Annotated in this window: 54 protein-coding genes and 1 pseudogene (2 of these 55 only partly in view); 28 read left to right on the forward strand and 27 right to left on the reverse strand. The window is 64.9% G+C overall.

The window, feature by feature from the left end:
- The 4 genes in view from EPN33_00255 to EPN33_00270 are tightly spaced (at most 60 nt apart) and all read right to left on the reverse strand, a layout consistent with a single transcriptional unit that may run on beyond the window.
- Window positions 1–620, reverse strand: partial view of a type II/IV secretion system protein gene (locus EPN33_00255; GenBank protein ID TAN24239.1) — the start only. 1,003 nt of this gene lie to the left of the window's left edge; the window shows 620 of its 1,623 coding nt (coding positions 1–620); the start codon lies at window positions 618–620; the stop codon falls past the left edge of the window.
- Window positions 617–1,816: a type II secretion system F family protein gene (locus EPN33_00260; GenBank protein ID TAN24240.1), complete on the reverse strand. Its 1,200-nt coding sequence runs from the start codon at window positions 1,814–1,816 to the stop codon at window positions 617–619. The genes EPN33_00255 and EPN33_00260 overlap by 4 nt, the downstream gene beginning before the upstream one ends.
- Before the next feature lie 60 nt (window positions 1,817–1,876).
- Entirely contained in the window at window positions 1,877–2,530 is a 654-nt protein-coding gene (locus tag EPN33_00265; GenBank protein ID TAN24241.1) for an outer membrane lipoprotein carrier protein LolA, read from the reverse strand.
- 5 nt (window positions 2,531–2,535) lie between these two features.
- On the reverse strand, window positions 2,536–3,120 hold the full coding sequence (locus tag EPN33_00270) for a prepilin-type N-terminal cleavage/methylation domain-containing protein (protein TAN24242.1): 585 nt from the start codon (window positions 3,118–3,120) through the stop codon (window positions 2,536–2,538).
- Window positions 3,121–3,350: 230 nt separating this feature from the next.
- Here EPN33_00270 and EPN33_00275 point away from each other — a divergent pair, with 230 nt between their 5' ends.
- Both EPN33_00275 and EPN33_00280 read left to right on the forward strand, forming a co-directional pair.
- Window positions 3,351–4,559: a fibronectin type III domain-containing protein gene (locus EPN33_00275; GenBank protein TAN24243.1), complete on the forward strand. Its 1,209-nt coding sequence runs from the start codon at window positions 3,351–3,353 to the stop codon at window positions 4,557–4,559.
- Between the two features lie 147 nt (window positions 4,560–4,706).
- Complete coding sequence (locus EPN33_00280; GenBank protein TAN24244.1) at window positions 4,707–5,642, forward strand: hypothetical protein; 936 nt, start codon at window positions 4,707–4,709, stop codon at window positions 5,640–5,642.
- A 17-nt stretch (window positions 5,643–5,659) separates the two neighbouring features.
- Here EPN33_00280 and EPN33_00285 read toward each other — a convergent pair whose 3' ends face one another.
- The 9 genes from EPN33_00285 to EPN33_00325 form a co-directional block, all read right to left on the reverse strand.
- Window positions 5,660–6,877: a DUF58 domain-containing protein gene (locus tag EPN33_00285; GenBank protein TAN24245.1), complete on the reverse strand. Its 1,218-nt coding sequence runs from the start codon at window positions 6,875–6,877 to the stop codon at window positions 5,660–5,662.
- A gap of 4 nt (window positions 6,878–6,881) precedes the next feature.
- Window positions 6,882–7,142 carry a hypothetical protein gene (locus tag EPN33_00290; GenBank protein TAN24246.1) on the reverse strand — a complete coding sequence of 87 codons (261 nt, stop codon included), beginning with the start codon at window positions 7,140–7,142 and terminating at the stop codon, window positions 6,882–6,884.
- Window positions 7,093–8,652 (reverse strand): bacillithiol biosynthesis cysteine-adding enzyme BshC, encoded by a 1,560-nt coding sequence (gene bshC, locus EPN33_00295; GenBank protein ID TAN24247.1) that lies wholly within the window; start codon window positions 8,650–8,652, stop codon window positions 7,093–7,095. Before bshC ends, EPN33_00290 begins: the two co-directional genes overlap by 50 nt.
- Entirely contained in the window at window positions 8,649–9,608 is a 960-nt protein-coding gene (locus EPN33_00300; GenBank protein ID TAN24248.1) for a dihydrodipicolinate synthase family protein, read from the reverse strand. The genes bshC and EPN33_00300 overlap by 4 nt, the downstream gene beginning before the upstream one ends.
- Window positions 9,609–9,666: 58 nt before the next feature.
- Window positions 9,667–11,031, reverse strand: coding sequence for a hypothetical protein (locus EPN33_00305; protein ID TAN24249.1), 1,365 nt, complete (start codon window positions 11,029–11,031; stop codon window positions 9,667–9,669).
- A 690-nt stretch (window positions 11,032–11,721) separates the two neighbouring features.
- Window positions 11,722–13,755, reverse strand: coding sequence for a DUF4338 domain-containing protein (locus EPN33_00310; protein TAN24250.1), 2,034 nt, complete (start codon window positions 13,753–13,755; stop codon window positions 11,722–11,724).
- 6 nt (window positions 13,756–13,761) lie between these two features.
- A complete protein-coding gene (locus EPN33_00315) occupies window positions 13,762–15,246 on the reverse strand; it encodes an ATP-binding protein (GenBank protein ID TAN24251.1) in 1,485 nt (494 codons plus the stop codon).
- 6 nt (window positions 15,247–15,252) lie between these two features.
- Complete coding sequence (locus EPN33_00320) at window positions 15,253–15,840, reverse strand: hypothetical protein (GenBank protein ID TAN24252.1); 588 nt, start codon at window positions 15,838–15,840, stop codon at window positions 15,253–15,255.
- Window positions 15,841–16,013: 173 nt separating this feature from the next.
- Complete coding sequence (locus EPN33_00325; protein TAN24253.1) at window positions 16,014–17,915, reverse strand: hypothetical protein; 1,902 nt, start codon at window positions 17,913–17,915, stop codon at window positions 16,014–16,016.
- Window positions 17,916–18,705: 790 nt separating this feature from the next.
- On the opposite strand from EPN33_00325, the gene EPN33_00330 reads away from it, so the two are divergent.
- Window positions 18,706–19,491 carry a winged helix-turn-helix transcriptional regulator gene (locus EPN33_00330; protein ID TAN24715.1) on the forward strand — a complete coding sequence of 262 codons (786 nt, stop codon included), beginning with the start codon at window positions 18,706–18,708 and terminating at the stop codon, window positions 19,489–19,491.
- A 54-nt stretch (window positions 19,492–19,545) separates the two neighbouring features.
- On the forward strand, window positions 19,546–19,833 hold the full coding sequence (locus EPN33_00335) for a hypothetical protein (protein ID TAN24254.1): 288 nt from the start codon (window positions 19,546–19,548) through the stop codon (window positions 19,831–19,833).
- 992 nt (window positions 19,834–20,825) lie between these two features.
- On the opposite strand, the gene EPN33_00340 is transcribed toward EPN33_00335, so the two are convergent.
- The 3 genes from EPN33_00340 to EPN33_00350 are packed head-to-tail and all read right to left on the reverse strand — an operon-like array spanning window position 20,826 to window position 24,054.
- Entirely contained in the window at window positions 20,826–22,352 is a 1,527-nt protein-coding gene (locus EPN33_00340) for a Do family serine endopeptidase (protein ID TAN24255.1), read from the reverse strand.
- Between the two features lie 20 nt (window positions 22,353–22,372).
- The gene (locus EPN33_00345; protein ID TAN24256.1) at window positions 22,373–23,653 is read right to left on the reverse strand and encodes a M56 family metallopeptidase; all 1,281 of its coding nucleotides are present in this window, start codon (window positions 23,651–23,653) and stop codon (window positions 22,373–22,375) included.
- The gene (locus tag EPN33_00350; protein TAN24257.1) at window positions 23,650–24,054 is read right to left on the reverse strand and encodes a BlaI/MecI/CopY family transcriptional regulator; all 405 of its coding nucleotides are present in this window, start codon (window positions 24,052–24,054) and stop codon (window positions 23,650–23,652) included. Before EPN33_00350 ends, EPN33_00345 begins: the two co-directional genes overlap by 4 nt.
- Window positions 24,055–24,145: 91 nt before the next feature.
- Between EPN33_00350 and EPN33_00355 the strand changes: the two genes are divergently transcribed.
- The 4 genes from EPN33_00355 (at window position 24,146) to EPN33_00370 (ending at window position 26,246) form a co-directional block, all read left to right on the forward strand.
- Window positions 24,146–24,421 (forward strand): AbrB/MazE/SpoVT family DNA-binding domain-containing protein, encoded by a 276-nt coding sequence (locus EPN33_00355; GenBank protein ID TAN24258.1) that lies wholly within the window; start codon window positions 24,146–24,148, stop codon window positions 24,419–24,421.
- Window positions 24,418–24,828 carry a PIN domain-containing protein gene (locus EPN33_00360; GenBank protein TAN24259.1) on the forward strand — a complete coding sequence of 137 codons (411 nt, stop codon included), beginning with the start codon at window positions 24,418–24,420 and terminating at the stop codon, window positions 24,826–24,828. Before EPN33_00355 ends, EPN33_00360 begins: the two co-directional genes overlap by 4 nt.
- A 66-nt stretch (window positions 24,829–24,894) precedes the next feature.
- The gene (locus tag EPN33_00365; protein TAN24260.1) at window positions 24,895–25,095 is read left to right on the forward strand and encodes a cold-shock protein; all 201 of its coding nucleotides are present in this window, start codon (window positions 24,895–24,897) and stop codon (window positions 25,093–25,095) included.
- Window positions 25,095–26,246 carry a S58 family peptidase gene (locus tag EPN33_00370; GenBank protein ID TAN24261.1) on the forward strand — a complete coding sequence of 384 codons (1,152 nt, stop codon included), beginning with the start codon at window positions 25,095–25,097 and terminating at the stop codon, window positions 26,244–26,246. The genes EPN33_00365 and EPN33_00370 overlap by 1 nt, the downstream gene beginning before the upstream one ends.
- A gap of 131 nt (window positions 26,247–26,377) precedes the next feature.
- Here the strand turns inward: EPN33_00370 and EPN33_00375 are convergent, their stop codons facing one another.
- Genes EPN33_00375 through EPN33_00400 form a run of 6 tightly spaced genes read right to left on the reverse strand, consistent with a single transcriptional unit; the run spans window position 26,378 to window position 33,089 of the window.
- On the reverse strand, window positions 26,378–27,124 hold the full coding sequence (locus EPN33_00375) for a hypothetical protein (protein TAN24262.1): 747 nt from the start codon (window positions 27,122–27,124) through the stop codon (window positions 26,378–26,380).
- A 9-nt stretch (window positions 27,125–27,133) separates the two neighbouring features.
- Window positions 27,134–29,026, reverse strand: coding sequence for a DNA mismatch repair endonuclease MutL (gene mutL, locus EPN33_00380; GenBank protein TAN24263.1), 1,893 nt, complete (start codon window positions 29,024–29,026; stop codon window positions 27,134–27,136).
- Window positions 29,023–30,768, reverse strand: coding sequence for an aspartate--tRNA ligase (gene aspS, locus EPN33_00385; protein ID TAN24264.1), 1,746 nt, complete (start codon window positions 30,766–30,768; stop codon window positions 29,023–29,025). Before aspS ends, mutL begins: the two co-directional genes overlap by 4 nt.
- Before the next feature lie 25 nt (window positions 30,769–30,793).
- Complete coding sequence (locus EPN33_00390; GenBank protein ID TAN24265.1) at window positions 30,794–31,297, reverse strand: hypothetical protein; 504 nt, start codon at window positions 31,295–31,297, stop codon at window positions 30,794–30,796.
- Complete coding sequence (locus EPN33_00395) at window positions 31,284–32,573, reverse strand: histidine--tRNA ligase (GenBank protein ID TAN24266.1); 1,290 nt, start codon at window positions 32,571–32,573, stop codon at window positions 31,284–31,286. The genes EPN33_00390 and EPN33_00395 overlap by 14 nt, the downstream gene beginning before the upstream one ends.
- A gap of 3 nt (window positions 32,574–32,576) precedes the next feature.
- Window positions 32,577–33,089 (reverse strand): gamma carbonic anhydrase family protein, encoded by a 513-nt coding sequence (locus EPN33_00400; GenBank protein ID TAN24267.1) that lies wholly within the window; start codon window positions 33,087–33,089, stop codon window positions 32,577–32,579.
- A gap of 25 nt (window positions 33,090–33,114) precedes the next feature.
- Between EPN33_00400 and queG the strand changes: the two genes are divergently transcribed.
- The 3 genes from queG (at window position 33,115) to EPN33_00415 (ending at window position 35,865) form a co-directional block, all read left to right on the forward strand.
- On the forward strand, window positions 33,115–34,197 hold the full coding sequence (gene queG, locus EPN33_00405) for a tRNA epoxyqueuosine(34) reductase QueG (GenBank protein ID TAN24268.1): 1,083 nt from the start codon (window positions 33,115–33,117) through the stop codon (window positions 34,195–34,197).
- 82 nt (window positions 34,198–34,279) lie between these two features.
- Window positions 34,280–34,747, forward strand: coding sequence for a YbhB/YbcL family Raf kinase inhibitor-like protein (locus EPN33_00410; GenBank protein ID TAN24269.1), 468 nt, complete (start codon window positions 34,280–34,282; stop codon window positions 34,745–34,747).
- A 38-nt stretch (window positions 34,748–34,785) separates the two neighbouring features.
- Complete coding sequence (locus EPN33_00415) at window positions 34,786–35,865, forward strand: cyclopropane fatty acyl phospholipid synthase (protein TAN24716.1); 1,080 nt, start codon at window positions 34,786–34,788, stop codon at window positions 35,863–35,865.
- A 64-nt stretch (window positions 35,866–35,929) separates the two neighbouring features.
- Here the strand turns inward: EPN33_00415 and EPN33_00420 are convergent, their stop codons facing one another.
- From EPN33_00420 to EPN33_00430, 3 genes are all read right to left on the reverse strand, one after another.
- Window positions 35,930–36,313 carry a DUF86 domain-containing protein gene (locus tag EPN33_00420; protein TAN24270.1) on the reverse strand — a complete coding sequence of 128 codons (384 nt, stop codon included), beginning with the start codon at window positions 36,311–36,313 and terminating at the stop codon, window positions 35,930–35,932.
- A 675-nt stretch (window positions 36,314–36,988) separates the two neighbouring features.
- On the reverse strand, window positions 36,989–38,053 hold the full coding sequence (locus EPN33_00425) for an NADH:flavin oxidoreductase/NADH oxidase (protein TAN24717.1): 1,065 nt from the start codon (window positions 38,051–38,053) through the stop codon (window positions 36,989–36,991).
- A gap of 9 nt (window positions 38,054–38,062) precedes the next feature.
- On the reverse strand, window positions 38,063–38,779 hold the full coding sequence (locus EPN33_00430; GenBank protein ID TAN24271.1) for a hypothetical protein: 717 nt from the start codon (window positions 38,777–38,779) through the stop codon (window positions 38,063–38,065).
- Between the two features lie 82 nt (window positions 38,780–38,861).
- On the opposite strand from EPN33_00430, the gene EPN33_00435 reads away from it, so the two are divergent.
- The 9 genes from EPN33_00435 (at window position 38,862) to EPN33_00475 (ending at window position 49,636) form a co-directional block, all read left to right on the forward strand.
- Complete coding sequence (locus tag EPN33_00435) at window positions 38,862–39,401, forward strand: RNA polymerase sigma factor (protein TAN24272.1); 540 nt, start codon at window positions 38,862–38,864, stop codon at window positions 39,399–39,401.
- A 6-nt stretch (window positions 39,402–39,407) separates the two neighbouring features.
- On the forward strand, window positions 39,408–40,562 hold the full coding sequence (locus tag EPN33_00440) for an HlyD family efflux transporter periplasmic adaptor subunit (protein ID TAN24273.1): 1,155 nt from the start codon (window positions 39,408–39,410) through the stop codon (window positions 40,560–40,562).
- Window positions 40,552–41,511: an ATP-binding cassette domain-containing protein gene (locus EPN33_00445; protein TAN24274.1), complete on the forward strand. Its 960-nt coding sequence runs from the start codon at window positions 40,552–40,554 to the stop codon at window positions 41,509–41,511. The genes EPN33_00440 and EPN33_00445 overlap by 11 nt, the downstream gene beginning before the upstream one ends.
- A 14-nt stretch (window positions 41,512–41,525) precedes the next feature.
- Window positions 41,526–42,626, forward strand: a complete 1,101-nt coding sequence (locus EPN33_00450) for an ABC transporter permease (protein TAN24718.1) — start codon at window positions 41,526–41,528, stop codon at window positions 42,624–42,626.
- Window positions 42,626–43,033, forward strand: coding sequence for a MarR family transcriptional regulator (locus EPN33_00455; protein ID TAN24275.1), 408 nt, complete (start codon window positions 42,626–42,628; stop codon window positions 43,031–43,033). The genes EPN33_00450 and EPN33_00455 overlap by 1 nt, the downstream gene beginning before the upstream one ends.
- A complete protein-coding gene (locus tag EPN33_00460; GenBank protein TAN24276.1) occupies window positions 43,026–44,153 on the forward strand; it encodes a DUF481 domain-containing protein in 1,128 nt (375 codons plus the stop codon). The genes EPN33_00455 and EPN33_00460 overlap by 8 nt, the downstream gene beginning before the upstream one ends.
- 74 nt (window positions 44,154–44,227) lie before the next feature.
- On the forward strand, window positions 44,228–46,627 hold the full coding sequence (locus tag EPN33_00465; protein TAN24277.1) for an ABC transporter permease: 2,400 nt from the start codon (window positions 44,228–44,230) through the stop codon (window positions 46,625–46,627).
- 73 nt (window positions 46,628–46,700) lie between these two features.
- Window positions 46,701–47,966, forward strand: a complete 1,266-nt coding sequence (locus EPN33_00470) for an MgtC/SapB family protein (protein ID TAN24278.1) — start codon at window positions 46,701–46,703, stop codon at window positions 47,964–47,966.
- 35 nt (window positions 47,967–48,001) lie between these two features.
- A complete protein-coding gene (locus EPN33_00475) occupies window positions 48,002–49,636 on the forward strand; it encodes an FHA domain-containing protein (GenBank protein TAN24279.1) in 1,635 nt (544 codons plus the stop codon).
- 132 nt (window positions 49,637–49,768) lie between these two features.
- Here EPN33_00475 and EPN33_00480 read toward each other — a convergent pair whose 3' ends face one another.
- Window positions 49,769–50,563, reverse strand: a complete 795-nt coding sequence (locus EPN33_00480; GenBank protein ID TAN24280.1) for a dienelactone hydrolase family protein — start codon at window positions 50,561–50,563, stop codon at window positions 49,769–49,771.
- A gap of 445 nt (window positions 50,564–51,008) precedes the next feature.
- Between EPN33_00480 and EPN33_00485 the strand changes: the two genes are divergently transcribed.
- The 5 genes from EPN33_00485 to cpaB are packed head-to-tail and all read left to right on the forward strand — an operon-like array spanning window position 51,009 to window position 53,378.
- Window positions 51,009–51,179 carry a Flp family type IVb pilin gene (locus EPN33_00485; protein TAN24281.1) on the forward strand — a complete coding sequence of 57 codons (171 nt, stop codon included), beginning with the start codon at window positions 51,009–51,011 and terminating at the stop codon, window positions 51,177–51,179.
- A gap of 8 nt (window positions 51,180–51,187) precedes the next feature.
- On the forward strand, window positions 51,188–51,688 hold the full coding sequence (locus tag EPN33_00490) for a hypothetical protein (protein TAN24282.1): 501 nt from the start codon (window positions 51,188–51,190) through the stop codon (window positions 51,686–51,688).
- Window positions 51,412–52,113, forward strand: coding sequence for a hypothetical protein (locus EPN33_00495; protein TAN24283.1), 702 nt, complete (start codon window positions 51,412–51,414; stop codon window positions 52,111–52,113). The genes EPN33_00490 and EPN33_00495 overlap by 277 nt, the downstream gene beginning before the upstream one ends.
- A complete protein-coding gene (locus EPN33_00500; GenBank protein ID TAN24284.1) occupies window positions 52,100–52,531 on the forward strand; it encodes a pilus assembly protein in 432 nt (143 codons plus the stop codon). Before EPN33_00495 ends, EPN33_00500 begins: the two co-directional genes overlap by 14 nt.
- Window position 52,532: 1 nt before the next feature.
- Window positions 52,533–53,378 (forward strand): Flp pilus assembly protein CpaB, encoded by an 846-nt coding sequence (gene cpaB / locus EPN33_00505; protein ID TAN24285.1) that lies wholly within the window; start codon window positions 52,533–52,535, stop codon window positions 53,376–53,378.
- A gap of 216 nt (window positions 53,379–53,594) precedes the next feature.
- Here cpaB and EPN33_00510 read toward each other — a convergent pair.
- Window positions 53,595–53,690, reverse strand: a pseudogene (locus tag EPN33_00510) (AraC family transcriptional regulator).
- 17 nt (window positions 53,691–53,707) lie between these two features.
- On the opposite strand from EPN33_00510, the gene EPN33_00515 reads away from it, so the two are divergent.
- The 3 genes in view from EPN33_00515 to EPN33_00525 are tightly spaced (at most 43 nt apart) and all read left to right on the forward strand, a layout consistent with a single transcriptional unit that may run on beyond the window.
- Window positions 53,708–55,171 (forward strand): type II and III secretion system protein, encoded by a 1,464-nt coding sequence (locus EPN33_00515; GenBank protein TAN24286.1) that lies wholly within the window; start codon window positions 53,708–53,710, stop codon window positions 55,169–55,171.
- Window positions 55,168–56,280, forward strand: a complete 1,113-nt coding sequence (locus EPN33_00520) for a hypothetical protein (protein ID TAN24287.1) — start codon at window positions 55,168–55,170, stop codon at window positions 56,278–56,280. Before EPN33_00515 ends, EPN33_00520 begins: the two co-directional genes overlap by 4 nt.
- 43 nt (window positions 56,281–56,323) lie before the next feature.
- On the forward strand, window positions 56,324–56,557 hold the start of the coding sequence (locus tag EPN33_00525; GenBank protein TAN24288.1) for a hypothetical protein. The gene runs 966 nt beyond the window's last position; only the first 234 of its 1,200 coding nucleotides appear in the window; the start codon lies at window positions 56,324–56,326; the stop codon falls past the right edge of the window.

Genomic DNA, 56,557 nt, shown 5'->3' on the forward strand with positions numbered 1-56,557 from the left:
TTGATGCGGCTCAGGATCGGGCTGTGAAATTCCTTGGCGATGGGCGCCAGCGCCGGCTGCAGGACCCCATCGATGCGGTACTTGACGTTCACCTCGGCATCGCCCGATTCGATATGGATATCGCTCGCCCGCCGCTCCAGCGCGGTGAAGATGGTCGTGTCCACCAGCTTGATGATGGGGTTGATGTCCTCCGTCGCCGTCAGTCGCTCGATCGAGATCGTCTCATCCGTGCCTTCGTCGCCGTGCAGCACATCGAGCGTAAATCCCTCGGTCGCCTGCTCCAGCACCCGCTGCGACTGTTCGTTCTTCTTGAGAATCTCCTCGATCTGGCTGGGCGTCGCCACCTTCATCGCCACCCGCCGCCCCAGCAGCAGCCCCACTTCATCGGCCAGCAGAAGCTGGCTGGGATCGGCAATGGCGATCGTCAGGCTGTGCTCATCCCCCTCGATGGGCACGAAATGGTAGCGGAACATCATCTCCACCGGCACCGAGCGGAACAGCTCCGGCGAGATCGGCACCGTCCGCAGATCTACCAGCGCGCAATGGTACCGCCGCGCGAGATCCTGTGCCCGCGTCAGTTCTTCGGCGGCAGACAGCGCGGGTGAGGGCGTCGAGCTCACTGCTGAATCCTCGCCCCCAGCGAGAAGATGGGCAGATAGAGCGAGATCAGGATCAGCGCCACCACCATGCCCACCACCATCAGAATGATGGGCTCGATCAGCGCCAGCAGCGCCGTCATCGCGTTGGCCAGATCCTCGTCAAAGAAATCGGCGACCGAGGCCAGCATCTGCGGCATCGCGCCCGTGCCTTCCCCGACCTCAATCATTTCCACCGCCAGCCGCGGCACCACTTTGTGCCGCGCCAGCCCCGCCGAAACCGGTTCGCCTTCCCGCACCCCCTTCATGGTTTCCTGCAACCCCTCGCGCAGCTTCGGACTCCGCAGCGCGCTGAGCGCCGTCTCCAGCCCTTGCAGCACCGGCAGCCCGCCCAGCATCAGCGTCGACAGTGTCCGGCACAACATCGCCACCTGATACTTCCAGTACAGCTCTCCCAGCAGGGGCATCTGCAGCGCCAGCCCATCGAGGGTGCGCGCCACGCCGGCGCGCCGTCCGCCGTACATCACCGTCAGCACCGCCGCCAGCAGCCCCAGGGCAATGTAACCCGCGTAGTGCTGAATCGCCAGCCCGATGTGCAGTACCACGATGGTGATCGTGGGCAGCGTGGCGTTCAGCGAGCTGTACAGCGCCGCAAACTGCGGCACCACATAGGTGACCAGAAACACCAGCACCACGACCACCAGCACGAACATCACCGCCGGATAAATCAGCGAGCTGGTCAGCTTCCGCCGCAGCCCCAGCGAGAGCCGCTGATACTGCAGATACCGCGCCAGCACTTCTTCCAGATTGCCGCTGCGCTCGCCCGCCATCAGCGTCGTAGTATAAATTTCCGGCACCGACGGCTCCTGCGCCCACGCCCGCGACAGCAAATCCCCCGCCTTCACCCGCTCATGCACCCGCCCCAGCATCGCCTCCAGCCGCTCGTCCCGCGCCCGCGTGCGCAGCAACTCCAGCGCCCGCACGATGGGCAGCCCGGCTTTCACCAGCGTCAGAAACTGCTGGTTGTACACCAGGAATTTGTCCAGCTTGACCCGCCCCCGCCGCCGCTCGCCCCCCAGGCTGTGCTGCGCCCGCACCGACTGCACCAGGTAGCCCTGCGACAGCATCCGGTCGCGCACTTCGCGCTCCGAGTCGGCAGTCTCCGTCTGCTGCAGGCGCTGCCCGCGCTCATTCACAGCCGTGATGACAAAAGATGGCATGAAACGCCTTATGAATTAAGAGTGGAACAAAACTCAAAACGTTCGGGAATATGCGCCTGACTACCCCCCCGTGACGATCTTGACACCTGGCGGAGCCTGGAACCGGAACCTGCCGGGGGCAATCGGGGTGTTCACCTGAATTTCGTCGAAGCGGATGTCGTTGCGCGACCCGTCCAGGCCGGCAATCACCAGCCGCACAATCCGGTAGCTCGGCGTGAACTCAATCCAAAGTTCCCGCCAGCCCGCCGCCGCCACATCCTGCAACGGCAGGCCGTGGATGACCTTGTCGCCCGGGTGCCACGGCACCAGCCCGCTGAAGCTCAAATCGCGCAGTTCCTTTTCAAGCTGCGTGTGCCCCAGCAGAAACCGCAGCGGCGTCCGCAGGTCGCTGAGCTGGTCAATCTTCATGACAGTGGCTTCGTTATCGCCCGCGGCATACTGCCACACGCGATCGCCGGCCACCAGAAACGTCTTCCGTGCCGGCTGGGTGTAGATCCAGCACATCTTCCCCGGCTTTTGCAGATACAAGTGCCCGCTCTCGGTCCGCTGTTGCAATCCCGACGTATAGGTCTGGGTGAAATCCGCCTGCCACGTGCGGATGGAGTTGTAGCGCCCGTCCAGCGTGATGACGTCTTCGTGCAAGGCGCCCGACTGGCCGGCCAACACCGCGGCCAGCGCTGCGCCAACCAGCGCGAGGCGGATAAAACTTCGCATTCAATCTAGAATACCGGACTAGCCGCCGTCGCAGGCGCATTGTCGCTGTAGTGAATCGCCCCGTCCTGCGTCATGAAGAAGTACCGCGTCCCCGCCCCGTTTTGCGGAACCGCCGCCACGGTAAAGCCGTTGCAGGGCTTCCCCTCCGCCGGCGTGTAGCGATAAATGTAGCCTTGCTTCGCCGCCGTGCCGGCTTCGGCCATGGAGGCATCGATCAGCCCCGAGGCGCTGGAGCTGTCCGGTGTCCCCGGCGCCGGCGGTCCCAGCGCCTTAAGCGACGGCGGGTAACCGATGTCCGGATACTCCGTGGCGTAGGCATTCAGCACCGTCGCCAGCGTCTTCATGTTTCCTTCCGCCGCCGTAGCGTTGGTGTTCTTGCGCAGCTTGCCCAGGTTCGGAATGGCGATCGCCATGATGATCATGATGATGGCCACCGCGATCAGTAGTTCGATCAGCGAAAACCCTCCGCTCCGCACCCGCCGCCGTTTTTCCATCCAAATCGGCAATCCTGCCTCCATGGCCGCTATTGTACGCCACTCCTTGGCCATAAAGACCGCACTCCCGCCCCCTCCGTTCCAATTCCTCCCCATCCCCACAAAATCATCCCCCTGGATCCCCCCGGCAACGCCCGCCCCCCAGCGCCTCCCGCACCCCCGCCGCCGCCCCACCCGACTGACAACTGACAACTGATAACTGACAACTCCCTAAGCAACATTCCCCATGTGTCTCGGGTCTTTGCCCGGGAGTGTGCCCGCCCGGCTACCCCTAATCTGTCTCTCAGTTGCGCTACTCGCACTCGAAAGAGACGAGGATAACGAGTTTGAAACTCATCATCTGCTGTGTTCTGCTCAGTCTGACCCTGGGGGCGCAGACGCGCTGGCGCTCGGGCCAGCAACGCTCGCCACACTATCACGGACTGACGAGTCAAGTGATGTCGCCACCGCAGGTCAGCGGCGTAACCGTCAGCGGCTTTACCGTCTCCTGGACCACCACCCAGGCGCTCTCCACCGAACTGCTCTATGGCGCCGGCAACCTCAATCAGGTGCAGAACCACACCGCACTGACGGAGCAGCACAGCGTCACCCTCACCGGCCTGCAGCCCGCCACGACTTACGAGTTTGAGGCGGTATCTACCGACGCCGCCAACATCAATCTGCGTTCCAAGGTGGGCACCGTAACCACCGCCGCCGCCCCACCGCCGCCCCCGCCGCCCACCACCGGCACGCGCCTGTTCCCCGCCGCCGCCGCCGACTGGCTCTACTCGCCGCCCACCGGCACCCCCCTCAACATCAGCAGCATCGCCTCGGCCATGGGCTTTCACCTCAACACCCACGACGGCGGCTACGACTACCCGGTGCAGTACACCGACGGCACCCACGGCTGCACCACCTTCACCGACACCCTCATCTACAGCTACAACAAAGACAACCTCTGCGTGCCCAATCCCGCCAACGGCTATCACCCCTCCGTCGGTGGCTGGGGCGCTGACGACGGCCACGTGGTCATCGTCGATACCGCCACCGGCAACTACTACGACTTCTGGAAACTTTACGTCAACAGCAGCTTCCAGCCCACCAGCACCAACGTCGGCAAGATCGTCGAAGGCTCGCTCAACGGCGATGGCACCCCGGGCACAACTGCGGCCCAGGTCACCGGCTTGGCCGGCGACATCCTGCCGGGCGAGCTCGCCTGCGTCACCTGCCTCAACCATGCCCTCAACGTCGTGGTGCCGGGCAACATGAATAATCCCAAGGTCTGCACCCAGTTCCCCGCCAAGGCCACCGACGGCAGCGTCCCCGGCGCCATTTTCTGCGAAGGCGCCAAGATCCGCTTCGATCCGTCCATCGACGTCAACACCCTGAGCGCCTCCACCGCCGTCAAGGCCATCATGCGCGCGCTGCAACTCTATGGCGGCGCCATCACCGACCAGACCGGCTCGAGCAACGTCCTCATCTATACCGATCTGCCGAGCCAGCCCGACACCACCGGCATTGGCCTCATTGGCCAACACCTCTGGCTTTATTACTAACCACTAGCCACTAACCACTTGCTTCTTGCTTCCTGAGGCAATTTTGCTCCCCAACTAGGAGATCTCCCGCAGAGGCGCAGAGAGCAGCGTTCAGTACGCTGAACCTACTTCGTCGTATCACCCTGCGCTTCTTCGGGAAAGGTTCGCTTGCGGTATCTCCTGTCTTCTCTCCTCCTCCTCACCCTCTTTGTCTCGGTTTCCGGCTGCGGCGGTATGCCTCCCTCGGCCCTGACTCCGTCCAATCCGCCCGGTAGCGGCTCCGGCAATCCCAGCGCCGCGCCGCACGCACGGCTCTTCCCCTCCGCCGGCTGGCTGCATAGCCCACCCTCCGGCAGCGCCCTCAATATCAGCAGCATCACGCGCGGCCTGCACTTCGTGCTCAACACCCACGACTACGGCTTCGATTACCCCGTCGTCTACACCGACGGCAGCCACGGCTGCACCACCTTCACCGACACCCTGCAGTACAACTACAAGGACCGCATCTGCGTGCCCAACCCCGCCGGCGGCTTCTATCCCTCCACCGGCCGCTACGGCGCCAACGACGGTCACCTGGTGGTCATCGATACCGCTGCGAGCAAGTACTACGACTTCTGGAAGCTGTACGTCAACGCCTCCGGAAATCCCAAGAGCACCAACGTGGGCAAGATCGTGGAAGGCTCGCTGGACGGCGACGGCACCCCCGGCACCACCGCCGCTGCAATTACCGGCCTCGCCGGTGACATCCTGCCCGGCGAGCTGGATTGCGACACCTGCCTCAACCATGCCCTCAACGTGGTGGTGCCCGGCTCGATGAACAGCAGCCGCATCGGCAAGCAGGCCCCCGCCAAAGCCACCGACGGCACCGTCTCCGGCGGCATTTTCGGCGAAGGCGCCAAGCTGCGCTTCGATCCCTCGATCGATGTCAGCAAACTCAACGCCTCCACCGCGGTAAAAGCGGTCCTGCGCGCTCTGCAGCTCTACGGCGCCGCCATCACCGACCAGACCGGCGGCAACCAGATCGCCTTCTACACCGCTCTCGCCTCCCGGCCCGATCTCACCGGCATCAACCAGATCGGTCAGCACCTGTTCATCTACTACTAGCCACTAGCCACTAACCACTAGCCACTGTTGACGAGAATCTCGTGCAGTCCGTCCGTCCCGCCCACCGGGGCGGCCAGCGGCCGCCCCAGCTCCACCTGCGCCAGGTAGTCGAGCACGGCCTGCCGGTGATGTGGCGCCGGCGCCAGCGGCAGATACAGCCCGCGCCCCGTCGCCGTCCGGTTTTCCCCGATGAACTCCAGCCACAGGTCGGCGCGGTCGAGCGCCAGCATCCAGCCTGCGCACAGCGACAGCGCCGCTTCCCCCTGCGTCTCTTCCATTCCCGGCGCCACGCATAACCGCAGCCGCAGCCGCAGCCCGTTTTCATCCGCTGATTCCCGCACGTAGAGCGTGCCCGTATGCGCGCTCGCTTTCCATGACACCTGCCGCGCGCTGTCGCCCGGCTGATGCGGCCGCAGCCGGTACAATTCCTGCCCCTCCCCGCGCCGCGCCTGCGCCTCCCGTGATCCCGCCCGCACCTCCTCCAACAGCGCCTCCAGCCCGCTGACCGGCGCCGGATAGACCAGCATCTCCGGCTCCCGCGCGCTCGATTGAAACCGCCGCCGCTTGTGCATCAGCCCGAACGGAAATCCCGTCGACAGCACAAACCCCGCGCTGCCGTATCGCCCCCGCCGCGGAAACGTCAACTCGCTGCCCGCCGCCGCGCTCCCCCGCCGCGCCAGATACCCAAAATAGATCGGCCGGAACCCAGCCTCACCTAGCGCGGACAGTGTCACCGAATACGCCGGCCACAGACTCTTGGCATTGGTCAGCTCGAAGTGTACCGGCGCCGGTTGGCCTGCAAACACCTCCTCCGGCATTCGGAAGCTGAGGTCCATCCCGCTCAGGTTCAGCGACGAGCTCAGCCCGGAAACAATCAGCGCCGCGATCAGCCCGCTGACAATCAGATAGAGCAAATTATTCCCGCTGGTAATCGCCGCCACCAGCAGCACCACCAGCGCGGTAAAAAACGGCATCGCCGCCCCGGCAAAGTGCTCCTCCAGCTCCCGCCGCCAGGCGCTGCCCCAGCCCCTTTGCTCCGACAGCGTCAGCATGAGCCCCGTGCCCACCGCCGCCAGCAGCCCCGCGGCGATGTAGAGCAGCAGCCGCGGATACAAATGCGGCGTCCAGTGCGCCAGCCACCCGCACCCCAGCGCCAGCCCCAGCAGCAGCCCCGCCCCCAGCGACTGCCTCCACCCCACCCGCCCCCCAGGTAAAGTCTCCGCCGCTACTTCCATGCCCCTATCCTACCGCCCCTCTTCCCTCTTCCCTTTTCCCTCTTCCCTCTTCCCTCTTCCCTCTTCCCCTTTTCCCTCTCCCCTCTTCCCTTTTCCCTCTTCCCTCTTCCCTCTTCCCTCTTCCCCTTTTCCCTCTCCCCTCTTCCCTCTTCCCTCTTCCCTCTTCCCCTCTTCCCTCTTCCCCTTTTCCCTCTTCCCTCTTCCCTTTTCCCTCTTCATCCCCCAATGATCTGCGGCCGCGGTTCCGCGGCATCCAGCGCGTCATGCACCCGCTCCAGAGTCCGCGGCTCCCGCGCGAGCCACCCCGCCCCCGCCAGCACCCGCTCCTGCGGCTCCCGGTTCGGAAACAAACTCCCGTCCAGATGCTGCGCCTGCGCCTGCAGCTCTCCGCTCCGCCGCGCCAGGCTCCGCGCCACCCGCGTTTCCATCTGCGTAAGCTGATGCTCAATCTTCTGCGCCGCGCCCTTGGCCGCATCGAGCAGCGTCGGATCCAACTGCTCCAGTTCCCTTTGAAGCTGCGCGAATCCCTCCGTCATCCCCGCCCGCATCGCCACCACCCGCTGCTCCACCCCCTCCGGCAGTGCGCGCCGTGCCAGCAAATCAGCCGCAGGCGTCTCGCGCAAATCATCGAGGCCGAGGTCATATTTCTGCAGCAGCCGCTGCGCCTTGGCATCGAGCAGCGTAACCCGCGCCCGCGGCCACGCCACCGGCTGCGTCACTCCCAGCGCCTGGTACAAAACCGCCGACTGCGCCAGGTAGGCGGTCTCCGCCGGCCCGACCACGTGCGCCACCGTCGGGAAGGCTACATCCTGCAACACCGGCCGCAGCAGCGCCGCCGGCGTTACCCGCCCGGGCGCGTCCGCAATCCGCCGCCGCAACTCCTCGCCCGCGATCTGCTCCTCTCCGAGCATCCATCTATCACCGCTCCGCCGCACTCCCAGCCGCCCCTGCGCCATCTCCAGAAACAACATACTCGCCGCCGCCGTCTGCTCCACCTGCACGTGGTATCCAGCCGCGGTCAGCGCCGCCGCCCGCTCGCCCAGCTTGGCGGCCAGCTCCGGCTGCCGGTCAAAGGCTTCGAGATAATACGGCCCCCACAGCCCCTGCGCTCCCGGCGCCTGCCGCGGATCAAACACCAGCAGCCCCCACGCCGCAAACCACCCCCGCAGCAGCTCACCGAACGCCTCGCCCAGCGTCGCCCCCGGACGATAGGCCGCGCGCACCGCGCTCCAATCCCCGGACGTACATCGCTCCGCCTCGTCGATCACGCCGCCAATCGACTCCTCCAGCCTGACCTCTCCGGTCGGCTGGCCATTCGCCTCCGCCGCAAACGTCGCGCTCAGCCGGTGCAGCCCGCTCCCGCTATCCAGCACCCACGCCTGATTGACTTCGGCCAGATCATGATCCTGCGTCGCCATCCAGAAGATGGGCACCGCGTCGGTTCCCTGCTCCCGCAGTCGCTCGGCGATCCGCACCGCCGTCATGGCTTTGTGGAGACTCAGCAGCGGTCCGCCCAGCAGCCCCACCTGCTGTCCGGTAAGGATGGCGACGGTGCCGTTCTGCGCAAATCGCGCCACCATCTCGCGCTGCTCCGGATTCTGCCGGCTCAGATCCTCCGCCACCGCCCGTCGCGTCTCGTCCGAATACCTGCGCGCCTTCGCCTGCCGTGCGAGCGCGGCAAAATCAAACGCCGCCCCCGCCGGATAGAATTTCGCGACGCGATCAAATGCAAACAGATAATCGCGGAACAGCGCGCTCAGCGCCTCCCCGCTCACTCCTTTTCCCTCTTCCCTCTTCCCTTTTCCCTCTCCCCTCTTCCCTCTTCCCTTTTCCCTCTTCCCTCTTCCCTCTTCCCTCGTATCTCTTCCATCGCCTGCTGGATCGCGGCGCGCGCCGCTCCCTCCAGCGCCAGCATCGGCCGCCGCGGCGGGCCTCCATAAAAAAGCCCGGCAGCATCGACCGCTGCCTTGAGCCCGGCGATCCCGTAAGGTTCGAACGCCCGGCACGCCGGCAGCAGCGCCCGCTGCGCCGCCAGAGCCCGCGCGTGGTCACCCGACTTAAAGGCTTCCTCCACCGCGCAGCACGCCCCCGGCGCCGCCGCCGCCAGCGCCAGGATCGCCCCCGCCGCCCCCGCGCACAGACTCGGGTAAACGGTTGACGCCCCACCCACCAGCACCGGAAATTCCGGCATTGCGGAAGTGATGCGCACCACCTTATCCATATTTCCGCTCGATTCCTTCAACCCTACGATGCGCGGATGCGCGGCCAGCTCCAAAATCGTCTCCACCCCCAGATCGACGCCGGTCAGCGGCGGAATGTTATAGAGCACGATAGGCAGCGCCGCCTCCTCCGCCAGCTCGCGGTAAAACTGCGCCAGCACCGCCTGCGTCATATTCTTCTTGTAATAGTGCGGTGTCCGCACGACAGCGGCCGCGTACCCATAATCCGCCGCCGCCGCGGTCATGGCGAGGGTTCCGCGCAGCGACTCTTCCCCGGTCCCGGCGAGCAGCAATTTCCCGGACCCACGCGCCGCGCTCGCCGCCCTTCTCAGCACCTCGCGCTTCTCGCCGCTGTCGAGGTAAATCGCCTCCCCACTCGACCCCAGCACCAGGTACCCAGCGAGCCCCGTCCCGTTATACGCCCCAAGGTTCGCGTCCAACCGCTCCGGCAGCAGATTCCCGCCGCCATCAAACGGCGTAGTCACCGCCGCAATAATCCCCCGAAGCTCCATCCCCCTGCTTCCCTCTTCCCTTTTCCCTCTTCCCTCTTCCCTTTTCCCTCTTCCCCCCTCAGACTTCCGCCAGCGGAAAGCTCCGCCGCGCCCGCGACGGCTCCAGGTAATTCTGCCGATGCGTCGTCACCAGAAACTTGGTAAACCCGGTATTCTCCTCCGGCAGGTTGTACTTCTTCTGCAGGTCCATGCCGTCCATCTCTTTCCGGATCTTCTCGAACAACTGCCCCGACGGCGCAAAGCCGATAAAGTGAACGCCGGCCTTAGGCGTGGCGCTCACCGCCCCCGCGGCATTGAACTTGAACGGGTTCTCGACCGTGTCAAAGTCCTGCCGCAAAAAGATCACGGTGCCCTTCGGCAGCTTGTCGCCGTACACGGTAGTCGTGTCCTTGGTCACCCGCGACAGAAACTGCATCTGCGCGTTATGTCCAATCAAATGATGGGTTTTAGCGTCATCCTCAAGCTGCTCCTTGAAGGTCGAGGTCCCCGGCGCCTGCGAAGGCGAAAGGTTTTCCGGCGCTTCCGCCCGCCTCGGGTCAAACATCCGGTGCAGCCGTCCCTGCGCATTGAGGTTGTACCACCCCTCGAGGTCAATGGCGATATGCGACAGATGCATCATGGTCCCGTGCGCAAAGTAGGTATCCGGTGTCTGGTCGGTATACCCGGGGATGGTCTCAAAGCTCGGCAGCGGTCCAGCCGCCAGGCCATGCACATGGCTGGAGGTAAAGCCCATAAACAGCATGGCGCCCTCAGGAATTTTCTCCGCGCCCGGAATCCGCAGCCGTGTTGCCATGGCGCGCGGCATCCCGTGTCCGGCGAACCCGCGCCGGATGGAGGTTACATTGAACAGGTCCCCGAGGTAGAAGCTCTCGGCGGGAATGCCATTCAGCGTCTGCGCCCCCGGCTGAAACAGCGCCCGCATCACATCATTCAAGTGCTGCTTGAAGTCCGACTTGAAATGAAAACAAATATCGTTCTCTTCCAGAATCAAATTCGCCGGATCCTTGGGAAACCGAATGGCGTCATTGACAGCCCAATCGCCCGCCTTGCCCGCCTCGTCCAGTGCCCTGGGCATGTACTTGTCGGCAACCGCCGCCGGAATATAGTTCCGGAAGTACGGCAGCCCATAGGCGACCTGAATCAGGATCCCTCCCGGATGCAGCGGATACACCGCCTCGACGGCCTCCAGCGCCGCCGTCAGCCTCTGCTGCGCCCGTTTCAGCGCCGGCTTATCGCCCCGCGGCACGGTCAACTTGGCGGTGACGACGGAGTGCCACAGCGGCACGACCGCCACCGGCACCCCCACATGATCCTCGACGGTCACACCCGGCAGCTCATACTGCGTCAACGGCGGCGTCCCGCTCACCCGTTTCGCATAATTAACCACCCCCGCCCAATCAAACCCCCCCGCCTTCGTCGCCATAATCCCTCGTCTCCCTCCCGCAAAAATTCCCACTCCGTGCACAATTTTACCACCGGCCTCCCGTTCGCCCGCCCGACCAACTCCCTCTTCCCCCTACACTCCTCTGGCGCAGAATGGAGCTATGTATTCGGTCAGGCTCAATTACCCGATGGAGTCGCTCGATGAGTGGGAGAAGCACTTCAATCTTTCCAAGGCTCAGCGGCGCCGCATCGAGGAGATCGTATTGGGCAAAAAAGCCGCGGCCCGCATCCGCGCACGCGCTCCGAAGGCTTCCCCGAGAGCGAGCCGATTTGGCCGCAAGAAATAGTCGGGCCGTTTTTCCCAATCTGCAACACGATCCTGGCTCTGTGCCGCCGTACTTGGCCTAAATTATCGGCCTGACCGCCCTCAAGCTAAAGCACCGTGCAGTTTTCGAGCTGCCCAGCGGCAAACAGCGCCTCAACCGCATTCTCGCTCTGCTCGACCCCTGCGATTACTCGATCCACGACGTCCCCCGAGTCCAGTTGGACCGGCATCCGCCCCGCACAGCGCGCCTCAACATGCCCCTCGAACTTGGACCGGGGGTCGCGCGCGCCGATAGCAAACTCCAGGGCCCGTTGTATTCGAGCCGCGCGATGACCGCCAAACCCGAGCCTGCCTGCGCATCGAAAACGTGGTAGCGCGCAGTGGTTAGACGACCGGCCCGCTCGCTCACCCTGCTAAGTCGGGCAGCAAACCCGAGACCCCTCCCCCATCGAGATCAACCCTCGCCCCATGGCAGACCGGGTAGGAGCAAGTGTGGCGCGCGATCTCATCCAAAATGCCCGGCTTCGAAAGTCGCCTCAGTAACCACCGGCGCCGCCAGTAATCGACGAGGAGATCGGTTCTCAATTTGGCACGAGTCTGCGGAATCAGGTACCGAGGCAAATCGGCGCCGTCAAGCAGGACCTCTCGAAAATTTGAGGCCAGAGCCACGCCGTAGACAAGCCGCTTACTACCGTGCCTCAGGAGCATGTCGGCAGGCAGCCCAAGCAGCGTGAGGGCTTCCCTGATCTTCCTCATAAGGGGGTTGACACCCTCCCCGAAAATCGAATTCACCCTGCGCGCCTCGCCCGCACGGCCGAGCAGCATCCCCATCATGCGCAGCGTCTCCTTGCTGAAATGGAACGATCCAAACCCCTCGCTCATCCCGAGGCAATCGTACTCGACCCTATTCTCCGCCCGACCGCCGAACAGTGCGGCGCTCGCCTTGATTCGACTGTATTGATTGAGAGAAGACCCGTAAAGGCTCGTCGTGCAGAGAAGCGCAAGTTGGGCGCCCCGCTTCACCCCCGCTCCCCGCATACCCGAGGCGATGAGGCTCACCTGGTTCCCGTAGCGAGCGCGATAAGCGCCCGTGATTTCCGGACTGCAGAGCAGAAGCGAGACCAGCTTGCCCCCGAGCAGCGCATTGTACGGGGCGACGGCACCGCAGACCGAAATATCCATCATGTTTATGCCGACACGCGCGGCTTTCACGTGGCGAACGATCTGACCGATCGCCCGCCGAAATCGTCCTGACTCCAGAAGGGCACGCCAGGCCTCGACAGTAATGTCGGCATCAAGCCGGACAGCCCGAAAAAGCAAACGAATCCCAAGCATCGTCGCAAGCTGCCTCGATCTCTTGCTCCTGTACAAACTCGTCTCCGCGAGCTCGACCCAGTCCATGCCCGCCAAATCTCCCGTGTAGCTTTGCCTCGCCGCCTGGGGGTAAAGCCGATGGCGCCTGATGGCGCTTGCCGAATCCTCTGCCAGCCGCTGGACAACCGGCGGCGACGGATTCCTGATATCCGCACGCGTCAACACCCCGCCACGAAGCAGGTCTCGCACGTAAATGCCCCGAATAAACCCGTCGAGTTCGTCGACCAGCCATCTGACACACGACCTCGGCGATTTCGCCCCGCGAAATCGCCTAACCACAGCCTCGGCGTCCCAACCGATCCAACTGTCGCGAGTTGACTGCTGTACCACCGAACTCGCTAGGCTCGCGATGCCCATCACCGGGTGGTTTGGGGCCGCCGCATCCCTCACCAGGATCATCATTGAGCGGCCAGGAACGCTGCGGTACGACGTCACCCACGTATGACGGAAATAGCGCCATATATCGCCTAGGCGGATGCCGGTGTGTTCGCAAATCGCGCCTGGCTCCACGACCTGAAGATAAGGACGGATGACACCCGAAAGCGCGGCGGCCCGGATGTCTTCCTCGTCTCCGCCTAAGACGTCGCGCAGCCGGCGCGTCAAATCTTTGCCGTCCCGCATGAGCGAGAAGATAGAATGCCAACCTCGCGGGGTGAGCCTCCGACGCTCCATTCCCCTCACGAATTCGACCACCGATCGCTCTTGGAGTTGAGAGTCGCGCTCGATGAGGTGCGCCCGCCGAATGCGCTGCTTCTCGCTCTCTGGCGTCGCACCGTCTGGGAACTCGAGCACAACCGACGGCTCCGTCGCCGCAATCCTCCAGCCCTGCGTCAGGAGGTCGATCACAACGCTAAGCGTCGCCAGGAAACCCAACTCCCCACTGAGGGCGGCCCCCGTGGGCCGGCAAATAGGCGCCAAGTGGGCAGCTCGCATCCTAATCACATGCCCTGCGGACAGCCCAGCCTCGCCTAGCGCGTCCCGCTCTCCGCGAATTGCAGAACACCTCTGCCGAAACGCCGGCAAAAGCACACCAAGCTTCGGGTTCAGCGAAATCGTTAGCGGCATCGTAACCTAGTCGAGAAACGCCGTGAGTGCGTTGCTCCATGATCTCCTCAACTTCTCCGCGATCTCCCTCTCAACCCCCGACCTCAACGCGCACTCGGCTCGCGCCGCTGCCAGAAGCAGCAACTGCAAACGCTCAAGCACCCGTGCTGCGTCCACCGAACCAGCACCGAGAAGAGGCCCGTAAACCTTCCGATAGAAATTGTGGTCCCGGTTGAGAGCAACCTTGATTCTGTCCCGCACGATAGACGGAACGTAAAAGCTTAGCGCACCCGCGGCTGTTTCGTCGATAACGTAGCCCAGACGCGACCCCCGAAGCCGCACGTCAGGAACCGCTGCACCGCGCGTGCTGATCGGCTGCATGAGGTGATCCCGTTGCCCCGCGACCGACACACTCCGGGGCCCGTCCAATCCCTTTCGCACCGAGAGATAGCGCCTGCGCACCTCGGCATTCAGCTTGCGAGCGATCTGCTCGACGTCTGGGACAAGAATGTCGCTGAGGTCGCCCCGCGGGTTCACCGTCTGCTTCGTGTGGGTAACACCGAACATTTCGTCGAGCTCCGGCGTGAAGGCAACCTCGCAGCGCCACCAATCGTCGTAATTCTCCTTCCGTTTCGAACCCATGAAGTACCACCCCCGGTCGATCTCGCGACCGGCACGCAGGACGGAAACCCCGGCCGCCTTCGCGATGCCAAGCCGGTTCTTCTCGCTGTTCGGCAGGCCGCACCAACGTTCAATCGGGAGCACCGAAAACCTGACCGTCACCAGTGACCGTGCGCTCTCACCCCCCGACGCAGAGACCTCGTAGGCAAGCGGCGGCCCATACGCCTCGGCGCCGGTCAGATTACTACCTTCACGCAGGAAAAGCGGGTCAAACGGGTCGACCAGATCGCCGTTCACCCGAATCATCCCCCCATCGTAGAGCCGCTGCCGAAATATTCGCCCCAAGTCCGCGCGCAGTCTGCGAGCCTGAGGTCGCACCGTCTGGAAATCCAAGCGATCGCACCTCGTGAGGGTCACCCTGGTCCCCGACGGGCACGCCGGGAGATCCCCTGCGTGGTCAGGTAGGATGCGCACCGGAACTGGGACGCCGCGGAGCGAGCCAGATGCTATCGCGTCGACATCGAGGTAAGTCGCCCAGACATTGTGCGGGCTGGTCCAGCTTTCGACGTCTACCCGGCGAGCTTGACTCAAGCAACTGTTGGGCAGACCCATGCCATAGCGCCCTGCGCCCAAACGAGAGCCGAAGCGCGTGCTCCCCCCGAACTGTAACGCCAACTGCATAGTGCCGGCCGGCATCCCTGCTCCGTCATCGGCCACCGAAAGCCGCATGGCACCGCCGTCGCCCCGACTCACGGAAATATCTACGGTCTTCGCGTCAGCCTCGAAAGAGTTGTCCACCAACTCGGCTATCGCCGCCGACGTGCCCTTGTACCCTGAGTCTCGGGCCGATTCGATAAACGAGCGTATCGCAACAAGAGGGTAGCTCCCCACGGTTCCCTACCCCAGCGCTACAAGGCCCGCACAGTGCCGCCTAACCGCCATTAATTTCCGCGCCAAGGCAAACCGACTAACCCCAAGATCCAGAGCGACGGCTGCCAGGGGCTCGTGCTCGCACCAAACCCTGCAGCAGGCAAGCACCACGCCACCTCCAAAGCCCGCAAAAATCGCCGCCAGGAGTTGGCGCGCCTGGATCGCGACGGACAGGTCGCTGAGAACCGGCGCGACGGCCGCCTCGTCAAACGCCACGAACTCACGCCCGCATCCCGGATCCGGATAAATTCCGGTGCGGCGGAGGCCCTGCCTGACCCGCACCTTCTTCACGGCATTTGACACCCTGCCAACTAGGTACTGTCGCGCTGTGCAGTTGACGTCACGGAGGCGCACCAGGGAGGGGTCGATCAAACCGAGGAACACCTCCTGCACGACCTCGTCGATCACGTCCACCGCGAGGCCGTAGCTACGCTTCCTCGCCATCCGCAGCAACTCAGGGCGGACCACGGAATGAAACTCTTCAAACTGGGAGAAATCCCGACGCTGGTACGCCTCGATCAGGCGCCCCAACTCATCGTCAGTACAGGCTTCCACAAAAACTCCTTCTGGGCCGCACGGCCTCAAAACTTCCTCAAGTCTTGAAGGTCGATGCAGCGCCAGGGAGCATGGCGGCGCGGTGGCCGCACCTGCACTGCCTTCAGGGCAAGAACATTATATCAAAAAAATCGGTGGCCGGCTCGGCACCGGCCACCAACTCGAATCAGCAATCACGCCACGCTTTCGTTTCCCTCTTCAGGTTCGTCCGTCGCCTTCGTGCTTGCGTCCAGGTTCTGCAAAGCGACCGCCAGGAAGCGGCTCCAGACCTCCTCCCGTTGGTAGCGGTACTGCGCCAGGGCCAGCTCCTCGGTGATCTCCAACTCAGCCTTGGCAAGCGTGATCAGAAGTACGTCCAGCGCTTCCTTCGCCTTGTACCCACCGGCGAGGTTCAGGATCTCGCCATAGCACAGCGCGAAGAACGGATGCTGCCGGTTGATCCAAACGACCATCTGAAAGCCAACCCACTCGGGCCGGTAGAAGGGGCCACCGGGTTCGTCGAGATAATCAATCTTGATTTTCCGGCGCTCCTCCTCCTCCTCCCGGGCCCTCAAGATCTCCGCGATCGGCACTTCCCTCTCGCGCGCCTCCCGCTCCACCTCCTCCTGAGCGCGCCTCCGGGCATCCGACTTTGCCCTGTCCGGCATTGACAGCTTCCTACCCGTGATCGCCGGAACCGCAGCCGCCGCCTCCTCCGCCGGCGTCGGGGCGTCCGTGGCCCTGGCGTTCGCCTCCTTTCTCTTGCGCCTCTCCCTCTCCCGGGTTTTCTCCTGCCAGCCGTTCTCACGATGCAGGAGATCGTCCACCTTTTCATGAGCGAGCAGCCGCCAGAAGTCGTCGATCGGCCGAACACGCTGCTTGTCGTTCGTGATGCCAAAAACGTCGTCTAGCTCCGGCCCGAAGCTTACCTCAATGCCCCAGTGATAAGCGTAGCTCTGGAGCAACGGCCAGTCCCCGAGGCCGTTGGCCTTGGCTCGGGCCGAACGCGGGAATGCATCGAGGGTCTCAATTTCACGGCCAGCGCGGACGAACGACATCCCGCGTCGGGATTGGCGTATCTCGAACCGCTGCCGCGATTCGGGGCTCGCGTCCTTAACTTTCCTGTCGCCGACTGCGAAACCGAAGGGCAAACGCGAGACACGAATCGCAACTGCCCCGAGCGCGACAAACCCCGGCGCGTCCACGTCGACTGCAGCCGCCTCGGTCACCTTCTCGAGCCGCATCGCGCCCGTAACGGCGTCAGTGAAGTATCGCACCCAGATAGTCATGGGCTGACCGAGGACATCGATTGCGCCACCGTTCGACTCCGGCTCATAAAGACGCCCCTTCGGGTTCAGGAAAAGCGGATCAACAGGCAATACCCGCGTGCCATTCACCACCAACTCGCGGCCGTCCAATAAGTACTGGTAGGTAACACCGAAGTCTTCGAGCAGGTGGCCCTCTAGGGATTTCGGCGACTTGTACGTGAGTTGGTCCGGGTCGCGCCAGACAATGACCGTGCCGTGGCTAAAATCAAACCCGGATTTCTCCATATAGCGCGATACGAAATCGGGCAGCTCCGCTTCAACCGGCTCGGGCACCGACTGCCGGTCAAAGGACTTGTAGTCGTCGAGGTCCAGCCAGGCCTTGATAATCCGCTTGCTCTTTCCTGTGCGAGTGTAAACCTCGACCTTTTTCGCCTGGTTGATCGAAGCGTTCGGCAGGCCGAAGCCGAACTTGCCAATTAAATTTGGCTCGTCGAAATGCGTTCCACCGCCCCAACTGAGCGCGAAGCGCGCCATCTTGTCCACCATGCCCGAGCCATCGTCGATGAAGGCAACCGACGAAACCGCTGGTCGAGTCGAGTGAACCACAGTGTCAAAAATGACATGGACTCTCGTGGCTTTCGCCTCGAATGCATTGTCGACGATCTCGCGAGCAGCCACGGCCGTGTTTCGGTAGCCATTCTGGCGCTGCGAGTCGAGCGCACGCTTTGTATTGAAGAGCGGGAAGTCGAAATCAGGGGGTAGTTCCGCAAGGTACTTCTGCTGCCGCTCCAGTTCGCTAAGAAGGACATCTTTGGTCATTGTTCTCATCCTTTATTTGCGGCTCATGGCCGCTGGGATTAAGGGGACTCTCGCCGCCCTCAACTCTGCTATTTCCCCGAAAGTACCCCCCCGAGCGGCCAACCACAAAATATTTCCGGCGTGGCAGCCCCCGGGACCCAAGTGTGCCCACTCCAGCGACGAGACGGGCCGACGGGGAATCAACCGGATCGGCGTCACGGCTGGTGCTGCTGCCGCCACGGACCGTGGCCTGATCGACAGCGCGCCCTGCGCGGCAAGGGAAACTCGCCCTGAGACAAATGGACGCGACAACCCCCAGCATCAATCCGGTTATGATCGGGCGCATAAACGGGTATGAAGGACCGTGCCACCCTCCTCGCCACGCACGAACTCCTCGCCTCCTGTCCGGGCTCGATGAGTTCAAAGACGCCTGGCAGGCCTTCCGCTCGCTCCCGCCCGAGCGCCTTGCCGCCCCCGCCGCCTAGCCACCATCGAGAGCATCGGCGCCTCCGCCCGCCCCGCCGGCTGCCACCTGACCGACCGCGAAGTCGAATGGCGCCTCGCCAACTTCGACGCCGCCCGCTTCGGCACGCCCGAACGCGGGGCCGCGCCGCCGGCGCTCCGGGCCAAGTCGGCGCGGACGGCCGCGGGACTCAATGCACCGGCGGCTCGCTCCCGGCAAACAGCGCGGCGCAGACCCGGCCGGGCTGAGGCTCGCGGGGCCCCCAGCCCGGACGAGCATCAAGCGGGTGGTGTGGCGCAGCCACGCCAGGCCCCGCGCCAATCAATCGAGCAGGCCGCCGCCGGCTACGCCGCCGCCCTGGAGACGGTCCTCCGCTCCGCATCACAAATTCCCCTCACCCAGCCCCTCCTCCGCCAACTTCATCGTGATCTTTTTCAGTACACCGACCCCGACCTACGCCCCCGCCGCAGCGCGCCCGCCAGCCCGCGCCTCGCCGAGTTGCTCTCGTGGCTCGACGAGCAGCATCAATCCCACCGCCTCCATCCCCTCCTCACCATCGCCGTCTTCCTTGCCGTCTTTCTCGATGTCCGCCCCTTCCCCGACGGCAACGCCCGCCGGAGCCGCATCCTCACTACCCATCTGCTCCTGCGAGCCGGCTACGCCTACGTCCCCTACGCCTCCCTCGACCACGAGATGATCGAGGGCGCAGGCAGGGCCGGGGCCGCAGGGCCCCCGGCCCTGCCGAGCAGAAGCGGGTCGCCTGGCGAAGCCAGGCGGGGCCCCGCGCCAGTCAATGACCGGCAACTCTTCTTCGAGAGCTTGCGCCAAACCCAAACCACCTTTGGGACCCAAACCCCCAACTGGCGCCCCTGGCTTGAGGCCTTCCTGCGCGCCCTCCTGCAGCAAAAGCGCCGCCTCTCCGTGAAGCTCGAACGTGAAAAAAACGCCCTCGCCGATCTCTCTCCGCTCGCCGTCAAAATCCTCGACTACGCCCGCGACCAGGGCCGCGTCACCAACCGCGCCATAGCACGTGAATCCGCCGCCAGCCCCAACACCCTCAAAGCCACCTTCACCGCGCTCGTCGCCAAAGGCCTCCTCACCCGCCACGCCGCCGGCCGCTCCACCTGGTACTCCCTCCCCTGACATCGTTCCGCACCACCCCCCACCCACCACCCAGGGCGCATCAAACTGGCCTGTATGGGAAAAGCCAACAAAGCTCACGCCAAGCGGCGAATCACGTTAAGCCTGCCGGTCGCGGCGCTGGCGACCGCGAAACGCCTGGCGCGGAAGCGGGGCGTGACCCTGGGCACCGTCGTGAACGAAGCGGTGCGTGATGGCCTGCGCGTGCTCGCGGCGGCCCCGCCGCCACCGCCAACGCCGCCCACAGCGCTGCCCGGTCTGGCGGGCTTTCGCGCCAAAATCAAAGTGGCCGGAAAGCCGATGAGCCAAACGGTCGTCGCCCGCCGCCGCCGCGAACGCGCCTGAGCAGCATCTCCGGCCAACCATTCTGCCGTTTCCTGCTTCTAATTACCCATACGCCAACTCCAGCAGACTCCGCCTCAGCGATCCCAAAGGGCAGCGCGGGCGGCTCTGCGCCGGGCAACCCGCCGCATACCGTGGGTGCGCTCCGCCGATTCCACGCCCCAACCATGTCCTCCTCCCGTCGTCCGGCTTCCGAGCCTTGGCCCACCACCCGCCACCGTCCTTCTCTCATCCCGGTCCAGCCCCTCATGCACCGGCACCTTGATATACGTCTGGTAGCGCAGCCCCTTGCGCTCCGCCAGCACCCGCGCACGCTCCACGTCGCGCGCAATTCCCGTAGCACCGCGGAGCCCGTTCGGCCGATAGACCGACAGACGCAGAGACCGACAGCCCCAACGGTGTTCCAGTCGCTCTCCCGCACTGTCCCACCCTCCGTGCGCAAAAACCCCAGCAAACACGCTACTTTGCACCGCAAAGTGGGACACTTAGCAGTTCGAAATGGAACAGCGAATGAGGCAACCCGCCACGCCCTCAGAGCCCGTTCGACCGACAGACCGAGAGACCGACAGACCGACCGACCCATCAATGTCCCATTCGCACTCCCGCGCTGTCCCACCCTCCGCACGCAAAAACCCCCGTAAACACGCGACTTTGCATCGCAAAGTGGGACACTTAGCAGTTCGAAATCGAACAGCGAATGAGACAAGCCGCCCCGTCCTCCGAGCCCGCCGACCGACCGACCGAAAGACCGACCGACCAAACCACTCGAGCCCAGAGCCGCGCTGGGGCCCGCGCATTCAATGTCCCATTCGCTGTCCCGCCCTGTCCCACCCTTCGCATCCAAAAACCCCCGTAAACACTCTACTTTGCATCGCAAAGTGGGACACTTAGCAGTTCGAAATGGAACAGCGAATCAGACGCATCGCCACGTCCTCCGAGCCCGCCGACCGACAGACCGACCGAAAGACCGACAGACCGATCGACCGACCGACCTCCTACGGCTGCGGCGTAATCGGCACGATGAGATTGCTTCCTTGCCGGTAAACCATCAGCAGCACGTCCCCGCCCGCCGGCGTGGCCTTAAGCTGCGCCTCAAGGGCAGCGATCGAGGTCACCGGCTTCTGGTTCACCTGCTCGATGATGTCGCCGCGCGTAAGGCGCATGGCGGCGGGGCCGTCGGGTTCAACCGACTGCACCGCAAGGCCGTTCACACCCGCAGGGAGATGAAGCTGGTCGCGGATGTCCGGCGTCAGCGGCGTGACCGTGAGGCCCAGCTTGGGCGTGGTGCCGTTGTCGCTGCTGCCGGCCGAGGCGGTCTCATCCGCCGTGGGCGCGTTGGCGAAGTTGCCCATGGTGAGGGTGAACTGCATCGGCTTGCCGTTGCGGAGAATGTTGACCGTGGCTTTCGTGCCCGGGGCGGCGCTGCCGGCAATCGAGGTGAGTTGGCCGCTGGTGGTGATCTTCGTGCCGTTGAAGTCGGTCACCACGTCGTAGGGCTTGATGCCGGCCTGGTCGGCCGGACTGCCGGCGTTGACCTGATCGACGAGCGCGCCCTGAGCGTCGGGCTCATGCAGCGAGGTGGCGACGCCAGGCTGAAGCTGGCTGACAGTGATGCCGAGATAGCCCCGGATGACCTTGCCGTGCTCGATCAGATCGGTGGCCACGGACTTGACCAGATCGCTCGGGATGGCGAGGCCGATGCCGATCGAGCCGCCCGAATCGGTCAGCATTTCGGTGTTGATGCCGATCACCTGACCGCGAATGTTGACCAGCGGCCCGCCCGAGTTGCCATGGTTGATGGGCGCGTCGGTCTGGATGAAGTTGCCGCGCGTGTCCTGGCTGCCGTTGCGCGGCCGGTTGAGGGCGCTGATGATGCCGCGCGTGATCGAGGAGGCTTCGCCCAGCGGCGTGCCGATGGCCAGCACGGTCTGGCCGGGTGCGAGCTGGTTGGAGTCGCCGAACTGGGCGCTGATCAGCCCGGGTGCGTCGATTTTGACCACGGCGAGGTCGGTGTCCTTATCCGTGCCAACCACCTTGGCCGGGTAGGTGCGGCCGTTGTTGAGCATCACCTGCACCTGCGTCGCGCCATCGACAACGTGATTGTTCGTGATGATGTAGCCATTGGGCGACACGATGACACCGCTGCCAAGCGCGTGAAAGGGCTGGGCGTGCGGCTGCTGGAACGGCCCCTGGAAAAACTGCCGGAAGGGCGCGGGGATGTTCTGCGGCATCTCGATACTGCGCGCAGGCGCCTTGCCCGAGACTTGGATCTGCACGACGGTGGGCAGCACGCGCGCGGCGACGGCAACGGTCGCGCGGTTGAGTGCTTCGAGCGGCGCGATGGTATCCGCGCTCAGCGGCTTCATCGTCGCCACCATGGGGCTGCCGCCCGACGACAACCGCGGCAGATGGATAAAGCCCGCCGAGGCGGTCGCCGTCACAGCGAGCACGACGATGGCCGCGCCGATCACTTTGGTGCGGTTGGAGAGGCGCGCGAGCAGAGGACGAGAGTTGGGAATCATCAGGAACTCCTTTTAGTTCACTAAATGCTGTTGGAGAGGACGAATACCTCTACCGGCCGGATCACAGGCACACAATGCGGAATCATTTCCAGGCGCAGGACGGCGAGGCCGGAAGGCAATACTCCGGGAACCCATTCGGGCTGCGACGTGCACGCTTGCACGGTGCTGAGCGTAAAGGTGACGTAGGTAGCTTCGATCGTCGCAACGGCTCCGAACCCTGCGCCCTCCGAACGTACCGGCGCCGTCTGGCGCTGCGCGCTCCGCGGCGGCGCCATCGGTTCCTGCACCAGGGGGACCCGAGCGAGTTGCGCTGTGGGCGCGGCCGGGGCTGTCGGCAGCGCTGGCGCCGGAGGGATAGTTTGCGCGCTGGCACCCAGCAGCCAGACACCCGTCGAGGCGATCAGCAGCAGCGCCACCGCAGTGCGCAGCATCCGGGCGCGCGAAGCCGCGGGATGGCCCAGCAGCCGGGTGACGCGGTGCGAAAGCGAGCCGCCGCCGGCTGCCATCGCGGCGGAAGGCACGCGAGCAGCCGTCTGCCGCGCCGCCAGGTCGACCAGTGCGCGCGCGTACAGCGCACGGTCGCCGCACACGGCCACCGCGGCATCATCGCAGCAATGCTCACGCTCCTCGGAGACCTGCTGCGACAGCCACCACACCGCGGGATGAAAAAAGAAGAGAACCTCGACCCCGCGCTGCACCAGGTTCACCAGATAGTCATGCCGGCGGATGTGCGCCAGCTCGTGCGCCAGCAGCGCCCGGAGCTGCTCTGCCGGCAGCGCCGTGAGCGCGCTCAGGGGCAGCAGAATCACCGGCCGCAGCCAGCCCAGCGTGCACGGGCCGCTGATGCGCGCGGAAACCTGCATGCACACGCGCCGGCGCAAATGCAGCCGCCCGGCAAGCTGCTCCATCTCGGTGCGCCAGACCGCCGGAACGGCAGCCGCGGCGCTGCGCTCAGCACGGCGCAGCCCTTGCGCCCAGGCAAACCCCGCCGCAGCGTAGCCGCCGCACACCACGATGCCCGAAAGCCAAACCATAACGATGTAAGCAGCAAACGGCTGCACCAGCGGCTCCGCGGTAACAGCCGACGCCGCGCCCGCGCCCGCCGCGGCGTAATGCGCGACGGTCAAAGCAAACAGAATCGGAAGGGAGAACAGGGCCATGCAATCCAGAACATAGCGCGCGGCCGCCGAGCCGCGGCGCAGCAGCGGCTGCACCGCCAGCACCACCAGCGCCACCGCCGCCGCTTCCCACAGAAATTGCGTGAGTGCGGCGCCAAATACCGGAATCCAGGGACTGGTCATGAGTGCTTCCCTTCCCGCGTCTCCCTGCTCTCATAATGATCGAGAAGCTGGCGCATTTCGGCAATTTCGGCGGGCGTCGCCGCCCCCGCGTCCAGAAGCTGCATCATCATCCGCTTGGCCGAGCCGCCAAACGCGCGCGTCAGCAGGTCGCCCACAAGCTGCCGCTCGGTGCGCTCGCGGTCCAGCCGGGCGCAATACACGTGCGCCCGCTGCTGCTCATCGCGCGAAACCAGTCCCTTCTCCGCCATGATCTGCAACAGCTTCAACGCCGTGGTGTAGCCGGTCGCCGGGCCCAGCTCGGTCTGCACCTCCCGCACCGTGGACGGCCCGTGCGTCCACAGCACCCGCAAAATCGCCAGCTCGCTTTCCGTCGGCCGCCGCTTCGGCGTGATCGCTTCCATATCCTGATAATACGAATCTGTTCGTAGATGTCAACGAAATTTTTCGTAGCCTTGCTTGATTTTTTCTACAAAGCAGAGAATGCTTGATTTTATGAAGAGCGTCGTTTCCTCCCGCGGCCAGATCACCATCCCGGTGGCCATCCAGCGCAAGATGGGCATGGGCCCAGGCACCCGCGTGGTGTTTGAACTGGCAGAAGACCGCGTAGTGTTGCGGAAGGGTAAGCCGGAAGTTGATCCCGTCGACCGCTACTACGGCATTTTTAAGGGCAAGGGCCTACCACCCGTCGATGAACTGATCCGCGAGATGCGCGGTCCGGATCTGGAACCGGAACTGGACATCCGCAACCGGAAGCGCGGCAAGCGATGATTACGGCCATAGACAGTTCTGTGGTTCTGGACCTGTTTGAGGCCGAAGCACCGTTTGGGCCTCACTCGCGCGAGGCGATGCGCGCGGCGCGCAAGGCGGGGGCAATCCTTGCCGTGGCCGCAGTCTGGGCCGAGGTGCGGGCGCACTTCGACAGTGACGAGCACCATGCCGTCGCCATGGAGGATTTGGGGATTGAGTTTAGCCCACCGCTGCTCGCCACGGCGGCACGGGCGGGGGCGATGTGGCGGGAATACCGGCGGGCGGGGGGACAACGCAGCCGCGTCACGACCGATTTTCTGATTGGCGCCCATGCCCTGTTGCAGGCGGACTGTCTGCTGACACGGGACCGGGGCTTTTACCGGACCTATTTTTCCTCACTCCGGCTGCTCACGCCGGAAATTGACTGAATCCGGTGACTGAGACATACTAAGCGGCATCGGCGGCCTTTTCGGTCCGCCAGCAGATGAGGTTTTATGGAACAAGGTACGGTGAAGTGGTTCAACGATGCCAAGGGGTTTGGCTTCATCACGCGCGAAGGCGCTCCCGATGTGTTCGTGCATTATTCGGCGTTGCCGCCGGGCGGCTTCCGCACCCTGAAGGAGGGGCAGTCGGTACAGTTCGAGGTAATTGACGGACCCAAGGGGCCGCAGGCGGCCAACGTCACCACCGCCTGATGCGGCGCGGCTGCGCGCTTCTCGCCATCATTTCCCTGCTGGCCTTGGCCCTGGCCGCTCAGGATCCAGGAAAGCCGCGCCCGCGGACGCGCGATCTGGGAATCATCACCGGCATTCTGCCGACCGGGCCGCTCGACGCCATTACGGATGTGCCCGGCGTCGAGGTAGGCCAGGTCACGCTTAACGACCATCAGAACCTTCATACCGGCGTGACCGCGATTTTGCCGCACGCCGGCAACATGTTTCAGCACAAGGTCCCAGGCGCGGTGTTCGTGGGCAATGCCTTCGGCAAGCTCATGGGCTCAACCCAGATCGTCGAACTCGGCCGCATCGAGACGCCCATTCTGCTGACCAGCACCTTAAATGTCCCGCGCGTCGGCGACGCGCTGCTGAGCTGGGTGATGCAGCAGCCCGGTAACGAGCACGTGCAGTCCATCAACCCGGTCGTGGGCGAAACCAACGACGGCTACTTGAACGACATTCGTGGACGCCACGTCGATCAGCAGGACGTCTTCGAGGCCATCGAGAACGCGCGCGGCGGTCCGGTCGCGGAAGGCTCGGTGGGCGCGGGTGCAGGCACGGTGGCGTTCGGCTTCAAGGGCGGCATCGGCACCGCTTCCCGCAAGCTCCCGGCAAATTTGGGCGGCTGGACGGTAGGCGTGCTGGTGCAGACCAACTTTGGCGGCATCCTCAACATCGACGGCGCCCCGGTGGGAAGACTCCTGGGTCGGTACTACCTCAAGAACCAACTGGCAGGGGTCAGGGGCCAGGGGCCAGGGGCCAGGCTGGAGTCCCCCGATGGTTCCTGCATGATCATCGTCGCCACCAACGCTCCCGTGGGATCGCGCAACTTGCGCCGCATGGCGGCGCGGACGATGTTCGGCCTGGCCCGCACCGGCTCCGCCGCCAGCAACGGCTCCGGCGATTACGCCATCGCCTTTTCCACGGTCCCTGCAAACGCCGGCGTGGCGCGCGTGCCCAACGACAAAATGTCGCCGCTCTTCCTGGCGGTCATCGAGGCCACCCAGGAGGCCATCTACAACTCGCTGTTCAAGGCCACAACCGTGACCGGCCGCGGCCACACCGTAGAGGCTCTACCTCTCGCTCCGACAGAGCGCATCCTGCGCGCGTACCACGTAATCCAGCAATAGTCGTTAGTTCTTAGTCGTCAGTTTTCAGTTCTGCTGGAACACCTGCCGGACTGGGACTCAACCGCGGGGCGAGACCTGCCCGCGGGTGAGGGGGACGAACTGATGACTGACGACTGAAAACTGAGAACGGATTACTGCCGCAGCCGCCACGCCGGCCGCCCCTCGAGATTGTCGAGTACGACGGTGCCCGCGACTTCAAACGCGCTGAGCGCTTCATGGATGCGGGTACGCGAGAACAGCGGCGAGAAAAACGCGGCCAGGCCCACTTCGGTTTCGCACAGAGCGGTGGCGAGGTGATGACTAATCAACGCGGCCACGGCTTGAATCTGCGAGATGCGGTCGATGGCCTTGGGAACCTCCGGCAGCGCCAGCACCAGGGGGCGCCAGAGGGCGTCGCCCGAGGGCGCGCGGCCGCAGCGCACGATCTTGAGCCTACGCGCCAGTTCCTGCAGGGCGTGCTCAATCGTCAGCGCCGACGTGCGCTCGGCGCCCATGATATCGCGGAGCTGTGCGGCCGTGAGGGCCGTGGGAGAAGCCAGCAGATCCGTAAACGATTCGGCAGCCAGCCAACTGAGCTGGTTGCGTGCCGCCTGCCGCTGATAGTCCTTGAGGGGATGCCGGTCCCCGGCAGCGACGTAGACGTAGCCGAGCAGGTCGGGCCTGCAGTAGCGCAGCTCGCCCGGCCAGAGCCAGAGTTCGACGAGGCGGAAATCGGCAAGCGCCTCTTCCAGAAAAGGAGCGGCCTCGGCGCCCAGGCCGGCGAGCGTAGGAAAGCTGAGCGCGCCGACCCAGGGAATCAGGGTCTCGGTGTCGAGCGTGCGCGGACGCAGGGTTTCCTTGCGTGCAGAGCGGGAGGCGAGCAGTTCGTCGGCAGTCATGGGGGCAAGCTAGTTGAGGCGCTTAAAAGCGCGTTGTATTTCTTCGAGCGAATAGCGTAACAGAATTGGACGGCCATGGGGGCAGGTCATCGGGTACTGAGTTTGGGCGAGCTGGGCGAGGAGCCATTCCATCTTGGATAATTCCAGTCTCATGTTGATTTTGATAGCGGCGTGGCAGGCGATGGTGGCGGCGATGCGCGTGCGGACGGCCTCGAGAGTAAGGCCGCGTTCGTGCGGGGCCGCGACTTCGAGGATTTCGCGCAGCAGCCGCTCGACTTGCTCGCCGGCGACGCCGGCGGGGGCGGCTTTGACGGCCACCGTATTGCGGCCGAAGGGTTCGGCCTCAAAACCGGAGGCGGTCAGCTCGGCGGCGACTTCGGCAAACGCGAGGGCACGGCCGGGTTCGAGCTCGACGACGAGGGGCATCAACAGGCGCTGGGAGTCGATTGCCCCGGAAAGGCGGGCGGCGCTGATCTGCTCGAACAGGACGCGCTCGTGGGCGACATGCTGATCGATCAGCCAGAGGCCACTGGGGCCTTCGGCCACGATGAAGCTGTCGCGGATTTGGCCCAGCGGGCGGAGATGAAACAGCTCGTCGGAGTCCGGCGCGGCGCTGACCGCCTGCGCTTCGCGCAACCCGCAGCCCAGGCCAACCTCGGGAACCAGCGCGGCCGCAGGCAGGGGTGCAGGGCGCGCGGCAAAATTCTCCGGGCGCGGAGCGAGCGGCAGATTTTGTTCGTGCGGCGTGGGCGGAGCTTCCGTGAGGCCGAATTCGGCAGGCAAGTCGGCAATCGAGATGCCGAGCGCGGGGTCGACACCCTGAGACATGGGAACGGGTCGCGCCGTTACCCAGGCGGGGCCGGCGGACGGACGGGCGGTGCGTTCGTGCAGAAAGGACGGCACCGGGCGCGCTGCGGCGATGGCGTTGCGGATGGCGTCACGGACGGCGTCGTGGATGAAACTCGGGTGGTGAAAGCGGACTTCGGTTTTGGCGGGATGAACGTTGACGTCGACCTCGCCGAAGGGCAGGTCGAGGAAGAGCAGAGCCGCGGGAAAAACGTTCGCGGGCAGCAGATTGTAATAAGCCGCGGAAAGGGCGTGCTGCAGCAGCCGGTCGCGCACCAGACGGCGGTTGACGAAGATGTAGATGGAGTTGCGGTTGAGCTTGTGAATTTCCGGCCGGGAGGCGAAGCCGAAAATGCCTATCGCGCGGTTCTCTTCTCCGGCTTGTTCACGGAACTCGACCGACGCGTGCACGAGTTCTTCGCCCAGCACTTGCTGGAGGCGTTCGGCGTGGCTGGCCACCGGCGGGGCGCTGAGGAGAACCCGGTGCGGAGTTTCGAGATGGAAGCGCACCTCCGGATAGGCGAGGGCGTAGTTGGTGACGAGGGTGGTGATGTGGCCGAGCTCGGTGGTTTCGGACTTGAGGAATTTCTTCCGGGCGGGAATGTTGGCGAACAGGTTGGCAACCGTGATGGCAGTGCCCGGCGGCAGGCCGGCCGGTTCGACCGCTTTGATCTTGCCGGCGACCACGCGCACGCGCGTGCCTTCGCGCGCGCCGGCCTCGGCGGTCTCCAGGGTGAAATGCGAGACCGAGGCGATGGCGGGCAGGGCTTCGCCGCGGAAACCGAGCGTTGCGATGGCGCTCAGGGATTCCGCATCGGTGAGTTTGCTGGTGGCGTGCCGCTCGAGCGCCAGTACGGCGTCATCGCGCGACATGCCGCAGCCGTCGTCGCTGACGCGGATGCTGGCACAGCCGCCTGCCACCACGTCCAGCCGCAGCGAACGTGCGCCGGCGTCGAGCGCGTTTTCCAGAAGCTCTTTGACCACCGAAGCCGGGCGCTCGACCACCTCGCCGGCGGCGATCTTGTTGGCGATCGCATCCGGCAAGACTCGGATCATGGCAGGCGCAGTCCGAGTTCTTTCAGTTGCTTGGGATCGACTTCTGTAGGCGCATCCGTCATCAAGTCCACCGCGCGGGCGGTTTTGGGGAAGGCGATGACTTCCCGGATGGAGCTGGCGCCGGCCAGCAGCATGACCAGCCGGTCGAGTCCCAGGGCGATGCCGCCATGCGGCGGCGTGCCGTACTGCAGCGCATCGAGGAAGAAGCCGAATCGCTGGCGGGCCTCCTCGTCGCTCATGCCCAGGAGGCGGAAAATTTGCGCCTGCACTGCGGCGCGATGGATGCGGATGCTGCCCGAGCCGAGCTCGATGCCATTGAGCACCACGTCGTACGCCTGGGCGCGGGCAGCCCCGGGGTCCGAGTCGAGCAGAGCGACATCCTCCTCGAGCGGCGAAGTAAAGGGATGATGGGAGGCGTTCCAGCGGTTTTCTTCCGTGTCCCATTCGAACATGGGGAACGCGGTCACCCAGAGAAAGCGGAAATCGTCAGGGTCGAGGAGCTTGTGCTTTTCGGCGAAGCGCTGGCCGAGCGCGAGACGCAGGGCGCCGGCTTGGGTTTGCAGGCTGTGCAAGGGCGCGCCTTCGGCGGCGGCGACCAGCACGATCAGGTCGGCTTCGACGGCGCCGAGGGATTGGCGGACGGCGCTGGCCGCAGCGGCGTAGGCCTTTTCGATGCGGGCGAAGTCTTCAAACAGCCGCACCGGGCGGCCTTCGGCCAGAGGCCGGAGTTCGTCGCGCTCGCGGCGGGAAAGTGGGCCGACGTTGGGAACGCGGATGGCAAGCAGCGGCAGACCTTCCGGGAGTTTGAGCTGGGCGCGGTCAGCGTCGGTGAAATGCTGCGCGACATCAACCATGGGCGGCAGGCGGAGGTCGGGCTTGTCGCTGCCGTACTGCGCCATGGCTTCGTGCCAGCTCATGCGCGGGAACGGCAGGCTGATGCTTTTACCGGCAACCGCGCAGGCATCGCGCAGCATGTGCTCGACGATGCTGAACAAGGTCTCGAGGTCGGGGAAGCTCATCTCGACGTCGATCTGGGTGAACTCGGGCTGGCGGTCGGCGCGCAGGTCTTCGTCGCGGAAGCAGCGCACGATCTGAAAGTAACGGTCGGCGCCGCCGATCATGAGCAGTTGCTTGAAGAGCTGCGGCGATTGCGGCAGCGCGTAAAACGTACCGGGCTTGATACGGCTGGGCACGAGGTAGTCGCGGGCGCCTTCCGGGGTGCTGCGCGTAAGGAAAGGCGTTTCGACTTCGAGAAAACCATGGGCGTCGAAGGCTTTGCGGATAGCCTTGCTGACTTCGTGACGCAGGCGGAGGTTGGCCTGCATGGCGGGATGCCGGAGATCGAGATAGCGATATTTCAGCCGCGCTTCTTCGCTCACCGCTTCCGCCGATTCCTCGGTGAGCGGAAATGGCGGCGTGCGGGATTCGTTCAGCAGGATGAGATCGGTCGCGGCAACCTCGACTTCACCGGTCGCCAGCGCCGGATTGGCGGTATCGGGACTGCGGCGGACAACCTCGCCCACGATGGTAATCACAAACTCGGAGCGGAGATCGGAGGCCCGTGCGTGCAGCACGGCGTCTTTTTCCTGATTAAAGACGACCTGGCAGATGCCGGCGCGATCACGCAAATCGAGAAAGAGCAGTGCGCCCAGGTCGCGGCGGCGATGCACCCAGCCCTGGAGCACCACCTCGCGGCCCACGTGCTCGGGTCGAAGGTCACCGCAATAGAGGGATCGTTGCATGGGATACAAGTTCACAGTTTACAGTTCACAGTTGGGGAGGGGGTGGGTACGATTGGCGCTCGCGGATTTCAACGCTGCCCAGATGGGCGAGCACCCAAGTCAGGATGAGTTGCGGCACCAGGTAGAAGAAATAGAACATGGACACCAGGGCAAGAATCACCCACCAGAGCCAGCGCAGCGGCGGCAGGCGCATGTCGGCGCGGTTCGAAACGAACGCCCAGCGCGGGCGGCGGATGAGAAAGCTAAAGCGCCAGTTGAGGAAAAACAGGGCGACGGCGCCGACCAGGTTGATGATTTCCAGCAGCAACTGCTGCTGGGGCGTGAGTGGGTTCAGGCTGCCGGCGCGCTTGAGAGCTTCGGAGAAGGTTTGGGCATGCGGCTGGGCAAAGACCTGCGGTTCCATGCTGGCAAATACGATCAGCATGGTGGCCAGGATGACGGCCCACACGACGAGGGTGCCGATGATGTAGCTGCGGCGCTCGATGCGGAGGTGTTCGAGGGAGTCAGGCTCGGGCTTAGCGGGCGGCATCGGCCCCTTTCAGCCGTGCCAGCAGCGCAGGCTCGTCGAGGGCAGTTTGGTCGCCGCTAGCCAGATCTTTGAGCTGCCAGCGGCCGGAGGCGACTTCGTCGGCGCCTGCAATGATGACGTAAGGCGCGCCAAGCTTGCTGGCGAGGTCGAGGGACTTGCCGAGTTTGCGTCCGGGCGTGGTGAGGTCCAGTCGTAGACCGGCGCGGCGGAGATGGTCGGCGAGGAGCAACGAGGGGGCGAGTTGTTCGGGAGCAAGCGGAATGATGAGGGCTGCCAGGGGCTGCGGACCTGCGATCGGAACCGGAGCGCCGGACGCCACCGCTTCCTGCATCGCCATCACGAAGCGGTCCTCGCCCAGGGCGAAGCCAATGGCTCCGCCGGCGCTAGCCGGCGCGCCCAGGGACTGCGCCAGGCCGTTGTAGCGCCCTCCGCCGAGGAGGGCATTCTGGGACCCGAGAGCACCGTGCAGAAATTCGAACGCCGTGGAGGTGTAGTAATCGAGACCGCGCACCAGGCGCGCGTCGAGGCGGTAGGCGATGCCGGCGGCGTCAAGCAAACGGCGCAGCTCGGTGAAGTGGCTGCGGCACTTGTCGTCGAGGAATTCCTGGATGACCGGCAGCGCGGCGATGATGGGCTGGTCGGCAGGAACTTTGCAGTCCAGCACCCGCAGCGGGTTGGTCTGGGCACGCCGCTGGCAGTCAGCACACATCTGCGGCAGTTTTTCAGCCAGCGCGGCGCGGAGGGCGGCATGATAGGCCGGACGGTCGTCGGGGCAGCCCACCGAGTTGAGCACCAGTTCGGCGCCGCGGATGCCGCAGCGCTCCAGCAGGCGGCGGAGCATGGCGATCAACTCGAAGTCGATCCAGGGTTCGTCGCCGCCGAGCACTTCCGCACCCACCTGATAGAACTGGCGGTAGCGGCCTTTCTGCGGACGTTCGCGCCGGAACATCGGCCCCATGTAATAGAGCTTGGTCAGGCCGGGCCGCTCCCACAGACGGTGCTCGACGTAGGCGCGCACCGTCGAGGCGGTGGCTTCGGGGCGGAGCGTAAGCTGGGCGCCGTCGCGGTCCGCGAAGCTGTACATCTCCTTGCCGACGATGTCGGTCTCTTCGCCCACCGCGCGGCGGAAGAGCTCGTCGGGTTCGAGAATGGGAGTGCGGATTTCGTCGAAGTTGTAAAGCGCGAAGACTTCGCGCACCGCCGCTTCGAGCCGCTGAAACCAGACGGTCTCGGCGGGCAGCAGGTCGCGCATTCCTTTGATGGCGTGAACGGGCATGGCTCAGGGCAACTGCAGGTACTGGTTCTTGTACTCCACGTAATTCGCGGCGTGGGTGGCGATCATGACCCGATCGGCGTCGCTCGCGCTGCGGTGCAGGCGCGCGGGCGAGCCCATGAAGACGCTGCCCGGTGGAACCTGACTTTTCTCGGGTACGAGCGAGCCGGCGGCGATGATCGAGCCGCGACCGATGCGGGCGCCATTCATGATGATGGCGCCGATGCCGATAAGGCAGTCATCCTCGATCACGCAGCCGTGGAGGCAGACAGCGTGCGCAACGCTGACGCGGTCGCCGATGGTGACGGAAAACTTCGCTTTGTAGCCGTGGACCACGGCGTTGTCCTGAATGTTGGAGTCTTTGCCGATGCGGATGGCGTTGACGTCGCCACGCACGACGGCATGGAACCAGATGCTGGAGTTCTCTCCCACCACGACATCGCCAATCACCTGGGCGCTATCCTCAATAAAGGCGCTGGACGCGATTTTGGGGTGATGGCCTTGGAAACTCTTCAACATAAACGCGGGGAAAAATAAGGTTACCATGCGCACCCCTGAGCAGTGGCGGGAGTTGGCGCTCGAGATCGGCCGAGATCTCGGCTTTGACCTGGTGGGCGTGGCAAGCGCGGAGCCATCGGCACGGCTGGCGATGTTTCCGGATTGGGTCGATGCTGGCATGGCGGGAGAAATGGGCTATCTGGCGCGTCGCAGCGAAGACGGCCACTACGTGCGCGAGCGGATTACCGCGGTGTGGCCGTGGGCGCGATCGGTGTTGTGCGCGGCGGTGGTGTACAACGCCGAGGCGCCGCGGTCGACCGAGTTTGCCGCCAGCCGCGAGCGGGGGTGGATCTCGCGCTATGCGTGGGGCGAGGATTATCACCTCACCCTGCGCGACAAGCTGGAGGACTGGAGGCAGCGGCTGGCGGCCGAAGCGGGCGAGGAGCAATTCCATGCCACGGTGGACACGGCGCCGATCGTGGAGCGCGAGGTCGCCTGGCGGGCGGGGCTCGGATGGCAGGGGAAGAATACCTGTTTGATTCACCCGAAAAAAGGCTCCTATATGTTTTTGGGGACGTTGGTGACCTCGATTGCGATGGCAGCAGAGGAGGCCCCGGTGCCGGACCGGTGCGGGTCCTGCACCCGTTGCCTGGAGGCGTGCCCGACAGGCGCGCTGACCGCGTACAAGATGGATGCGAGCCGCTGCCTGGCCTATCTCAACATTGAGCTGCGAGGCGCGATTCCGGAGCATTTCCGGGAGCCAATGGGAAACAACGTGCTGGGTTGTGATATTTGCCAGGACGTTTGTCCCTGGAACCGCCGGGCGGCGACGACCACAGCGCCGGAATTTCAACCCAGGCCGGGGCTGGTCGCGCCCCGGCTGGCGGAGTTGGGAGCGATGAGCGAAGAGGATTACCGCGAGCGGTTCCGTCATTCGGCGGTAAAACGGGCGAAGTTTGCCGGCCTGCAAAGAAATATTGCCGTCGCCATGGGCAATAGTGGCAACCCGGAGTTCCTGCTGCAGCTTCAAAGTTGGGAGGCGGGGGCCGACGCGGTGCTGGCCGAGCACGCGCGTTGGGCGCTGGCAAGAATAGGTGAGGCAAGAATCGAGGCACAAACTGAAAGCTAAGATACTTCTGTACGCGGCAGCGTTGATCGTTACAGGACTTGCGCTGGCAGCGTTCGAGACAGTGCCACACGGAGGCACGAACATGGATTTTCGGCTGACCTCATCTGCGTTTACGAGCAATCACGATATACCGGCGGAGCACAGTTGCGATGGGGCGGGAACTTCGCCGGCGCTGCGCTGGGAAGGAACGCCAAGCGGTACGCGCAGCCTGGCGCTGATTGTGCATGATCCGGATGCGCCGTCGGGAGACTTCGTGCATTGGCTGCTCTGGGATTTGCCGCCGGCGATTACTGAGCTGCCATCCGGCGAATATCAGGATGCGAAGTTTCCGCTCGGAGGCCTCGAGGGGCAGAACAGCTTCGGGAATGTGGGCTTTGGCGCGCCCTGTCCGCCGCCAGGGCCGGCACATCATTACATCTTTACCTTGTACGCGCTAAGCGTCGCGCACCTCGGGTTGGCAGCCGGATCCAACCGCGAGACACTGGAAAGGGCGATGCAGGGCAAGGTGCTGAGCCAGGCGGAGCTGGTGGGACTGTATAAGCGGCAGTGACACATCACCGTGGGCTATGATGGGGCGTGGCCTCTGCATTGGAAGCGCGTGCGCGATCGTTGTTGGCGGGTGCCGGAATTGAACTGAACGGACCGGGCACCAGCGACATTACCGTGCATAACCCAGGCTTTTATGGGCGTGTACTGCGGCACGGCTCGCTCGGGCTGGGCGAGTCATATATGGACAGCTGGTGGGACTGCCCCAATCTCGACGAGCTTTTTTGCCGGATCTTTGCCGCCAAGCTCGACCGGATGTCCAGCAGGAACCTTCGCGGCATGGCGCTGCTGCTGGTTTCGGCGCTGTCCAATCAGCAGAAAACGAAAGCCAGGTCCTCTCAGGTGGCGCTGCGCCATTACGACGTCGGCAACGATCTATTTGAGGCGATGCTGGACCGTCGCATGGTGTATACCACCGGGCTCTGGGAACATGCGGCGGATTTGAACGAGGCTCAGGAAGCCAAGCTGGATTTTGTGTGCCGGAAGCTGGAGCTGGCCCCGGGGATGCGGGTGCTGGACATTGGCTGCGGCTGGGGGAGTTTTGCGAAGTTTGCGGCAGAGAAATATGGCGCGCGCGTGGATGGAGTGACGCTGTCAAAGGAGCAGGCGGCGCTGGGGCAGGCGCAGTGTGCAGGATTGCCGGTGAAACTGCAGGTCGAGGACTACCGCGAGGTTTCGGAACGCTATGATCGGGTAGTCTCGCTGGGGATGTTCGAACACGTGGGGTACAAGAATTACCGGCGCTATTTTGCGACCGCGCAGCGCTGCCTGGCGCCGGGCGGAAAGATGTACCTGGCGACGATTGGCTCCAACCATACCGTCCATTCGACCGATCCCTGGATCGAGCGGTATATTTTCCCCAACTCCCACCTGCCCTCGATTCAGCAGATTGGCGCGGCCATCGAAGACCGCTTCGCCCTGGTGGAATGGCAAAACTGGGCGAGCGACTACGACCGCACGCTGATGGCCTGGTACACAAATTTTGCCGCGCAATGGCAGCGCTGGGCCGAGCGCTACAGCGACCGCTTCTGCCGCATGTGGAAGTTCTACCTGCTCTCCAGCGCCGCCGCCTTCCGCTCCAAGCACCTCCAGGTCTGGCAAATTCTGCTGGAGGCAATTTAGTATTCAGTTGTCAGCAATCAGTTTTCAGTTCCCATGACGCGGACGCTGAGTGGCCGTCTAAATCCTAATACACTTGCTGGCATAGGCCGGCAATTTTGCGCCAGGGCACGTCGGGCTCGCGGCTCGTCGACCGTTCGGAGAGCTGTTTGACCGCTTCGCCGATGATCTCTAGCTTACGCACGACTGCGTCCTGGCGCATACGGTCTCTGAGCAGGCTGCGCTCGGTTACGACATCGACGCGCCGTCCGAGCAAGTCTTCGAGATCCTGGCCGAGACCGACCAAGTCGAGTAGCGACCGGCCCGGTTCCATGTCTACGAGCAGGTCGAGGTCGCTGTCGCCCCGGGCCTCGCCTCGCGCCTCGGACCCAAACACACGGACGTTGTGTGCGCCGTAGCTGGCAGCGATCCGCAGTATGGTTGGTCGATTTGCTTCCACACCGGGCGTCATAAGGGCAGTTTATCTCGGGCCGCCTACGTTCGAGCCAGGAACTGGCCGTTGGTTGCCTTCAGGTAACGCCCGTCGTTGAAGAAGATGAGTTCACCGGACCTGCTGATCTGTGTATAAACTCGATTTTGGCCGATCCAGCCGACATTTGTGGAATGAGCCGCTGTTTGCTGGATGTACGCGTTCAGGTCGGGATTGTTTGTGATCCCGAGCGCGAACTCGCGCGCAAGATCGAAATCGTCTGAGTGCCGCTCTGTGAAGTACTGCCAAGTGCGGGATAGGGTAAGCCACTGTAGGCGCCCTCTTGAGGACCAGCGTTCCCAAAGGGCCGCTGGTGCGTTCAACTCGCTCGATGGCGTTTCGAGGGATTTCTACGTTCTGCATGCTCGACCTGCGCTCGAGGCGTACCCACGAGGGCGATACCTCCTCAACCGCTGCCGCGACCCAACCAGCCAACTACGGTGCCCGAACGACCGGCGCTTCCAACCAAGCTCGATCTGTTTGTGTTTGCTTTCCCAAATTCCTTCAGCATTGCAATGCAGAGTTTGTTGAAGGTAAGCGAGGTCAAGCAGTTCTCCCGCGCGGCGGTAATCGAAAGGGTCCAGGCAGCCCTGGTTGTGAGCTTACCCGATTTTCGAGTCACTGGCGGCTGCGTTGGCTGCAACCTTGCGCCGGTGATCAGTCTTTGGCGCGCTGGTATTGGACCGGCCAGGGGATGTCGTGGCCGAGGGAGCGGGCGGCGTGGAGGGGCCAGTAGGGGTGGCGGAGGAGTTCGCGGGCGAGGACGACGGTGTCGGCCTGGCCGGAGCGGATGATGTGGTCGGCTTGGGCGGGGCTGGTGATGAAGCCGACGGCGGCGGTGGGCATGGGCGCCTCGCGGCGGATGCGGGCGGCGAAGGCGGTCTGGTAGCCGGGGCCGGCGGAGATTTTGACGTGGGGGATAATGCCGCCGGAGCTGCAGTCGAGCATATCGACACCGAGGGGCGCGATGCGCGCAGCGAGAGCGACCGAGTCGGCGTCGGTCCAACCCGCGTCGAGCCAATCGGTTGCCGAAATGCGAACCCAGAGGGGGAGTGAAGCGGGCCAGACGGCGCGGATGGCTTCGATGATTTCGCAGAGCAGGCGCATCCGGTTGTCGCGGCTGCCGCCGTAGGCGTCGCTGCGGTGATTGCTGAGAGGCGAGAGGAATTCGTGGATGAGGTAGCCGTGGGCGGCGTGGATCTCGACGACCTGGAATCCGGCGGCCAGGGCGCGGCGGGCGGCCGCCGTGAAGGCTTCGACGGTTTGAGCGATTTCAGGCAGCGTCAGCTCGTGCGGCGTCTGGTAGCCGTCGGCGAAGGGGATGGCGCTGGGGCCGACGACAGGCCAGCCGCCATCGGCGAGCGGGACGGGCTTGTTCCCTTTCCACGGCGAGGGGGTTGAAGCCTTGCGGCCGGCGTGGGCGAGCTGGATGCCGCAGACGGCGCTGTGGGACCGGACCAGCGCGGCAATGCGGCGGAGTTCGGGGATGTGTTCGTCTTTCCAGATACCGAGATCGTCGGGGCTGATGCGGCCTTCGGCGGTGACGGCGGTGGCCTCGGTGAAAACCACCGCGGCGCCGCCGAGGGCGCGCGTTGTCAGGTGCACGAGGTGCCAGTCGTTCGCGAAGCCGTCCGTGCTGGAGTACTGGCACATGGGGGAGACGACGATGCGGTTGCGGAGAGTGAGGCTGCGCTGTTCGAGGGGAGAAAACAGATGAGACACGGCCATGCTTTATTCTCCCGCAGCCTCGGGCAGATCCGTCATGCCGACAGGGACGTGGTAGCGCCGGGTGCGTGGTAGGATGCCGGCGAGACCGAGGGCGACGAGGATGGCGGTGACCGCGGCGAAGACCACGAGGCGGGCCCAGAGGAGCTGCGCGGGAGAGAAGCCCATGGCCGGGCCGAGACGCCACATCGCCCAGGCGGCAAGCTGCGAAACAATGGCGGTCCAGACGCCGATGTAGAACCAGGCGCGCTCGGCGCCTTCGTTGCGGACGGTGCTGCGGGCGCGGGGCAGACAGTTGAGTGCGGCGACGAGGACGATGAGCACGGCGATCAGGTCATAGGGCCAGCCGTAGAGCTGTTGGATGATCCAGCGGCCGGAGACGGAGGCGACGATGAGCCCGATGAGGTTGAGCAGCCAGGGCGCGATGATGGCGATCCAGGCGGCGGTGTAGCAGGCGATGCGATAGCCGAGGTTGGGCCAGTCGAGGCCGTAATGAGTGATGTAGGGGCGGGGTTCGGCGCCGGGCAGACGGCCCACCGCGCCGCGCCAGATGCAGACGGCAGCAACGAGGGCGAGCCAGATCCAGTGGCGGAGGCTGAAGCCGTGGGCGTAGAGCGCGGCGGTGAGCATGCCGGGCAGGGTGAAGAAGACGTAAATCCAGATGGGAACATGCAACACCCGGTAGTAGCCCTTGTTGCGCGTGCGCGCGACCGCCGCCTTCATGACTCTCTAGCATACGCGACGCCTCCGCCATTGGCCGGTGGCAGAGCGCCATTCGCCGATTGGGGGTCGCGCGCGGGCGCGAGTGGCAACGATGCTCGGGGGCATGGACGAACAAACAGTTTGGCCGGCCGGTGCTTTTGAGAATACGTTTCGGGCGCATTACCGGAACCTGGTACGGCTGGTCACGCCGGTGGCGGGCGAGACGGCGCAGGCGGAGGAAGTGGCGGCGGATGCGTTGTGGAAGCTGTACCAGCATCCGGAGCTGCTGGCGCCGGGCAACAGCGTCGGCGGCTGGCTCTACCGGACGGCAATGCGGATGGCGATTGACCGGCGGCGGAGCCGGCAGCGGCGCGAGCGCGTGGTGCAGGGGCTGGAGAAAGAACCGGCGCGGCGCGCGGAGAATCCGCTGGCAGCGCTGGAGCGCCGGGAGCGGGTGGCGCGGGTGCGGCGGGTGCTGGGACGGTTGCGGCCGGCGCAGGCGCGGATGCTGCTACTGCGGCATGAAGGCGCGCCCTACCGGGAAGTGGCGGCGGCGGCCGGGGTGCGGCCGGCCTCGGTGGGCACGCTGCTGAGGCGGGCCGAAGCGGCCTTCTCCAAACAATTTGATTTTCAACTTATTTGAAGTACAATGGAAGGGAAAGGACGGGCCATGCGCAGGAAAGCGGTCATCGGAGTTCTGCTTGCGGCGCTGGTAGCGGCGGGATTGTACTTCGTTCTGCGGCCGCGCCAGCAGGTACTGACGCTCACCGGCACGGTGGATGGCAACGAGGTGGTGGTGGGTTCGCAGATCACGGCGACCATCGTGAAGATGGACGTGCAGGACGGCGAGGCGGTGCAGGCCGGGCAATTACTCGCCACCCTGAGCCGGAACGTGCAGACGGCGGATGTGGCCGCGGCGGCGCAGGCGATTCAGCAGGCGCAGGCCAATGCGCGACAATCGGCGGCGCAGACCGCGATGCTGGCGGCGACGCTGCCGGCAAAGCTGGCGCAGGTGGAAGCGCAACAGCAGCAGGCGCAGGCGCAACTGGCGCAGGCCAAAGCGCAAGCGGCCTCGGCGGCGGCGGCGTGGAAGAACGCCCACGCGACCTACCAGCGCGTAGCGCCGCTGACGGCACAAGGAGTGAGCAGCCAGCAGGAGTTGGATAACGCCACCGCGGCGCTGGACACGGCGCAGGCGGGCCGGGTTTCGGCGCAGGCGGCGGTGACGGCGGCGGCGCGGGCGGCGGCGGCGGCGCAGGCGGCGGTGGCCGACGCGAAAGCGCAATTGCAGCAGGTAAAGGTGCAGCGGCAGCAGACGGCGGCGCTCGAAGCAAGCGCGCGGCAGGCGCAGGCGGCACGGGCGGCGGCACAGGCGCAGTTGGGCTTTACGCAAATCGTGGCGCCGGTGGATGGTGTCATCACGCTGCGGGCGGCGCGCGAGGGCGAGGTGGTGGTGCCGGGCGCACCGATTGTGACTATTTTTCAGTTGAGTGACACCTGGGTGGACGCGGATGTCGCCGAGACCTATGCGCCCGGCGTGCGGCTGGGGCAAGTGCTGACCGTGCGGCTGCCCTCGGGGCGGGAGGTGAAGGGGCCGGTAATCTACAAGGCGGTCGAGGCGGACTTCGCCACGCAACGGGATGTGAGCCGGACCAAGCGCGACATCAAGACGGTGGCGATCCGGGTGAAGGTCGATAACCCGCAAGGCGAGCTGCCGCTGGGGATGACGGCGTGGGTGATGTTGCCGGTCCAGGGGTCAGGGGCCAGGGGTCAGGGGTCAGCGGGGGGCATCCGTGGAAACTAGCGCGGCCATTGAGGTTCAGGGGCTGACGAAGCGGTTTGGGGCACTGGAGGCGGTCAAAGGGGTTAGCTTTGACGTGCAGCAGGGCGAGATCTTTGGGCTGCTGGGGCCCAATGGCGCGGGCAAATCGACGCTGATCCGGATGCTGACGACGCTGATTCCGCCGTCGGCGGGGAGCGCGCGGGTGGCGGGACACGATGTGGCCAGCGAACCGGATGCGGTGCGGGTGCGGATTGGCGTGATTCCGCAGAACATGACCAGCGACCCGGACCTGACCTGCGCGGAGAATCTGTCGATTCATGCGCGCCTGTATGGGCTGCCGCGGGCGCAGCGCCAGAAGGTGACGGCGGAGCTGTTGGAGGCGGTGGGTCTGGCGGACCGGGCTCAGGCGTTTGCCAAGACGCTGTCGGGCGGGATGCGGCGGCGGCTGGAGATTGCGCGCGGGCTGGTGCATGCGCCCGAGATTCTGTTTCTGGACGAGCCGACCACCGGGCTGGACCCGGTGTCCCGGTTTTCGGTGTGGGAGATGATCGCGCACCTGCGCGACTCACGCGGGTTGACGATGTTCATGACGACGCACTATATGGATGAAGCCGATAAACTGTGTGACCGCATCGGAATTGTGGACCACGGGCAACTGGTGGCGTTGGACACGCCGGTGGCGCTGAAGACGGCGGTGCCGGGGACGAGCCGGATTGAGACGCGCTTTGTCCCGGATTTGGCGGGTGGGAAGGCGGCGCTGGAGGCGTTACCGCTGGTGGAGCGGGTGGAGGCGGTGGGCGCGGGGATGTACCGGATCGCCAGCGATCAGGGTCCGGCGGCGGCGGAAGCGATTATGGATCTGGCGCGGCAGCAGCACGTGGAATTAAGCAGTCTGACCGTGCAATCGACGACGCTCGATGACGTGTTTGTGCATTTCACCGGCCACGGGTTACAGGAGGGGGCACATTGAATTTCAACCGCGCCATGGCGATCGTGGAGCGCGACTTGCGCAAGTTCCGGCGCAGCCCGATGCTGATTCTGATGGCGGTGGTGCTGCCGCTGCTGCAGTTGATCATTCTGGGGCATGCCTTTGGCGGCAACATCCGGAATGTGCCGCTGGGAGTGGTCAACCTCGATCACGGGCCGGCGGCGGTGACGGTGGAACAGAAGCTGCGGGCGGTCGCGGCGAACGAGAAGACGTTTTTGCCGCAAGGATACGCCGACCAGGGTGCGGCCGTGGAGGCGCTGCGGGACGGCAAGCTGGGGGCGGTGCTGATCATCCCGCGGCATTACTCGCGCGATGTGCAGATCAAGCAGGACCCGCAGTTGGCGCTGATTACCGACAACACCGACCGGGCCCAGGCGGGCGGCGTGGAGGCCACCCTGTCGGAACTGGTCAGCAATCTCAACGCACCGGTAGTGGCCTCGCGCGATCCGGGCAAGGTGCAGCTCGATACGGTTGAGGTTTATCCCTACACCGATTACATGAAATACCTGCTGCCGGGGCTGGTGGTGCTGGCGATATTCGTTTCGGCGATGATCGGCGGCGGCATTATCTACATGGACGACAAATCGCGGGGCCTGCACGAAGGCTACCTGGTGACGCCGATTACCAAAGCGGAGCTGATCCTGGGCTTTAATTTGTCGGGCACGATCAAGGGGATTCTGGCGGGAATGGTGACGCTGGTAGTGGGGGCGATGCTGGCGGGCGTGCCGGATCTGTTTCTGCCCTCGCGGCTCGTGGGGCTGGCGGTGGTAACGGCGCTGACCGCGATTGCGCTGATCGCGATGATGTTTTTCCTGATGGCGCGGATGAGCGATCCGCTGGTGCCGCGGGCGATGTTCGGAGTGCTGAACACGCTGCTGTTTTTCCCCAGCGGCGCGGTGTACCCGATCGCCGGGTTTCCGGAGTGGCTGCGGGCGATTGCCCAGGTCGATCCGTTCTACTATGCGGTGCATGCCTATCGCAGCCTGCTGCTGAAGCAGGGTGGGCTGATGGCGATTGGGCGCGATCTGTGGGTGCTGGCGCTGATTGGGGCGCTGATGATGTTTGGGGCGACGAAGCTGTTTCAACGGACGCTGTGATGCAGGCGACGGCAGGACTGTTTTCGAACTGGCAGTTTTTCGGGCATTTGCGGCAGCGCCTGGTCGCGGCGCTGGCGCCGATTGGGGTGCAGCCGCGGGATTTTTTGCTGTTGTCGATTGTGCGCGAGCAGGCGAGGTCGCAGCGCGAGCTGGCCGCGGTGTGTGCGCTGGACCCGAGTTCGATGGTGCCCGTGGTGGATGCGCTCGAGCAGCGCGGCTGGATCGAGCGGCGGCGCGACCCGCACGATCGCCGGGTGCATTTGATTACGCTATCGACGGAGGGCAAGCGAGTGCATACGCGCGCGCTGCGGCTGGCGCAGAAAATGGAAGCGGCGCAAATGCAAAGACTCAGTGAAACTGAGAGGGTGCAGTTGGCGGAACTTCTGAGAAAATTGGTGAATGGGTGAGAAGAAGTGGTCAGTGGTCAGTGGTCAGTGGTCAGTTTTTTCGAGGCACAGGAGGGGGCTGGGACGATCGCTGGGGGTACTGTGTCTGATGGCGTGTCTGGGGGTGGCGCTGCGCGCCGACACGCTGATCTTTAAAAACGGCGATGAGCTGACGGGAACGCTGGTGCGGGCGGATGCGAAGGGGTGCGTGTTTGCCAGCAAGATGGCGAGTGACGTGACCGCGCCGTGGGACAACATCCGCGAGCTGCGCACAACCACCACATTTGTCGTGGTCACCAAGGGTGGCGAGGTGTATCGGGGCACGCTGCTGGTGGAAAACGACAGCCTGGTGGTGTCGAGCGCGACGGCGCCACCGGCGTTTCTGGGCGCGCCGGACGTGCTCATGGTGGTGGATCCAAAGACGTACACCAAAGAAGTGCTGGCGCATCCGCGCCTGTGGCAGAGCTGGCGAGGGCAGATTGTTGGCGGCTTCAGCCAGGTGAGCGCAACGCAATCGTCTACCAGCTACACGACGCAGCTCGATTTGCAGCGGCCGGTGCCGAAACTGAGCTGGCTGGAGCAGAGGTCGAATACGCTGCTGCACTTTAACGGCACCTACGGCAAGTTGTCGCAGCCGCACACGCCGACCGTGCGGACCAGCATTTTCACAGCGGGGCTGGAGCAGGACCAGGACATCAGCAAGCGATTGTTTCTGTTTGCCAACACACGGTTCGACCACAATGACGCGCAGGGCCTACAGTTGCAGCAGGCCTATGGCGGCGGGATCGGCTGGAAAGTGAAGACGACGTCCGACACGCAGCTCGCGCTACGCGCCGACCTGCACTGGACGCGGCAACGCTTTTTGAGCACGGTTAACAACAATTTTCTGGCCTCCAGCGTGACCGAGACCCTGCGGCAGATGCTGCACAAGGTGATCTGGACGCAGAGCATCAGCATCACGCCCAGCATCACGCATGGGGTGGCCTACCAGATGTCGGGGATAAGCGCCTGGGCGATGCCGGTGTATCACAGCCTGAGTCTGAACTTTACCGTCGTGGATGCTTACCTCAACAACCCACAGCCGGGATTCTTGAAGAACTCGCTGCAGTACAGCACGGGCTTGCAAATCAACCTGCACTGACCAGGGGCCAGGGATCAGGGGCCAGGGGTCAGAGATTTTCGGAACCTTTTGGGGGCGGGGCGGTATAAGCAGGCATGCGGGATTTGATCTACGCCTGGCGGGGGCTGCGGCGGGCGCCAGGGTTTGCCGCGGTGGCGATCATTACGCTGGCGCTGGGGATTGGCGTCAACACCGTCATCTTCAGTATTGCGGCGCCGATGCTCCTGGAGGCGCTTCCCTACCCTGCGGCGCAGCGGATTGTCGAGGTCTCGCATAAGGCGCATGGGGAATTTCAGAACGGTTTGAACGGAAGCGAGGCGCTGTATCTGGAGGCGCATCAGCGGACGCTCGCGTCGGTAGCGATTGTGGAGGAGGGCGGCGACTCGAACCTGAGCGGAGCGGGCAACGCCGTACGGGTGAATGCGATCGGGACCACGCACGGGTACTTCGACGTCTGGGGTGTGGAGCCGGTGCGGGGGAGGAATTTTCTAGCAGCGGATGATGAGCCGGGCGGGGCACGCGTCGCGATCCTGAGTTACGGGCTGTGGCAGAAGCAGTTTGGCGGCGATGCGAACGTGCTGGGGCGGACGTTCCGGTTGAACGATACCGTGTACACGGTAATTGGCGTGATGCCGGCGAGCTTTGTCACGCTGACACAGAATCAGATCAATCCCGAGCCGGCGCAGCTTTGGGTGGATATGCAACCGACGGAAGCGTCGCTGGCACCGCAGGGGCCGAACCTGGACGTGATCGGGCGGCTGGCGGCGGGCGTGACGCTGGCACAGGCGCAGGCGAACCTGACGGCACTGAAGCTCAGCTTCCAGCAGACACATCCGCAGGTGGCGCCGAAGATGGACTGGGGCGTGCAAAGCATGCATGACGCGGTGGCCACGGGCAACACGCAAGCGCTGTGGTTGCTGCTGGGGGCGGTGGGGCTGGTGCTGCTGATCGCCTGTGCGAATCTGGCAAATTTGTTGCTGGCGCGGGCGACGGGGCGGACGCGAGAGATGGCGATCCGGGCGGCGATTGGAGCCAACCGCGGCAGGATTGTGCGGCAACTGCTGACCGAAAGCTGTCTGCTGGCAGGGCTGGGCGCTGTGCTGGGCTGTCTGCTGGCGTGGTGGAGCGTTCCGCCGTTGGTGCGGTTGATGCCGGCGGCTTATCTGACGCCTGCGAGCGGGCTGAATGGCACGGTGTTGCTGTTCACCGCGGGCGTCACGGTCGTGGCCGCGATTTTGTTTGGGTTGGCGCCGGCGCTGCATGCCAGCCGGACGGGACTGCAGGCCAGCCTGAAGGATAGCGTGGCGACCTCGGGCGGAGTGGGCGCGGAGCGGGCGCGGGCGGCGCTGATTGTGGGCGAGGTGGCGCTGGCGTTTCTGTTGCTGGCGGGCGCAGGGCTGCTGATCGCGAGTCTCGGGGCGCTGGGGCGGGTAAACCCGGGGTTTAACCTGGGCAACGTGCTGACCGCACAAACCAACCTCACCGGACCGCTCGCGGCGAGCGCTGCCGCCACCACGCGGTACAGCGCAGCGGTCCTGGACAAACTGCGCCGGCTGCCCGGTGTCGCGGGGGCGGCGTCGATTACGGGCGTGCCGCTGACACGCGGTTTGAATGAGACGATTGACGTACCCGGGCATGCGAACGATCCCAGGCGTTATGACGTGGAGTGGCGCGGGATCAGTCCGGGCTATTTCCGGACGCTGCAGATTGCCTTGTTGCGCGGCCGGGACTTCCGTGAGGCCGACACCGGATCGAGCCAGAACGTGGCGATCGTCAGCGCGAACGTGGCGCGGCACTTCTGGCCGCGGGAGACGGGCTTGGGCGAGGTGGTGGACGGAGCGCAAGTGGTCGGCATTGCGGCGGACGTGCATGAAAACGGGGTGGATCAACCCGCCCCGTATACCGTTTATTTTCCGCAGGCGCAGGTGTCGGACAACATGAACAAGCTGGTGAATCACTGGTTTGCGATGGGGTTTGTGATTCACGGGAGTGGCGCGGACCTGGGAGCGCGGGTGCGGGAGGCGTTCGCCAGCGTGAATCCGGACCAGCCGGTGTTTGCGGTGCAGAGCCTGGCGCAACTGAAAGGTACGTCACTCGGTCAGTACAGCTTCATGGGCACGCTGCTGGGAATTTTTGCGGGGCTGGCGCTGATCCTGGGCGGAGTCGGGATTTACGGAGTTTTGGCGTATGCGGTAGCGCAACAGCGGCGCGAGATCGGCATCCGGATGGCCCTGGGCGCCAACCGGGGGCGGATCCTGAGGCAATTTCTGGGCTACGGCATGAAGCTGGCGGCGATCGGGCTGGCGATTGGGGTGGTTGCCTCGCTGTGGTTACTGAAACTGCTCGGCAGCTTCTTGTTTGGCGTCTCCCCGGCCGATCCCTGGGTGCTGGCGGCGGTAGCCCTTGCGCTGCTGGTAATTGCGTGGCTGGCGAGTTTGCGTCCCGCGTGGGCGGCAACCCGGGTCGATCCGCTGCAGGCTCTGCGGCCTGAATAGCCGAGGTACACGCGCAGATGCCGGTTGCTCCTGATAGGCTACTGGCTACGAGCGAATAGCTTATTCTTTCCTCATGATCGACCTCTCGACGGGCGAATCGGCAACGCGCATCGCGCTGGCGCTGGCCATCGGCCTGCTCGTGGGCTTCGAGCGGGAGTGGTCGAACAAGGAAGCCGGCATCCGCACGTGCGCGCTGGTGGCGCTGGCGGGGATGCTGACGGCGCTGCTGGGAACGCCGCTGGTGCTGGCGGGACTGGCGGGCGTGCTGGTGCTGATCGTCTTCATCAACCTGCACGCCATGCGGGCGGCGCAGACGGTCGAAATCACGACCTCGGCGATGCTGCTGGTGCTGTTCTTTCTGGGCGTGCTGGTGGGCAATGGCTTCTACTTTCTGCCGGTGGCGGCGGCGATTGTAGCGACGCTGCTGCTGAGCTGGAAGATGGAACTGCACCGCTTTGCAGGCCGGGTAGCGCCGAATGAGGTGCATGGCGCCATCTGGCTGGGGCTATTGGCGTTCGTCGTGTATCCGCTGCTGCCGGACCGCTATATCGATAAATGGCAGACGGTCAATCCGCACGCGCTCTGGATCGCAGTGATTGTGGTGGCGGCGGTGGGGTTCAGCAACTACATTTTCCTGCGGTTGTATAGCGCCAAGGGGTTGTATTACAGCGCGGTGCTGGGCGGGCTGGTGAGCAGCACGGCGACGCTGCTGGAGCTGGGTGCCTCGCTGCGGACCATTGGGACGGAAGAGGTAGGGGAAACCGGAACGGGGCTGATGGAGATGAGCGTGACGGTCACGCTACTGGCGACGCTGGCCATGTTCGGGCGCAACCTGGTGCTGCTGGCGATCTTTGCACCGGCGGGGCTGCCGTGGGCGGTGCCGGCGCTGGTAGCGATGGCGGCACTGGCGGCGGTGCTGGTGTGGCGGCAGCCGCGGGCGCCCAAGCTGAGCGGCCAGCAATTGAAGCTGGATTCGCCCATCTCGCTCCGGAGGGTGGCGGAGTTTGGGCTGCTGTTTCTGGCGATTCAGGTGGCAGCGACGCTGGCGCTGCGGGCCTGGGGGCATTTTGGCGCCTACGCGGTTGCGGTGCTGGGCGGAATGGTCAACAGCGCCAGCGCGACCGCGGCGGTAGGCGAAATGGCGGCGCATCATACGCTGGGGGCGGTTGCCGCAGGGGTGGCGACGGTGCTGGCGTCGATGGCCTCGGCGGTAGTGAACGCGCCGATCATGAACCGGGTGCTGGGGCGCAAGCACCTGGGGTGGGCGAATTCGGCAGCCATGTGGGCGCTGGCGGGAGCCGGGGTGGTAGTGCTGGTATTGCAGCGGGTGACGCTCTAAGGCTTGCGCCGCGCTACAATTTGGCTAAAAGTACAATGGCGACACAAACTCCCAACCCGGTTCCGGTATTCGCGCCTGACGCACCGCAGTTGCGGGCGATAATCGGAGCGTTGGAGCGGATACTGCCATTGGCGCCGCTGCCCTTCCTGATTGGGCGGCGGGCGACGCATCCGCTGTCGATTCCGCTGCCACAGGTTTCGCGCGATCACGCGCGGATTGAGGCCACCGCGGCCGGCTACGATCTGGTCGATCTGGGCAGCACGCACGGGACGCTGCTGAATGGCACACGACTGCACGGCCGGCAACAGTTGCGGAACGGCGATGTGATTGAGTTTCCGAACTGCGCGGGCGTGAAGGTCATTTTCCAGCCGGCCGAGGAAACCGCAAGTCTGTTTCTGACGCAGATGCAGCAGTTGGACACGGCGAGTGAGAGCAACGAGTTTGACCGGCTGCGGCTGCTGCTGGACTTCAGCCAGCGGCTGCGGAGCGCGGGCGGGCTGGAGGAGATTCTGGCGGCGATGCTGGATGCGGCGCTGCGGCTGACCAAGGCGGAGCGCGGCTTTGTCTTCCTGCGTGAAGGTGGCGACGGCAACGACACCCTGCGGCTGGCGGCGGGGCGCAGCGCGCCGGGAGAAACGCTGCGCGACGACAGCAGCATTTCGCACTCCATTGTGGCGCGGGCGGCGCGTTCGACGGAAGCCTTTCTGATGCACGACAGCCAGCAGCCGGGGCTGGAGCTGGCGCAGAGCGTGGTGGCGCATGCGCTGCGGACGGTGCTGGCGATCCCGCTGCGGGAGCAAGTGGGCGTGCTTTATCTCGACAGCCACTCGGCCAGCGCGGCGCTGGGTGAGGTGAGCCGCGAAATGCTGGATTTGCTGGCCAACGATGCAGCGCAGGTGGTGATCAACGCCCAGCTTGCACGGCAGCAGGAGGAAGCGCGGCTGGCGGCGAAGCTGCTGGAAAAGGAGCTGCTGCTGGCGGCGGCGATTCAGCAGGGGCTGATGGGATCGTCCCTGCCCCAGGTGGAGTTCGCGCAGCTTGACGGCCTCAGCCAGGCGTGTCTGCAGATTGGTGGCGATTTTTTTGACGTGGTGACGCGGCCGGAGGCGCCGGAAGTATCGATGGTGCTGGCGGATGTGAGCGGCAAAGGGGCGGCGGCGGCACTGTTGGCGGCGTCCTTACAAGGCATGATCCACGCACAACTGCTGGCCGGCGTGGCGCTGGAGGAGATTGCACGGCAGGCGAATCAATTTGTCTTGCAGCGGCTGGAGGGGGAAAAGTACGCGACCGTGCTGCTGCTGAAGCTGTGGCCCGACGGGGAGATGGAATATCTGAACTGCGGGCACATTCCGCCCATGGCAGTGCGCGCGGGAGCGTGCACGCTGCTCACGGACGCCAACGTGCCGGTGGGACTGCTGCCCAACGCGACCTATACAGCGGGGCGGCATCAGCTTACAGCGGGCGAGCGGGTGCTGCTGCTGACCGACGGCGTGACCGAGGCAGCGAACGACCAGAAGGAAATGTTCGGCGATCAGCGGCTGGCACAACTGCTGAGCCACGGCTGTACGGTGAAAGAACTGGCGGCGGCCGTGCGGGAGTTCTGTCAGGGCGTGCCGCTGGGGGACGATTTGACGGTGCTGGAAGTGCGGTACTTGCCCCAGGAGCGGTAATCGGCTGCGGGCGCGAGGTGGCGGGTTAGCGGATCAGCGTTTCAGTGTGTCAGCAGTCAGCGCATCTGCGGCAGAGTGGCGGCCTGAGAAGGCGCAGCCGGGCGCGGCGGGTGTACTCCACGTACTCCACGTCTAGCGAATGATCCGGGCAATCTGCTTCCAGGCGGCGGTGCGGGCGGCTTTGTTTGCCGGCGTGGGATCGGGCTGCTCGCCGGCACGCATGAAGCCGTGGCCAGCGCCCTTATAGATGACGGCGCGGTAGCGCTTGTGGAGCTGGGCCAGGAGGGTGCGGGTGCCGGGGACGGTGAGCGAGACGCGGGCGTCGTTGCCAGCATAAAAGCCATACACGGGAGCGGTGATCTGCTCCACCGCAGTGCGGTCGGGCGGCATGCCATAGAACACCAGCGCGGCACGGAGATCGTGGCGATGGGTGGCGTAGCGGAAGCTCTGGGTGCCTCCCCAGCAGAAACCGATGACGTAGAGCTTGCCGTTACTGGCAGGCTGCTGCAGGGCCCAGTCGGCGGCGGCATCGAGATCGGCGGCGATTTCGGCGGGCGGCATGGTGACCAGGGCGCGGCTAATGGCAGTTTGGTTGGGGAAGATGGCGGTGCCTCCGCCCGCGGGGCCCTTGCCGCTGAGCAGATCGGGAGCGATAGCGACGTAGCCTGCGGCGGCGAGCTCATCGGTGACTTCCTGCGCCCAGGCGCTGAGGCCGAATATTTCGTGAATGACGAGCACCACCGGGCGTGGACCGCTGGTCTCGGGATAAGCGACGAAGGCCTGAAGGGTGCGGCCCTCCGGATGCAGCAGGACGATCTGGCGATGGCGCGGGGATCGATCGAGGCGCTGCTGGGCCCATTGTTGGGCACTCAGCCCCAGGGCCAAGACCGTGCAGCATAGCAGAGCCGTAAGGCCAGTACGTTTCATAGGTGGCTCGCCACTTTTTGCCCTGGTCGCTCCCGCTGGTCGCTGGGAGTGCGGGCTTCGATTCCCGGCAGGGTGCGCCCGCTGGCGCTCCGGGCTCCTCCAAGGTACCGCCAGAAGTACCCTACCACGATTTTTTCCTAAAGTTCAGGTGGCAGGCTGCCGATGAGAGACGTGGGAGATCAGGGCACATTCATGAGGCGCTGCCTGAGTCAATTGTGGCCAGGTCGATGAGGTGGGAGTGAATGTTACAAAAGGTGCGATGCGCGGGAAGGGCACGGCTGGCGTCGCGTAGTGCGTGCCGGGCGGACGGGGCGCGAGGCATACGCGGCCCGCGGTTGAAAACAGGGCGTTTGGGGTTCCACTCTCCGGGTTTGGCCACCGGCATGCAGTTAGTAATATCGGCGGCACTGTCCGCTTGCTTTATCACACTCGGGAGGAACGCTCAATGACTTCATTTATGTCTCGCTTGTGGAATGACGATCGCGGTCAGGATATGGCCGAGTATGCCATCATGCTCGGCGTGATCGCCGCGGTGGTGATCGGGGTGATCGCGACGCTGGGGAGCACGATCTCCGGCATCTTCACCAAGATCACCGGCCAGATCGCGGGCTCGTAAGCGCAGCGATGGTCTGGCGGATTTTCGTGCTGGCGGTGGCGCTGGCGGCGGCAGTGTGGGATCTGGAGTGGCGCCGGATTCCGAAGTGGCTGTCGCTGCCAGCCGCCGCCGCCGGTCTTCTCTATCACTTTATTGCCGGAGGCCTGGGCGGCGCGCTTGCCGCCCTGCTCCTGGGACTCGGGTTGGGCGTGTTGTTGCTGCAGCTGGGCGCCATTGCCGGGGGCGACGTGAAATGGCTCGGGGCGGTGGGTGCGCTGCTGGGATTGCGGTTATGGTTCTGGAGCCTCGAATTCGGATTGCTGGCGGCGGGCCTGATGGCGCTGGGACAGATGGCGCGGCGGGGGCGGCTGGCGTTTGTGTTCGACGATTTGGGCGCGGTGATTGCGGGCTGGCGCACGCATGGCCTGCGGGCGAACCCCGAGCACAGTATCGATACGCCGGGGGCGATCACGGCGCCGTTTGCCGTCGCCATGCTGGCGGGCGTGGCCTGCGCACTGCTGGTGCTATGAAGCGGGCGGGGCGCCAGGATGGGCAGACGATCGCGGAAATGGCGCTGGTGCTACCGCTGGTGCTGTTGCTGATTTTTGGCGTGATCGGGCTGGCGCGACTGGCGAATGTGAACGAAGCGCTGCACAACGCCTGCCGGGAGGGCGCGCGCTGGTCGGCGGTGCCGGACGCCTCGACGGGGGCGCTGCCAAGCGCGAGTGACGTGACCAATCGCGTGATTCAGTACGCGGCGGATGACGGGATCACCTTGACCTCGAGTGAGATCACGGTGAATCAGGATGTGGTGCAGACGGTGAACGGGCTGGCGACGACGTTCAGCCAGGTGCAGGTGAGCTATGGATTTCAGTTCATCCCGTCGCTGCTGGCGGCGCTGGTGCCCTCGGTGACGCTGCAGCCGCAAGCGGTGATGCGCAATGAGACGAATTAACCGCAACCAGGGGCAGCGGGGAGCGGAGCTGGTGGAGTTTGCTATTACGCTGCCATTCATCGCGCTGTTGCTGCTGATTGTGGGGCAGGTGGCGTCGGCGGTTTCGGTGCAGCAGGTGTTGAGCAACGCGGTGCGCGAGGGTGCGCGGCTGGCGGTGGTGCCGGGCGAATACGGCCAGACCAGCGAGGTACAGAACCGCGTGGTGGCGTATGCGGCGGCCAACGGGATCACGCTGGCGGCGAGCGCGGTGACGGTGAATCAGAACGAGCTGGTGAGTCCGAGCGGGGGCGCGTGCAGCGCGACGAACCCATGCCTGAAAGCGTCGCGCGTGAGCGTGACCTACGACTACCCGCTGGCGCTGCTGCTGGGCACGAATATGCAGTTGGGCGCGGCGGTGGAAATGAGGAATTTTTACTGATATGAAGCGGAAACGGCTTTTCTTGTTGGCGGTTCTGGCACTGGCCATGGCGGCACTGGTGAGCCTGGCGGTAAGCCGGCTGATGCCCGGGCACAGTGCCACGGCCGCTCCCCCCACCCAAGTCGTAGTCGCGGCGGCCAAAGCGCTGAATGTGGGCGCGCAGATGCAGGCGGAAGACCTGCGGCTGCTGCGGCTGCCGCCGGCCGCGCTGCCGGCGCATGTGTATACATCGATCAAGCAGTTGGCGGGACGGGTACTGACCTCGCCGGTCGTGCCCAACCAGGTGATTGTGGGTGAGATGGTGGCGCAGCCGGGCACGGGCGTGGGGCTGCCGCCGCTGATTCCGCCGGGCATGCGGGCGGTGTCGGTGAAGGTCAACGACGTGGTTTCGGTGGCAGGGTTTGCGCTGCCGGGCACGCATGTGGATGTGCTGCTGACGGGCAATCCGCGCGCCAACAGCAATCCCGCGGATGTAACGACGGTGACGCTGCTGAAGAACGTGCAGGTGCTGACCGCGGGCCAGCAGCTCGAGCAGCGGACGAACGGCAAGCCGGAGCAGGTGACGGTGATCACGCTGTTGGTTTCGCCGGAGGGAGCGGAAAAGCTGGCGATGGCGGATGGATTTGGGCACCTGCAACTGGCGCTGCGCAATCCGCTCGATCGCAAAACGGACAAGACGCTGCCGCTGCACAACGCGAGCTTGTACTACCTGCCGGAGGCGCGGCGCCGGAGCGGCAGTGGCGTGGTGCGGACGCATGCGGACCCGCCGCCGCGGGTCTGGACGGTGGAGATGATCAGCGGCAACCAGCAGCAGGCGGTGAAATTTACGGCGGCGGGGGGTAGGTAGCCATGAGCCGGAGACAAATACGAATCCTGCGGGCAGTGCTGCACGGGTTGCTGGCGGCGCTGGCGATGCTGGCGCTGGGCGGGCTGCGGGTGGCGTGGGCCGAAGGGACACAGCCGAAACCGGATGCACCGCACGATAAGGTGGCCACCGCGACCGCCAACCGGCTGCATCTGGCGCCGCTGGCGCTGGGATTACAGAGCCAATTGCAGCTTGTCAATCCGCTGGCTGCGCCCCGGAAGAGCGTGCGGCAGGTGACGCTGCCGGCGCGGGCGCCGCTGGCGCTGCCGGCCGCGGCGCCGCGCTCGGCGGCTGCGACATGGCAGGCAAATGTGAATCCGGTCGCGCTGCTGCATGCCCTCCAGGCACAGGTGGTGCGGCCGCCGACTGCCGCCGCGCCACCGGCTGCAGATCGTCCGGAGGCGCTGGCGTATTTTCGCGCTCCTTTGCTGCCACCCCCTCCGGAAGAACCGGAAGCGAGCGCGGCGGAAGCGTTTCCGGCGCCGACAGCGATGGGCATTCCGGTCGATCTGAACCTGACGACGCATCACAGTCTGCTGGTAAACAGCCCAATCGCACTGAAGCGGGTTTCGATCACGGACACGTCGGTGGCGCAGGCGGTGGTGGTGTCGCCGCATCAGGTGCTGATTCAGGGGCGGGCGCCCGGCGAAGTGTCGCTGCTGCTGTGGGATGCGGATGCGAATGCGCGGGCGTATACCATCCGTGTGCAGCTTGATCCGCGGCCCCTGCAGGCGGAACTGCGGCGGCTATTTCCGGCGAGTCCGGTGAGCGTGAGTGCCAGCGGGGATGCGCTGGTGGTCTCCGGCACGCTGCCCAACGCAGCGACCGCGAAGCGCGTCCTCACCGTGGCGGGCGGATTCACGCCGCATGTGGTCAACGACCTGAACGTATACCAGCCCAGCGATCCTGGCCAGATCCTGCTGCAGGTGCGGTTTGCCGAGATTGACCGGAGCGCGGTATCGCAATTTGGCGCGGATCTGCTGTCGACGGGCGCGGGCAACACGGTGGGCACGATTGGCACGGGACAGTTTGGGGGCGCGACCTCCGTCACGGCGCCGGCCGGGTCCGGCTCGCAATCGCAGTCGCAATCCGGCGGCTCTTCGCTGACCGGCAAGGACGCGAAGATCGGGTTGACCGATTTACTCAACGTGTTTCTGTTCCGCAGGGACGCCAATTTGGGAGTGACATTACAGGCGCTGGAGCAGAGGAATCTGCTGCAAATTCTGGCGGAGCCGAACCTGGTCGCCATGGATGGCAAAGAAGCGAGCTTCCTGGCGGGCGGCGAGTTTCCCTTCCCGGTGGTGCAGGGTCAGGGGGCGATCAATAACGTCACCATTCAGTTCAAGCCGTTTGGCGTGAACCTGCATTTCAAACCCACCATCCTCCCCGATGGCACCATTGATCTGCAAGTCTCGCCCGAGGTGAGCGCGCTGGATTTTTCCAACGCGCTCACCGTTTCCGGATTTCTGATTCCAGCGCTGAGCACGCGGCGCGCGTCGACGGAACTGGAGCTGCGCGACGGCCAGAGCTTCGTGATCGCCGGGCTGATGGATAACCGGCTGACGCGCAATGTGTCGAAGATTCCGGGGCTGGGGGATATTCCGATTCTGGGGAAATTCTTCACCAGCCACAACGATAACAAGACGCGGACCGAGCTGATGGTGGTGGTGACCGCGCATCTGGTGCATGCCAGCAACACGCCGCCCAAGCCGCTGAAGATGGTCGAGCCATTTCTAAACCCGCAGAAATATGACCGCAACGGAGGTGGGTTGTGAAACGGGCGCAGGCGCGGCGGCGGCAGGAGGGCGTCACGGTAGTGCTGATGGCGCTGGTGCTGACGGCGCTGTGCGGGATGGCGGCGCTGGCGGTGGATGTGGGGGTACTGCTGAGCGCCAAGAACGCGGCCCAGAATGCGGCGGATGCGGCGGCGCTGGCGGGAGCGTTTACCTTTCTGGATCCGGCAAGCGTGCAGCCCCTGGCGGCAACCAACGCCGCCATCGCGATTGGCGACAGCAATCCGATTCTGAGCCAGAACGCGGTAGTGACGACCTCGGACGTGACCGTGGATACCAACACGCGCGAGGTGACGGTGAATGTGGAGCGCAGCGGGAGCAGCGCGGTGCCGACGTTTTTTGCGCGCGTGCTGGGGATCAACTCCGCCAACGTGGCCGCGACGGCGACGGCGGTAGCCTCGCCCTATGCGACCGGCTCGGCCTGCCTGCGGCCGATTTTCGTGCCAAATACGATTCTGAGTGCACTGCCGCCGGCGCAGGCGTGTACTGCGGGACAGACGATTCTGGGAACAGACGGCATGCCTACGGCCTGGATGCTGGCGCAGATCGGCTCGCTGCATGACCTGCGGCCGACCAGCCCGGGCAGCGCGCTGGCGCCGAGCCAATTCTACTCGCTCAACCTGGGCGGCTCCAATAACGGCGCCGACGCGTATAGCTGCAGCCTTTCTTCCACGACGCTGGTCGCCTGCGGAGTTTCGCCGGGGATTGCGACCTGTGGCAGCTCCTACCCGACCGAGACCGGGAACATGGATGGCCCGACCAAGCAAGGCATTGACAATCTAGTGGGACCGACGCCGGATACCTGGTTGGGCACGGGCGCGTACGAAAGCGCGAGCGGCACGGTGAGTGACACCAGCAATCAGTTGATCGTGGCGCCGATCTGGGATGACTGCAACAACACCGTGAGTTCGGGCACGCAGTTGGTCACGATTATCGGCTACAGCAACTGGTTCATCCAGGGGATGACCAGCAATGACGTCAGCGCCTACTTCCTGAACGCCGCGGGCTGCCCCGGCGCCGGCGGGACGGGGGGAGGAGCCGCGGCGCAGAACGCGAGCTTGGGGATTCCGGTACATCTGGTGCATCCGTAACGGAGGCCGGGTCCCTGGTGAGCGGCGGGGGATTGAGTAGAGCATGGCGACGAAGTTCACAATTTTTGCGGAGGACGAGGGGCAGCGGCGGCAGATCGAGCGCGCGTTGCTGGAGGCGGCGGGCTGCGTCCTGGCGGGAACGACGCTGCCGGTGCCGCAGCCCTTTATTGGCGGGGACGCGCTGCTGCGGCTGGTGCAGAACCAGGCGGCGGAGGCGGCGCTGGTGGCGCTGCCGGAGAACGGGCCGGGCATGGACGCGGCCTGCGCACTGATTACC

This window comes from Acidobacteriota bacterium, assembly GCA_004299485.1.
GTDB lineage: Bacteria > Acidobacteriota > Terriglobia > Terriglobales > SCQP01 > SCQP01.

What these genes read in the sequence shown, in the direction of transcription:
- EPN33_00450 (TAN24718.1), top strand. Translation starts at nt 41,526, where the DNA reads ATGGCGATCGTGGAGCGCGACTTGCGCAAGTTCCGGCGCAGCCCGATG.
- EPN33_00305 (TAN24249.1), bottom strand. Translation starts at nt 11,031, where the DNA reads ATGGCGACGAAGGCGGGGGGGTTTGATTGGGCGGGGGTGGTTAATTAT.
- EPN33_00495 (TAN24283.1), top strand. Translation starts at nt 51,412, where the DNA reads ATGGCTCGGGGCGGTGGGTGCGCTGCTGGGATTGCGGTTATGGTTCTG.
- EPN33_00360 (TAN24259.1), top strand. Translation starts at nt 24,418, where the DNA reads ATGATTACGGCCATAGACAGTTCTGTGGTTCTGGACCTGTTTGAGGCC.
- EPN33_00455 (TAN24275.1), top strand. Translation starts at nt 42,626, where the DNA reads ATGCAGGCGACGGCAGGACTGTTTTCGAACTGGCAGTTTTTCGGGCAT.
- cpaB (TAN24285.1), top strand. Translation starts at nt 52,533, where the DNA reads ATGAAGCGGAAACGGCTTTTCTTGTTGGCGGTTCTGGCACTGGCCATG.
- EPN33_00400 (TAN24267.1), bottom strand. Translation starts at nt 33,089, where the DNA reads ATGTTGAAGAGTTTCCAAGGCCATCACCCCAAAATCGCGTCCAGCGCC.
- EPN33_00340 (TAN24255.1), bottom strand. Translation starts at nt 22,352, where the DNA reads ATGATTCCCAACTCTCGTCCTCTGCTCGCGCGCCTCTCCAACCGCACC.
- EPN33_00395 (TAN24266.1), bottom strand. Translation starts at nt 32,573, where the DNA reads ATGCCCGTTCACGCCATCAAAGGAATGCGCGACCTGCTGCCCGCCGAG.
- EPN33_00420 (TAN24270.1), bottom strand. Translation starts at nt 36,313, where the DNA reads ATGACGCCCGGTGTGGAAGCAAATCGACCAACCATACTGCGGATCGCT.
- EPN33_00465 (TAN24277.1), top strand. Translation starts at nt 44,228, where the DNA reads ATGCGGGATTTGATCTACGCCTGGCGGGGGCTGCGGCGGGCGCCAGGG.
- EPN33_00285 (TAN24245.1), bottom strand. Translation starts at nt 6,877, where the DNA reads ATGGAAGTAGCGGCGGAGACTTTACCTGGGGGGCGGGTGGGGTGGAGG.
- EPN33_00345 (TAN24256.1), bottom strand. Translation starts at nt 23,653, where the DNA reads ATGACCAGTCCCTGGATTCCGGTATTTGGCGCCGCACTCACGCAATTT.
- EPN33_00300 (TAN24248.1), bottom strand. Translation starts at nt 9,608, where the DNA reads ATGGAGCTTCGGGGGATTATTGCGGCGGTGACTACGCCGTTTGATGGC.
- EPN33_00310 (TAN24250.1), bottom strand. Translation starts at nt 13,755, where the DNA reads ATGCCGCTAACGATTTCGCTGAACCCGAAGCTTGGTGTGCTTTTGCCG.
- EPN33_00430 (TAN24271.1), bottom strand. Translation starts at nt 38,779, where the DNA reads ATGAAGGCGGCGGTCGCGCGCACGCGCAACAAGGGCTACTACCGGGTG.
- EPN33_00500 (TAN24284.1), top strand. Translation starts at nt 52,100, where the DNA reads ATGAGACGAATTAACCGCAACCAGGGGCAGCGGGGAGCGGAGCTGGTG.
- EPN33_00355 (TAN24258.1), top strand. Translation starts at nt 24,146, where the DNA reads ATGAAGAGCGTCGTTTCCTCCCGCGGCCAGATCACCATCCCGGTGGCC.
- EPN33_00480 (TAN24280.1), bottom strand. Translation starts at nt 50,563, where the DNA reads ATGAAACGTACTGGCCTTACGGCTCTGCTATGCTGCACGGTCTTGGCC.
- EPN33_00475 (TAN24279.1), top strand. Translation starts at nt 48,002, where the DNA reads ATGGCGACACAAACTCCCAACCCGGTTCCGGTATTCGCGCCTGACGCA.
- EPN33_00325 (TAN24253.1), bottom strand. Translation starts at nt 17,915, where the DNA reads ATGAGAACAATGACCAAAGATGTCCTTCTTAGCGAACTGGAGCGGCAG.
- EPN33_00265 (TAN24241.1), bottom strand. Translation starts at nt 2,530, where the DNA reads ATGCGAAGTTTTATCCGCCTCGCGCTGGTTGGCGCAGCGCTGGCCGCG.
- EPN33_00370 (TAN24261.1), top strand. Translation starts at nt 25,095, where the DNA reads ATGCGGCGCGGCTGCGCGCTTCTCGCCATCATTTCCCTGCTGGCCTTG.
- EPN33_00365 (TAN24260.1), top strand. Translation starts at nt 24,895, where the DNA reads ATGGAACAAGGTACGGTGAAGTGGTTCAACGATGCCAAGGGGTTTGGC.
- EPN33_00410 (TAN24269.1), top strand. Translation starts at nt 34,280, where the DNA reads ATGGATTTTCGGCTGACCTCATCTGCGTTTACGAGCAATCACGATATA.
- EPN33_00270 (TAN24242.1), bottom strand. Translation starts at nt 3,120, where the DNA reads ATGGGGAGGAATTGGAACGGAGGGGGCGGGAGTGCGGTCTTTATGGCC.
- EPN33_00485 (TAN24281.1), top strand. Translation starts at nt 51,009, where the DNA reads ATGACTTCATTTATGTCTCGCTTGTGGAATGACGATCGCGGTCAGGAT.
- EPN33_00460 (TAN24276.1), top strand. Translation starts at nt 43,026, where the DNA reads ATGGGTGAGAAGAAGTGGTCAGTGGTCAGTGGTCAGTGGTCAGTTTTT.
- EPN33_00440 (TAN24273.1), top strand. Translation starts at nt 39,408, where the DNA reads ATGGAAGGGAAAGGACGGGCCATGCGCAGGAAAGCGGTCATCGGAGTT.
- EPN33_00375 (TAN24262.1), bottom strand. Translation starts at nt 27,124, where the DNA reads ATGACTGCCGACGAACTGCTCGCCTCCCGCTCTGCACGCAAGGAAACC.
- EPN33_00335 (TAN24254.1), top strand. Translation starts at nt 19,546, where the DNA reads ATGGGAAAAGCCAACAAAGCTCACGCCAAGCGGCGAATCACGTTAAGC.
- EPN33_00390 (TAN24265.1), bottom strand. Translation starts at nt 31,297, where the DNA reads ATGCCGCCCGCTAAGCCCGAGCCTGACTCCCTCGAACACCTCCGCATC.
- EPN33_00350 (TAN24257.1), bottom strand. Translation starts at nt 24,054, where the DNA reads ATGGAAGCGATCACGCCGAAGCGGCGGCCGACGGAAAGCGAGCTGGCG.
- aspS (TAN24264.1), bottom strand. Translation starts at nt 30,768, where the DNA reads ATGCAACGATCCCTCTATTGCGGTGACCTTCGACCCGAGCACGTGGGC.
- EPN33_00260 (TAN24240.1), bottom strand. Translation starts at nt 1,816, where the DNA reads ATGCCATCTTTTGTCATCACGGCTGTGAATGAGCGCGGGCAGCGCCTG.
- EPN33_00490 (TAN24282.1), top strand. Translation starts at nt 51,188, where the DNA reads ATGGTCTGGCGGATTTTCGTGCTGGCGGTGGCGCTGGCGGCGGCAGTG.
- mutL (TAN24263.1), bottom strand. Translation starts at nt 29,026, where the DNA reads ATGATCCGAGTCTTGCCGGATGCGATCGCCAACAAGATCGCCGCCGGC.
- queG (TAN24268.1), top strand. Translation starts at nt 33,115, where the DNA reads ATGCGCACCCCTGAGCAGTGGCGGGAGTTGGCGCTCGAGATCGGCCGA.
- EPN33_00470 (TAN24278.1), top strand. Translation starts at nt 46,701, where the DNA reads ATGATCGACCTCTCGACGGGCGAATCGGCAACGCGCATCGCGCTGGCG.
- EPN33_00290 (TAN24246.1), bottom strand. Translation starts at nt 7,142, where the DNA reads ATGACGCGCTGGATGCCGCGGAACCGCGGCCGCAGATCATTGGGGGAT.